The 56,911-nt window shown below is 73.4% G+C and carries 45 protein-coding genes and 3 tRNA genes (2 of these 48 running past the window's edge); 24 read left to right on the top strand and 24 right to left on the bottom strand.

All coding sequences use genetic code 11. From position 1 onward, the window contains the following. Positions 1 to 691, bottom strand: partial view of a hypothetical protein gene (locus tag MNZ27_RS01810; protein WP_242392310.1) — the 5' portion only. The gene continues 149 nt to the left of window position 1, outside the view; 691 of the gene's 840 nt are visible here — the first part of the coding sequence; the start codon lies at positions 689 to 691; its stop codon lies off the left edge, out of view. 93 nt (positions 692 to 784) lie between these two features. Between MNZ27_RS01810 and MNZ27_RS01805 the strand changes: the two genes are divergently transcribed. From MNZ27_RS01805 to MNZ27_RS01790, 4 genes are all read left to right on the top strand, one after another. Continuing rightward, positions 785 to 868 (top strand) — tRNA-Leu (locus tag MNZ27_RS01805). Positions 869 to 1,036: 168 nt separating this feature from the next. Then, complete coding sequence (argC, locus tag MNZ27_RS01800) at positions 1,037 to 2,071, top strand: N-acetyl-gamma-glutamyl-phosphate reductase (protein WP_242392309.1); 1,035 nt, start codon at positions 1,037 to 1,039, stop codon at positions 2,069 to 2,071. A 3-nt stretch (positions 2,072 to 2,074) separates the two neighbouring features. Continuing rightward, positions 2,075 to 4,183 (top strand): bifunctional glutamate N-acetyltransferase/amino-acid acetyltransferase ArgJ, encoded by a 2,109-nt coding sequence (argJ, locus tag MNZ27_RS23870; RefSeq protein ID WP_242392308.1) that lies wholly within the window; start codon positions 2,075 to 2,077, stop codon positions 4,181 to 4,183. Next, complete coding sequence (locus MNZ27_RS01790) at positions 4,180 to 4,647, top strand: arginine repressor (RefSeq protein WP_242392307.1); 468 nt, start codon at positions 4,180 to 4,182, stop codon at positions 4,645 to 4,647. The genes argJ and MNZ27_RS01790 overlap by 4 nt, the downstream gene beginning before the upstream one ends. 101 nt (positions 4,648 to 4,748) lie before the next feature. Here the strand turns inward: MNZ27_RS01790 and MNZ27_RS01785 are convergent, their stop codons facing one another. Beyond that, complete coding sequence (locus MNZ27_RS01785) at positions 4,749 to 5,960, bottom strand: protoporphyrinogen/coproporphyrinogen oxidase (RefSeq protein ID WP_242392306.1); 1,212 nt, start codon at positions 5,958 to 5,960, stop codon at positions 4,749 to 4,751. A 169-nt stretch (positions 5,961 to 6,129) separates the two neighbouring features. On the opposite strand from MNZ27_RS01785, the gene MNZ27_RS01780 reads away from it, so the two are divergent. Beyond that, positions 6,130 to 7,008, top strand: coding sequence for an NAD(P)-dependent oxidoreductase (locus tag MNZ27_RS01780; RefSeq protein WP_242392305.1), 879 nt, complete (start codon positions 6,130 to 6,132; stop codon positions 7,006 to 7,008). Between the two features lie 20 nt (positions 7,009 to 7,028). On the opposite strand, the gene MNZ27_RS23865 is transcribed toward MNZ27_RS01780, so the two are convergent. Together MNZ27_RS23865 and MNZ27_RS01770 are read right to left on the bottom strand one after the other, a co-directional pair. Continuing rightward, the gene (locus MNZ27_RS23865) at positions 7,029 to 8,132 is read right to left on the bottom strand and encodes a helix-turn-helix transcriptional regulator (protein ID WP_242392304.1); all 1,104 of its coding nucleotides are present in this window, start codon (positions 8,130 to 8,132) and stop codon (positions 7,029 to 7,031) included. Beyond that, complete coding sequence (locus tag MNZ27_RS01770; protein ID WP_242392303.1) at positions 8,129 to 9,136, bottom strand: helix-turn-helix transcriptional regulator; 1,008 nt, start codon at positions 9,134 to 9,136, stop codon at positions 8,129 to 8,131. The genes MNZ27_RS23865 and MNZ27_RS01770 overlap by 4 nt, the downstream gene beginning before the upstream one ends. A gap of 83 nt (positions 9,137 to 9,219) precedes the next feature. Between MNZ27_RS01770 and MNZ27_RS01765 the strand changes: the two genes are divergently transcribed. After that, positions 9,220 to 9,849, top strand: coding sequence for a DUF1054 family protein (locus MNZ27_RS01765; protein WP_242392302.1), 630 nt, complete (start codon positions 9,220 to 9,222; stop codon positions 9,847 to 9,849). A gap of 223 nt (positions 9,850 to 10,072) precedes the next feature. Here the strand turns inward: MNZ27_RS01765 and MNZ27_RS01760 are convergent, their stop codons facing one another. Beyond that, positions 10,073 to 10,951, bottom strand: a complete 879-nt coding sequence (locus tag MNZ27_RS01760; RefSeq protein WP_242392301.1) for a hypothetical protein — start codon at positions 10,949 to 10,951, stop codon at positions 10,073 to 10,075. A 170-nt stretch (positions 10,952 to 11,121) separates the two neighbouring features. Between MNZ27_RS01760 and MNZ27_RS01755 the strand changes: the two genes are divergently transcribed. The 3 genes from MNZ27_RS01755 (at position 11,122) to MNZ27_RS01745 (ending at position 14,511) form a co-directional block, all read left to right on the top strand. Then, positions 11,122 to 12,681: a sensor histidine kinase gene (locus MNZ27_RS01755; protein ID WP_242392300.1), complete on the top strand. Its 1,560-nt coding sequence runs from the start codon at positions 11,122 to 11,124 to the stop codon at positions 12,679 to 12,681. Continuing rightward, complete coding sequence (locus tag MNZ27_RS01750; protein WP_242392299.1) at positions 12,678 to 14,087, top strand: M16 family metallopeptidase; 1,410 nt, start codon at positions 12,678 to 12,680, stop codon at positions 14,085 to 14,087. The genes MNZ27_RS01755 and MNZ27_RS01750 overlap by 4 nt, the downstream gene beginning before the upstream one ends. 112 nt (positions 14,088 to 14,199) lie before the next feature. Next, on the top strand, positions 14,200 to 14,511 hold the full coding sequence (locus MNZ27_RS01745; RefSeq protein WP_242392298.1) for a hypothetical protein: 312 nt from the start codon (positions 14,200 to 14,202) through the stop codon (positions 14,509 to 14,511). 257 nt (positions 14,512 to 14,768) lie between these two features. Here the strand turns inward: MNZ27_RS01745 and MNZ27_RS01740 are convergent, their stop codons facing one another. The 3 genes from MNZ27_RS01740 to dapF all read right to left on the bottom strand — a co-directional run bounded on the left by MNZ27_RS01740 (position 14,769) and on the right by dapF (position 19,197). Next, entirely contained in the window at positions 14,769 to 16,223 is a 1,455-nt protein-coding gene (locus MNZ27_RS01740) for a DUF4388 domain-containing protein (protein ID WP_242392297.1), read from the bottom strand. 12 nt (positions 16,224 to 16,235) lie between these two features. Further along, positions 16,236 to 18,101, bottom strand: coding sequence for a GGDEF domain-containing response regulator (locus MNZ27_RS01735; RefSeq protein ID WP_242392296.1), 1,866 nt, complete (start codon positions 18,099 to 18,101; stop codon positions 16,236 to 16,238). Between the two features lie 304 nt (positions 18,102 to 18,405). Continuing rightward, positions 18,406 to 19,197 carry a diaminopimelate epimerase gene (gene dapF / locus MNZ27_RS01730; protein ID WP_242392295.1) on the bottom strand — a complete coding sequence of 264 codons (792 nt, stop codon included), beginning with the start codon at positions 19,195 to 19,197 and terminating at the stop codon, positions 18,406 to 18,408. Positions 19,198 to 19,308: 111 nt separating this feature from the next. Here dapF and MNZ27_RS01725 point away from each other — a divergent pair, with 111 nt between their 5' ends. Then, positions 19,309 to 20,691 carry a formimidoylglutamate deiminase gene (locus MNZ27_RS01725; protein WP_242392294.1) on the top strand — a complete coding sequence of 461 codons (1,383 nt, stop codon included), beginning with the start codon at positions 19,309 to 19,311 and terminating at the stop codon, positions 20,689 to 20,691. A gap of 58 nt (positions 20,692 to 20,749) precedes the next feature. Then, positions 20,750 to 21,862: an acetylornithine deacetylase gene (gene argE / locus MNZ27_RS01720; protein ID WP_242392293.1), complete on the top strand. Its 1,113-nt coding sequence runs from the start codon at positions 20,750 to 20,752 to the stop codon at positions 21,860 to 21,862. Positions 21,863 to 22,097: 235 nt separating this feature from the next. Here argE and MNZ27_RS01715 read toward each other — a convergent pair whose 3' ends face one another. Further along, the gene (locus tag MNZ27_RS01715) at positions 22,098 to 24,779 is read right to left on the bottom strand and encodes an SNF2-related protein (protein WP_242392292.1); all 2,682 of its coding nucleotides are present in this window, start codon (positions 24,777 to 24,779) and stop codon (positions 22,098 to 22,100) included. A gap of 165 nt (positions 24,780 to 24,944) precedes the next feature. On the opposite strand from MNZ27_RS01715, the gene MNZ27_RS01710 reads away from it, so the two are divergent. After that, positions 24,945 to 25,019 (top strand) — tRNA-Val (locus MNZ27_RS01710). An 8-nt stretch (positions 25,020 to 25,027) separates the two neighbouring features. Continuing rightward, positions 25,028 to 25,104: transfer RNA gene (locus MNZ27_RS01705), tRNA-Asp, on the top strand. A 351-nt stretch (positions 25,105 to 25,455) separates the two neighbouring features. Here the strand turns inward: MNZ27_RS01705 and ygiD are convergent. Together ygiD and MNZ27_RS01695 are read right to left on the bottom strand one after the other, a co-directional pair. Next, on the bottom strand, positions 25,456 to 26,355 hold the full coding sequence (ygiD, locus tag MNZ27_RS01700) for a 4,5-DOPA-extradiol-dioxygenase (protein ID WP_242392291.1): 900 nt from the start codon (positions 26,353 to 26,355) through the stop codon (positions 25,456 to 25,458). Continuing rightward, on the bottom strand, positions 26,352 to 27,398 hold the full coding sequence (locus MNZ27_RS01695; protein ID WP_242392290.1) for a hypothetical protein: 1,047 nt from the start codon (positions 27,396 to 27,398) through the stop codon (positions 26,352 to 26,354). Before MNZ27_RS01695 ends, ygiD begins: the two co-directional genes overlap by 4 nt. A gap of 247 nt (positions 27,399 to 27,645) precedes the next feature. Between MNZ27_RS01695 and MNZ27_RS01690 the strand changes: the two genes are divergently transcribed. Beyond that, positions 27,646 to 28,188 (top strand): RNA 2'-phosphotransferase, encoded by a 543-nt coding sequence (locus MNZ27_RS01690; protein ID WP_242392289.1) that lies wholly within the window; start codon positions 27,646 to 27,648, stop codon positions 28,186 to 28,188. A 78-nt stretch (positions 28,189 to 28,266) separates the two neighbouring features. On the opposite strand, the gene MNZ27_RS01685 is transcribed toward MNZ27_RS01690, so the two are convergent. The 9 genes from MNZ27_RS01685 to MNZ27_RS01645 all read right to left on the bottom strand — a co-directional run bounded on the left by MNZ27_RS01685 (position 28,267) and on the right by MNZ27_RS01645 (position 38,105). After that, a complete protein-coding gene (locus MNZ27_RS01685; RefSeq protein WP_242392288.1) occupies positions 28,267 to 29,184 on the bottom strand; it encodes a hypothetical protein in 918 nt (305 codons plus the stop codon). Between the two features lie 14 nt (positions 29,185 to 29,198). After that, positions 29,199 to 29,957 (bottom strand): ABC transporter permease, encoded by a 759-nt coding sequence (locus tag MNZ27_RS01680; RefSeq protein ID WP_242392287.1) that lies wholly within the window; start codon positions 29,955 to 29,957, stop codon positions 29,199 to 29,201. 14 nt (positions 29,958 to 29,971) lie between these two features. After that, entirely contained in the window at positions 29,972 to 31,015 is a 1,044-nt protein-coding gene (locus tag MNZ27_RS01675; RefSeq protein WP_242392286.1) for an ABC transporter substrate-binding protein, read from the bottom strand. Further along, on the bottom strand, positions 31,012 to 31,824 hold the full coding sequence (locus tag MNZ27_RS01670; RefSeq protein WP_242392285.1) for an ABC transporter ATP-binding protein: 813 nt from the start codon (positions 31,822 to 31,824) through the stop codon (positions 31,012 to 31,014). The genes MNZ27_RS01675 and MNZ27_RS01670 overlap by 4 nt, the downstream gene beginning before the upstream one ends. Positions 31,825 to 31,831: 7 nt before the next feature. After that, positions 31,832 to 33,985: an acetate--CoA ligase family protein gene (locus MNZ27_RS23860; protein ID WP_308197892.1), complete on the bottom strand. Its 2,154-nt coding sequence runs from the start codon at positions 33,983 to 33,985 to the stop codon at positions 31,832 to 31,834. Beyond that, complete coding sequence (locus tag MNZ27_RS01660) at positions 33,982 to 34,434, bottom strand: VOC family protein (RefSeq protein WP_242392283.1); 453 nt, start codon at positions 34,432 to 34,434, stop codon at positions 33,982 to 33,984. Before MNZ27_RS01660 ends, MNZ27_RS23860 begins: the two co-directional genes overlap by 4 nt. A gap of 553 nt (positions 34,435 to 34,987) precedes the next feature. Further along, positions 34,988 to 35,284 (bottom strand): hypothetical protein, encoded by a 297-nt coding sequence (locus MNZ27_RS01655; protein WP_242392282.1) that lies wholly within the window; start codon positions 35,282 to 35,284, stop codon positions 34,988 to 34,990. A gap of 539 nt (positions 35,285 to 35,823) precedes the next feature. Next, complete coding sequence (locus tag MNZ27_RS01650; RefSeq protein WP_242392281.1) at positions 35,824 to 36,789, bottom strand: dihydrodipicolinate synthase family protein; 966 nt, start codon at positions 36,787 to 36,789, stop codon at positions 35,824 to 35,826. Positions 36,790 to 36,893: 104 nt separating this feature from the next. Further along, on the bottom strand, positions 36,894 to 38,105 hold the full coding sequence (locus tag MNZ27_RS01645; protein ID WP_242392280.1) for a CaiB/BaiF CoA transferase family protein: 1,212 nt from the start codon (positions 38,103 to 38,105) through the stop codon (positions 36,894 to 36,896). 58 nt (positions 38,106 to 38,163) lie between these two features. On the opposite strand from MNZ27_RS01645, the gene MNZ27_RS01640 reads away from it, so the two are divergent. Then, positions 38,164 to 39,348, top strand: coding sequence for an acyl-CoA dehydrogenase family protein (locus MNZ27_RS01640; RefSeq protein ID WP_242392279.1), 1,185 nt, complete (start codon positions 38,164 to 38,166; stop codon positions 39,346 to 39,348). A 54-nt stretch (positions 39,349 to 39,402) separates the two neighbouring features. Here MNZ27_RS01640 and MNZ27_RS24330 read toward each other — a convergent pair whose 3' ends face one another. From MNZ27_RS24330 to MNZ27_RS01620, 4 genes are read right to left on the bottom strand one after another with little or no spacing between them, the layout of a single operon-like run. Beyond that, positions 39,403 to 40,944: an ATP-binding cassette domain-containing protein gene (locus MNZ27_RS24330; protein WP_242392278.1), complete on the bottom strand. Its 1,542-nt coding sequence runs from the start codon at positions 40,942 to 40,944 to the stop codon at positions 39,403 to 39,405. Positions 40,945 to 40,953: 9 nt separating this feature from the next. Then, positions 40,954 to 41,922 carry a branched-chain amino acid ABC transporter permease gene (locus tag MNZ27_RS01630; RefSeq protein ID WP_242392277.1) on the bottom strand — a complete coding sequence of 323 codons (969 nt, stop codon included), beginning with the start codon at positions 41,920 to 41,922 and terminating at the stop codon, positions 40,954 to 40,956. 8 nt (positions 41,923 to 41,930) lie between these two features. Further along, positions 41,931 to 42,800, bottom strand: a complete 870-nt coding sequence (locus MNZ27_RS01625; RefSeq protein WP_242392276.1) for a branched-chain amino acid ABC transporter permease — start codon at positions 42,798 to 42,800, stop codon at positions 41,931 to 41,933. A 21-nt stretch (positions 42,801 to 42,821) separates the two neighbouring features. Then, entirely contained in the window at positions 42,822 to 44,024 is a 1,203-nt protein-coding gene (locus MNZ27_RS01620) for an amino acid ABC transporter substrate-binding protein (RefSeq protein WP_242392275.1), read from the bottom strand. 384 nt (positions 44,025 to 44,408) lie between these two features. On the opposite strand from MNZ27_RS01620, the gene MNZ27_RS01615 reads away from it, so the two are divergent. The 9 genes from MNZ27_RS01615 to MNZ27_RS01575 all read left to right on the top strand — a co-directional run. Next, the gene (locus MNZ27_RS01615; RefSeq protein ID WP_242392274.1) at positions 44,409 to 44,981 is read left to right on the top strand and encodes a YgjV family protein; all 573 of its coding nucleotides are present in this window, start codon (positions 44,409 to 44,411) and stop codon (positions 44,979 to 44,981) included. A 153-nt stretch (positions 44,982 to 45,134) separates the two neighbouring features. Beyond that, positions 45,135 to 48,497, top strand: coding sequence for an efflux RND transporter permease subunit (locus MNZ27_RS01610; RefSeq protein ID WP_242392273.1), 3,363 nt, complete (start codon positions 45,135 to 45,137; stop codon positions 48,495 to 48,497). Continuing rightward, entirely contained in the window at positions 48,498 to 49,697 is a 1,200-nt protein-coding gene (locus MNZ27_RS01605) for an efflux RND transporter periplasmic adaptor subunit (protein WP_242392272.1), read from the top strand. It begins immediately after the preceding gene. A gap of 152 nt (positions 49,698 to 49,849) precedes the next feature. Next, positions 49,850 to 52,180: a copper-transporting P-type ATPase gene (locus tag MNZ27_RS01600; protein ID WP_408629674.1), complete on the top strand. Its 2,331-nt coding sequence runs from the start codon at positions 49,850 to 49,852 to the stop codon at positions 52,178 to 52,180. Next, positions 52,180 to 53,331: a hypothetical protein gene (locus MNZ27_RS01595; RefSeq protein WP_242392270.1), complete on the top strand. Its 1,152-nt coding sequence runs from the start codon at positions 52,180 to 52,182 to the stop codon at positions 53,329 to 53,331. Before MNZ27_RS01600 ends, MNZ27_RS01595 begins: the two co-directional genes overlap by 1 nt. Before the next feature lie 32 nt (positions 53,332 to 53,363). After that, positions 53,364 to 53,678 (top strand): DUF6665 family protein, encoded by a 315-nt coding sequence (locus MNZ27_RS01590; RefSeq protein WP_242392269.1) that lies wholly within the window; start codon positions 53,364 to 53,366, stop codon positions 53,676 to 53,678. 324 nt (positions 53,679 to 54,002) lie between these two features. Then, positions 54,003 to 55,706 (top strand): sensor histidine kinase, encoded by a 1,704-nt coding sequence (locus MNZ27_RS01585; RefSeq protein WP_242392268.1) that lies wholly within the window; start codon positions 54,003 to 54,005, stop codon positions 55,704 to 55,706. Then, positions 55,703 to 56,431, top strand: a complete 729-nt coding sequence (gene btsR / locus MNZ27_RS01580; RefSeq protein WP_242392267.1) for a two-component system response regulator BtsR — start codon at positions 55,703 to 55,705, stop codon at positions 56,429 to 56,431. The genes MNZ27_RS01585 and btsR overlap by 4 nt, the downstream gene beginning before the upstream one ends. 229 nt (positions 56,432 to 56,660) lie before the next feature. After that, positions 56,661 to 56,911: the 5' portion of a carbon starvation CstA family protein gene (locus tag MNZ27_RS01575; protein WP_242392266.1), read on the top strand. The gene runs 1,561 nt beyond the window's last position; 251 of the gene's 1,812 nt are visible here — the first part of the coding sequence; the start codon lies at positions 56,661 to 56,663; its stop codon lies off the right edge, out of view.

The following is a 56,911-nucleotide window of genomic DNA, read 5'->3' as shown; positions in this document are numbered from 1 at the left end:
AGACCCGCGGCCTGAAGAGGATCCCCCTGTCGGCCCGCAGGGTGAGGGTGAGCGGCACCTCCCCGATGATCGACACGATGCCGCTCCGGGTCCGCTGCGAGAGCGAGACCCCCGGGTTCGCCTCGAGCCCGCGATCCTCATGGTTCGAGTCGTGGAACCAGGTCCCGCCGAAGTCCTTGTACCAGGCGAGCTCGAAGCGGCCGGCCATCGCGAACGGGCCCACGGCCCTGAACGGGTGCCTGTAGAAGACGCCGAGGTGGAGCTCGGTCGTAGACCAGTCGAGATCGACAAAGCCTCCGAGGTCATCCTGCGGCGTGATCCCCTGTGCGTAGAGGAACGAGAGCTGCGACCACCCGGCCTGCGCGAGCATCGCCGAGCCGCCGCCGAGGGGCTCGGCGGAGAGGAGCGAGAGCTGGGTGGGCGGCGTCGGGATCGTGCGCGGCGCCGGGAGCTGCTCCGCCGGCCGCGCTGGAGCGGGCTCGGCGGGCTCGGCGGGGGTCTCGGGCGCGGCGGGCAGGGCGGCGGTCGGGCGCGGAGCGCTCTCCTTCCGGGGGAGCGGCGGGTTCTCCTGCTGCGGCGGGGCCGGCTGAGCGGCCTCGTCCCCGCCGTCCGGCCCGACGGGCGGGAACGGCACGACGGGCGCGGCCTGGGTGAGGAGCAGGAGATGAAGCGCAGACAGTGTGGCGAGCATCGATCGGGCAGCCTCCGGGCGGGGGATTCTACCGGAGACGGGCGAGCGATGTTGACACCCTGAATGGCCTTGGCTAATGAGGAGGCCCCCATCGCCCAGGTGGCGGAACTGGTAGACGCACCAGATTCAGGGTCTGGCGGCCTCAAAACCGTGGAGGTTCGAATCCTCTCCTGGGCACACGCGACGGGCCGGCGGGTCGAACCGCCGGCCCGTCCTCTTTTTCAGCTTCGGGCTTCGCGCCGCTCTCGCGCCCCGAGGCCCGAAGCCCGGCGTCCGAGACCTTCTTCCCGGGTCTGGCTCCCATCCCGTTGACATCTCGGGCCGTCTGCATATTTATGCAGACCCATGCATGTCCATCCAGCCGCGATCGTCGGCGCCTCCGGCTACGCCGGGCTCGAGCTGACGCGCCTCCTCGCCCGCCATCCGCGCGTCCGCCTCGCCGCGCTGTACTCCGATCGCTGGAGCGGCGAGACCGCCGGCGCGCGGCTCCCGCTCGACGGCGCCCCCGCCGCCCTCTCCTACCGACCCCTCGCCGACGGCGAGGGGGCCGACGCGGAGATCGCCTTCCTCGCGACGCCGGCCTCCGTCTCCGCCGAGCTCGCGCCGAAGCTCCTCGCGCGCGGCGTCCGCGTGGTCGATCTCTCCGGCGCGTTCCGGCTCGCCGATCTCGCCGCGTACCCGGCCTGGTACGGCTTCGCGCACCCGGCGCCGGAGCTCCTGGCCGAGGCGCGCTACGGCCTGCCCGAGCTCGCTCGCGACGGCCTCTCCGGCGCGCGGCTCGTCTCGAACCCCGGCTGCTACGCCACCGCCATCGCCCTGGCCCTCGCGCCGCTGGTGCGCAGCGGGCTCGTCTCGCCCGAGGGCATCGCCGTGACCGGCCTGAGCGGCGTGTCCGGCGCCGGCCGCAAGGCCTCCGAGGACTACAGCTTCGTCGAGCTCGGCGAGGATCTCCACGCCTACCGGCTCGGCAAGCACCAGCACGTCCCCGAGATCGAGCAGACCGTGGCCCGGTTCGCGGGGGCGTGCGGCGCGCTCTCCTTCACGCCGGTGCTCGTCCCCATCCGGCGCGGCATCCTCGCGACCGCGACCCTCCGCCTCGCCGGCGGCGCGAGCGCGGCCGACCTCGGGGCGGCGCTCCAGGCGGCGTACGGCCGCGAGGCGTTCGTGCGCCCGATGGCGGCGGAGCGGGTGTCGGTGAAGGACGTGGTGCGCACGAACCGCTGCCACGTGGGGGTCGCGGTGGACGCCCGCGCCGGCGTCGCGGTCGCCGTCTCGGCCATCGACAACCTCGTGAAGGGCGCCGCCGGCCAGGCGGTGCAGGCGCTGAACGCCGCGATGGGCTGGCCGGAGGCGACCGGCCTCGACCTGCTGGGGGGCTAGCAAGTGAAGATCCCGAAGGGCTTCCGCTTCGGCGGCGTGCACTGCGGCCTGAAGCCCAGCCGGCGCGACCTCGCCCTCGTCGTCTCCGATCACCCCGCCGCCGCGGCGGGCGTCTTCACGATCAACAAGGCCACGGCCGCGCCGGTCCTCGACGCGCGCGGGCGCGTCCCCGCCGAGGGGATGCGGGCGGTCCTGGCGAACTCCGGCAACGCCAACGCGCTCACCGGGCCGGCCGGCCTCGACGACGTGACGGTGATCCGGGCCGCCGTCGCAGACGCGCTCGGGATCCAGAAGCGGGCCGTCCTGACCGCCTCCACCGGCGTGATCGGGGCGCGCCTCCCGGCGATGAAGATCGTCACCGCCCTGCCCGCGCTCGTCGAGGCGCTCGGCGACCACCCCGACCTCGCCGCCGAGGCCATCATGACCACCGACACGCGCCCGAAGATGGCGGCGCGCGAGGTGATCCTCGGCGGGAAGACCGCGATCGTGTCGGCGATCTGCAAGGGCTCGGGCATGCTGGCCCCGCAGCTCGCGACCACGCTGTGCGTGATCGTCACCGACGCGGCCGTCTCCCCGCCGGCGCTCCAGGGCGCGCTCTCGCGCGCGGTGCAGCGGACCCTCAACATGGTCACCGTGGACGGCGAGATGTCCACGAACGACACCGTCTACGCCCTCGCGAACGGGCTCGCCGGGAATCCGCGGATCCACGACCCCGGGGCGGACCTCGACCGGCTCGAGAACGCCCTCGGCGACCTCCTCGGCGAGATGGCCCGCGCCATCGCCGCCGACGGCGAGGGCGCCACCAAGCTGGTCGAGGTGGTGGTCTCCGGCGCCCCCACGGACGAGGCGGCGCGCGACTGCGCCCGCTCCGTCGCGTCGTCGCCGCTGGTGAAGGCCGCGCTCTTCGGCGCCGATCCGAACTGGGGACGGATCCTCGCCACGGTGGGCGCCCGCGCCGGCGCCGCGGGGTACGCCATCGACCCGTTCCGCGCGCAGGTGACGCTCCAGGGCGTCGTCGTCTTCGCGAACGGCGCCCCGGTCGAGCTCGATCGCGAGGCGCTCCGGGCCCGGATGCGGGAGGGCCGGATCGACGTCCTGGTCGAGCTCGCCGACGGAGACGCGCGCGCGGTGTCGTGGGGGTGCGACCTCTCCTACGACTACGTGAAGATCAACGCCGACTACAGCTCGATGATCGTCCAGCGCCCCGACGGCCAGGTCGCCAAGGACGACCGGGTGGCGAACTACAGCCCGGCGTTCAAGCGGACCCTGCTCGCCGAGGCGCTCAAGTACATCGCCGCCTTCTCCGGCCAGGTCGCCGTCATCAAGTACGGCGGCGCGGCGATGGTGAAGGAGGGGCTCAAGGAGGCCTTCGCGGAGGACGTCACCCTCCTCAAGAAGGTGGGGCTCAAGCCGGTGGTGGTCCACGGCGGCGCCCCGGAGATCACGAAGACCCTCGAGAAGCTCGGCGAGCACACCGAGTTCGTGGACGGCATGCGCGTGACCGACGCGCAGAGCCTCCCCGTCGTCGAGATGGTCCTCACCGGCAAGGTGAACCAGGAGCTGGTGGCGCTGCTCAACGCGCGGAACGCGGGCGCCGTCGGCCTCTCCGGGAAGGACGGGAAGCTCGTCCGCGCGCGGAAGGTCCCGTCCCTCGACGGCGTCGATCTCGGCCACGTCGGCGAGGTGGTCGAGGTGAACCGCAAGTTCCTCCAGATGCTGCTCGACGGTGGGTACGTGCCGGTGATCTCGCCGATCGGCCTCGCGGACGACGGCACGGGGCTCTCCATCAACGCGGACGCGGTCGCGTCGGCGGTCGCGGTCGCGCTCGGCGCGCGGAAGCTCATCTACCTCACCGACGTCGCCGGCGTGCTCGAGTCCTCCCCGAACGGCGCGCTGGTCCGCCAGCTCACCGCCCCCGACCTCGCCCGCCGCCTCGAGGCGGGGGCGATCACCGGCGGGATGAAGTGGAAGGCGCACGCCATCCTCGCCGCGCTCCAGGGCGGCGTGGACCGCGTGCACGTCCTCGACGGCCGCCAGCCGCACACCGTCATCGCCGAGCTGTTCACCGATCGCGGCGTCGGCTCGCTCATCACCCTCGGGGAGCCGCGATGACCGCCGCCGAGCGCCGCCGCGACGCCGTCGCCCGCATCATCCGGTCCAGCCGGATCGCGACGCAGGAGGAGCTGCTCGAGGCGCTCGCCGGGGCGGGCTTCCGCGCCACGCAGGCGACCCTCTCCCGGGATCTCGCGCGGCTCGGCGCGCGCCGGGTCTCGCGCCCGGAGGGCGGGACGATCTACGAGCTCGCCGACGGCGACGGCGCCGACGGGACGCCCCGCGGCGCGGCGGACCTCGCGGCGTTCGGCGGGCTCGTCACCGCCGTCTCCGCGAACGCGTCGATGGTGGTCATCCGGACGCCGCCCGGCAGCGCGCCGGCCATCGCGCGGGCCATCGACCTCGCGCAGCTCCCGGAGGTGCTCGGGACGCTCGCCGGCGACGACACCGTGTTCGTCGCGCCGGCCGGCGAGCTCCGCCCGCGGCACCTCGCGACGCTCCTGTCGGGGCTGCTCGGGAGCTGACGACCGGGGCACGCCCCGTGATCCGTGCCCGTCACCGTCATCGGCTTCTCCGTGACCCGTGAACCGGGTCCCGTGACGGTCCGAACCGGCGCGCCCTCTGCCTACCCGCCCACGCGCCGCCACTCGTCGTTCGACCGGGCGACGCAGTCCTCGATGGCGAGGCCGCCGAAGAAGTTCCCGGTGACGGCGAGCTTCCCGCCCGCGAGGCAGCGGTCGATCTCCGCGACCAGCTTGCCGTGGCCGAGCGCGGGCGACGGGAGGACCCGCCGCTGCTCCACGAGCTCGCCGAGCTCGCCGACCGGGACGCGCAGCACCTCCGAGACGCGCCGGAGCCGGTCCGCGCGGGGCACCGCCCCCTTGAAGTGGAAGGCGAACGCACGGAGCCGCGGATCCGGGAACGGATCCCGCGTCACCGCCGAGAAGAACAGGTCGTCCACCGGCACGAGGAAGGCGCACTCGGGCATCCAGCACCGATCGCGCGGGAGCACCACCCCCACGCTCTCCACCTCCGTCGTCGCCACCCGCGCGAGGGCGGTGGCCAGCTCGGGGAGGTCCTCGCGGACGAGCGCGGCCGCCTGCGGCGGCGGGACGGCGAGGGCGAGGAGCGGCGCGGTGACGGTGCGGCCGTCCGCGGTGGTGACCGCGTACTCGCTTCCCGCGCGCGAGACGTGGGTCGCGGCGACGCCCGTCTCGACCTCGACGCCTCGCGAGCGCGCCGCCGCTTCGCAGACGAGCTGGAGACCGCCGTCGAACCCGAAGCTCCGCACGAACTCCTCGCGGCGCGGGCGCTTCTTGAACAGCGACCCCGGCCCCTCCACGGGGAACCCGTCCGCCTTCTGCGAGGGGACCGCCGCGAAGAACGGGGAGAAGAGCCGGTCGTAGTTCCGGCGCCCCACCAGCCCCGAGTAGTACGAGTAGACCGTCTGGCCTTCCTTCTTGCGGAAGATCCCGGCGGGGAAGCTCAGGCCGGCCTCGAGCCAGTCGAGCTGGAGCAGGATCTTCGGCGGGGTGAGCCAGCGGACGTGGCCGGCGCGGAGGAGGCCGAACCTCGACCGCGCGGGGCCGCGCTGGATGATCTTGCCCGCGACGCCGGCACCGACCGCGATGTCGAGGAACCCGCCGTAGCTGTTGTAGGCGGTGTGCGCCCCCATCTCGAACCAGTACCCGTCGGGGCGGCGGTGCGAGTGCAGGCACCCGCCGACCCGCTGGTCGCCCTCGAGGACCCGCACCCGCCTGCCAGCCTGGCCGGCCTTCCACGCGAACGCGAGGCCGCTGATGCCGCCGCCCACCACGATGACGTCTGCCGTGCCCATCGCCTCTCCGAGGTGATCCCTTTGCGCCCTGCCCGTGCGGGGCGGACGACGAGCGTGGCAGAGAACGCGACGCCGCGCCAGCGCTCTCGCGTACCCGCGATCGGTGACGCACCCGGGCGCGGCAACCGGGACCATGGCCCACCGGCGTGCAATCGTTTACAAAGGTCGCATGCGCATGCGGATCGGGTTCATCGGACTCGGGACCATGGGCGAGCCCATCGCCAACAACCTCCGCAAGGCTGGGCACGAGCTCACCGTCTGGAACCGGACCCCATCGCGCGCCGATCACATCGTCTCGAAGGGCGGCAAGCTCGCCCGCACGCCGAGGGAATGCGCGACCGGCCGCGATCTCGTGCTCACCTGCGTCTCCGACGAGGCGGCGCTCTCGGCGGTGCTGGAGGGCGCCGACGGCGCGCTCGCCGGGCTCGCCCACGGCGACGTGCTCGTGGACTTCTCCACCTCCGGCGCCCGCGCGGCGAAGGCGGTCGCGGAGGAGGTGGCCCGGCGCGGGGCGCGGTTCGTCGCCTGCCCGCTCCTCGGCTCGCGCAGCGCCGCCGAGCAGGCGCAGCTCGTCGTCGTCGCCGGCGGGAGCGCCGCGGCGCGGGAGCGGGCGCGGCCCGCGCTGCACGCCGTCGCCGCGCGGATCTTCGAGCTGGACGAGCCCGAGAAGGCCGCCCTGATGAAGATCGTGGTGTATGCGGTCGGGAACGCGATGGTCGCCGCGCTCGGCGAGTCGCTCGCGCTCGGCGCCGCCGGCGGGCTCGAGCCCTGGCGCATCATCGAGGTGCTCCAGGCGTCGTCGTTCCACTCCCCGCTCTTCCTCATGAAGGGCGAGCTCGTCGAGCGGAAGGACTACGCGCCGCGGTTCAAGCTCTCCCTCGCCGAGAAGGACGAGCGCCTCGTCGAGGAGGCCGCCGCCGATCTCGGCGTGAAGCTCGCGCTCGGCGAGGCGGTCCGCCGGCTCTTCGCGGAGGGCGTGCGGACCGGGCGCGGGGACTCCGACGTCGCCGCCGTCGCCGAGCTCTGGCAGCGCGCGAAGAAGCCGTAGCCTCCGCGCGCGCCGCGCCATCAGGAGCCGGGGGGCTCGTACCGCGCGAGGGTCCGGCGCACCGCCTCCACGAAGTGGCGGCGCGCGGACGCCGGGGCGATCACCTCGGCGTCGCCGCCGAGCGAGAGCGCCAGGCGGGTCGCCCACTCGTCGCCGGCCCCGCGGATCTCCACCACCGCCCCGCCCTTCTCCGTGCGCTTCGCGAGCGCGATCCCCGGGCGTGACAGGGCCCACGGCGCCGCCTGGGGCCCGAGCCGGAGCCGGACCGGCTCCCCGCTCGGCTCGGAGAACAGGCGCGCCCGCGCGAGCTCCGCCTCCGACGGCGCCTCGAAGCGATCCGGGAGGGCGGCGCAGTCGCGGATCCGGTCCACCCGGAACGCCAGCGCCTTCCCGCGCGCCGCGTCGTGGCCGTACAGGTACCAGTGGCCGAACCGCTGGGCGAGCGTGTACGGGTGGACCACCCGCTCGGTCTCGGCGTCACGCGAGGCCGAGTGGTACGCGAGCTTCACCGAGTGGCGATCGGCGATGGCGCGCTGGAGCCGCCCGAGCACCGAGTCGCGGGCCGGCGGCGCGCCCGCGTAGATCCGGCCCACGAGCTCGTCGAAGCTCGCGCGCCGGTCCCGGGGGACCGCGTCGCGCAGCGCCTCGACCGCCCGCTCCCGCCCCTCGCCCCCGAGCCCCTGGGCGGCGGCGGCGAGGGCGGCGGCCTCGCTCTCGGTGAAGCGCGGCGGCCGCGAGAAGCTCTGGTGGAGCGCGACGTAGACCCGGTCCCGCTCGACGTACAGGTCGAGGAAGTCGTCCGGAGCGAACGGCGGCGACCCGACCCCGAGGAGGAAGTCGAGATCCTCGACCAGCTCCTTCTCGGTGCAGCCGCAGCGACGCGCGAGGTCCTTCACCGGGATGCCGGGGTGGCGGACCGCGTACGGGACGAGGAACAGCACGCGCCGGAGCCGCTCGCGCGGATCGGTGCGCGCCGCGTGCGACCCGCGCGCCTTCGGCGGACGCTCCTTCGCCGCCCTCGGGGCGCTCGCCGCCGGGGCCGCCGGGACCGCCGGCGCCGCCTTTCCCGGCTTCCCCGCCTTCCGCGCCGCCGCGCGGCCGCTCCCCCGCGCCGTCCGCGTCACGCGAGCCTCCGTGCGAGCGTCGAGAGCACCTCGCGGGCGCGCTCGCGCAGCGCCTTCGGCGCGAGGATCTCCGCCCGCTCGCCGAGCGCGAGCACGTGCCGGAGCAGCCCCTCCTGGTTGGTCGCGTCCACCTCGATCACCGCCCCCCCGCCCTCCTCCCTCGTCCTCGCGCGGGGTCCGAAGGAGGCGAGCACCTCGGCGGGGATCGGCGGGTCGAGGCGCACCCGGCAGCGCACCGGCGCGTGGACGTCGTACTCCCAGGCCTCGCGGGTCGCGTACGCGGCGATGGAGAAGTCCTTCCGCGGCTTGAAGTCGGGCGTGCGCGGCGCGGCGGGGTTCACCGTGAGCGCCTCGATCCGGGAGACGTGGAACGTGCGGATGTCCTCGCGGAGGTGGCAGTACCCGGCGAGGAACCAGGCGCCGCCCTTCTGGAAGAGGCCGTAGGGATCGACGTCGCGCTCGGTCCGCTCGCGCCGCTCGGCCCCGAGGTAGGCGAGGTGGACGCGCTTCCGGAGGGCGATCGCCCGCGAGAGCTCCTCGATCCACTGCGCGACCTCGGGGCGCGGCTCGCCCGCGTCGGCGGTGAGCCGCCGCGCGGCGAACGCCGCCGCCTCGGACGCGCCCGGGGCGCGGGCCGCGAAGGAGAGCTTCGAGAGGGCGTGGGCGAGGTCGCGGGAGTACGGGAACGCGCCGCTGGCGAGCGCCGCCGAGCCCGCCACGTAGAGGAGCGCGAGGTCCTCGGGCGGGAGCTTCAGATCCGGGAGGTAGAACTCGTCGCGATCGATGAGGTAGCCGGCCGGCAGATCCTCGTCGCCGGCCGCGTAGCGGACGGGGATCCCGAGCTCGAGCAGGTCCGCCTTGTCCCGCTCGAACTTGCGGATCGCCGCCTCGTCCGTCCCGCCGTAGTCCTCCGGGAACTGCTCCTGGATCTCGCGCCACGAGACGGGCTCGGCCGCCTTGAGGAGGAGCGCCGCGAGATCGAGCAGCCGCTGATCCTTCTGCATCGCCGCGGAAACCTCGCAGAGCCTGGCCGGTCCGTCAACGTGTGGTAGGATCGGGCCTTCCCTGGCTGGCGCGGGAGCGTTCGATGGCAGGGCTCGGGCTCGGTCCCACGGACTTCGCGCTCTTCGAGATGGACGACCCGGAGCTCCGGGCCGCCGCCCTCGAGCAGACGCTCCAGCCGAAGCTCCTCGCCATCGGCGAGCAGTGCGTCTCCGGGCTCTCGCGCGTCGCCGGCAAGGAGCTGTTCGCCCACCCCGGGAAGCTCCCCCACCGCAAGGACACCGCGCCCGAGGAGCTCCTCGTCGCCTTCTCGGACAGCCCGAAGGGCTACCGCGGCCTCCCCTTCCTCGGCGTGGTGGTCACCCGGGATCACCTCCACGCGCGCGTCGGCGTGCGCGGCGAGTCGCCGCGGCGGATCGCCATGCAGCAGGCGCTCGCCCACGAGGCCGCGAACCTGGCGAGGAAGGGGAAGCCCTTCCGCAAGCTGCGACAGTTCACCGACTGGAACTTCGAGGAGCTGCCCGAGCTCGCGCCCGCCCACTCGCCCGCGTTCTGGACCGAGCTCGGCGAGGAGCTCGCCCCGGGCAGGCCCGGCCTGGACGTCGGGATCGCCTTCACCCGGGAGGAGGCGCGGAGCGTCTCCCTCGGCGATCTGCTCGGCGTGTTCCGGGATCTCGGCCCGCTCTACAAGGTGCTGGCGAACGCGGCGGAGTGAGGGAGCGGCCCGAAGCCGGATCGGGCCGGACCGTACACCGTGCCCGTCACCGTCACCGGCTTCTCCGTGACCGTGAACCGGGTCCCGTGGCCCGTGGCCCGATCCCGTGATCCGACGGAGACACGGGCCACGGACGGCGGGACACGGGAGGCGGGCACGGGGGATCGGTCACGGTCACGGGAACGGGCACGGTCAGATCCTGAAAAGCCCGGCCCCGCCCTTCTCACCCCACGCTGCCGTCGGCCCCGCCCTTCGCCTCCGCCTCGCCTTCCGGAGCGGCGGGGGCGGTCTGCTTCTCGGCGCGCGCGGCCTCCTTCTCGGTGAGGCGGCGCTCCTCGCGGGCGGCCTGGCGGACCGCCTCGACCAGCTCCTCGTGGTCCCGGCGGAGCGCGTCGTGGCGGCGGTGGAGCTCGGCGTACCGGTCCGCGGCGAGCTCGAGCTCGCCCTTCTGCACCATGTAGACGCGCTTCTCGGTCTCGAGCCGGCCTCGGGCGTTCTTGAGCGCCTGCTCGAGCTCCGCGACGCGCTTGCGCAGCTCGCTCGCCTTGCCCTCCGCCCGGTCGGCGCGCTCGCGCTCCGCCCGCAGCTTCCCCTCGTCGATTCCGGGCGCTGCCGCGGCGGCGGCGGGCGCGGCGATCGGAGCCGGCGCCGGCGCCCGAGCCGGAGCCTGCGCCGCCCGGGCGGCCTCGAGCCGCTTCACGGAGGTCGTCGCCTTCTCGACCTCCTTCTCGAGGTTGCGGGCGCGGGAGGACTGGTGCTCCGCCTCGGCGCGGGCCTCGGCGAGGCGCGCCGCGAGCTTGTCGATCTCCTCGCGGAGCGCCTGCGCGCCCCCGAGCCGCTTCGCCGCCTCCTGCTGCTCGAAGGCCTTCTTCTTGGCGCGGTCGAGGTCGGCGCGGAGCGCGCTCGCCTCGTCCCCCTTGCGCTTCGCCTCGGCGCGCACGTCGGCCGCGGCCTTGCGCGCCGCCTCCGCTTCGGCGGCGAGCTTCGCCTCCCCCTCGCGGCGCGCGGAGAGCTCCGCCCGCGCCTTCCGGGCGGAGAGGAAGAAGACGACGGCAGCGAGGACGCCGAGCAGGGCGGCGAGGACGAGGAGGCCGTTCACCATGGAGGGGCTCCGGGACGGATGGATCACAACTCACTACTCCAGGACCCGCCGGCTGGGAAGCGCTCCGCGGCCGGGCGGGTGGGCGCTTGGTACGGCGGGCCGCGTCCCGGGCGGTTAGGAACGTTCCGCCGAAGCCCGCGGCCAGGAGGGGGTAGGATCGGCGGCTCCGCATGCACCGCGTCGCGACCAAGATCTTCCTCGCCTTCGCCGTGGCGCTCGCCGCCTTCGGGGCGGTGGCGGCGTTCGGGGTGTCGCGCCTGCACGGGCTCCGGCGGGACCTGCGGCTCCTGAGCGCGGGCTACCTCCCCCTCACCCGGATCGCCGCACAGCTCGACGTGAAGGACTGGGTCGCATCCCGAGCCCTCGAGGCGCGCGACCTCGGCCCCGCCGCGCGCCGCGCGTACCTGCCCGTCGCCCGCGCACACTTCCCCGCGCTGGTCCGGGAGAAGATCGCGGAGGGCCGGCGGGTCGCCACCGAGGCCCGCGCGGCCGCCCGGGGGGAGGAGGCGCGGTTCCTCACCGACGTGCTCGCGCGGCTCGACGCCCTCGATCGCCGCTGGGCGGAGTACGACCGGGAGGCCCGCGCCCTCCTCGACGCGCTCGAGGCCGGCGAGGGGCGGGACCCGCGCACCGCGGAGGCCTTCGAGGCCCGGGTCCAGGCGGTCCGGCAGCTCGAGAAGGGGCTCTCCCTCGACGTGAAGCTCCTGCAGGTCGCCCTGGAGAGCCAGATCGCGGACCGCATGCACGCCGCCGAGCAGACGGAGTCCACGACGGTCCTGCTCTCGGTCATCTACTCGCTCCTCGCCCTCGCGGTCGGGGTGGGCGCCGCCACCATCTCCCACCGGCTGCTCGCCCCCATCCAGCGGCTCACCGAGGGCGTGAAGGCGGTCGCGGCCGGCGACCTCTCCCGGAAGGTCGAGGTCCGGAGCCGCGACGAGATCGGCCTCCTCGCCCGGGAGTTCAACGCGATGGCGAGCTCCCTCGACCGGCAGCGCGTCGAGCTGCGCCGGGCGGAGCGGCTCGCGGCCGTCGGGCGCATCTCCGCCCAGATCACCCACGAGATCCGGAACCCCCTGAACGCCATCGGGCTCAACACCGAGCTGCTCGCGGAGGAGCTCGGCGCGCTGCCCGGGCCGCCGCGGGAGGCGCTCGGCCTGGTCGCCGCCGTCTCCCGCGAGGTGGACCGGCTGAACGGCGTCGCCGAGGAGTACCTCCGCTTCGCGCGCCTGCCGCGGCCGACCTTCGGCTGCCAGGACCTGAACGAGATCGTCGGCAGCCTCCTCGACTTCCTCGCCCCCGAGCTGGAGGCGGCCCGGGTGGGGCTCGAGCGCTCGCTCGCCCCCGAGCTGCCGGCGATCCGCGGGGACGAGAACCAGCTCCGCGCGGTGTTCCTGAACCTGCTGCGCAACAGCCGCGAGGCGATGCCCGGCGGCGGGACCGTCCGGGTGGCGACGCGCGCGGACGGGGGGGCGGTGGAGGTGACGGTCCGGGACACCGGCGGGGGGATCCCCCCAGGTGACCTGACGCGCATCTTCGAGCCGTTCTACTCGACCAAGGAGCGAGGCACCGGCCTGGGGCTCGCGTTCACGCAGCAGGTGGTCGAGGAGCACGGCGGGTCGATCCGATGTGAGAGCGCGGTCGGCGAGGGCACGACGTTCACCGTGCGCCTCCCGGCGGCGCGAGAGGAACGAGCGGTGGCGATCGCGGAGAGCGAGGGAGCGGCGGGATGAGGCGGCCGAGGCACGAGCTGCGCACGAAGGAGAACGTGGGACCGGCCCGGCGCGGGTTCCGGGTGGCGGCGCCGCGCGGGCGACCGGCGGCGCGAGCTCACCGCGCGCCGGACTGGGGCGAGATCGAGCGTGCCGTCCTGCCCAACGGGCTGCGGGTCCTGACCGCCCCCGCGCCCGGGCTGCACTCCGCGATGATCGCGCTCTACGTGCGCGCCGGCTCGCGGCACGAGACCCCCGAGCGGAACGGCGTCTCGCACTTCCTCGAGCACCTCTTCTTCCGGGGCTCGATCGGGTTCCCCGACACCGTGGCGATGAACGCCGCGGTCGAGGCGGCGGGCGGGAGCCTGAACGGGATCACCGCCCGCGACCACGGCTGCTACTACACCCCCATTCACCCGGAGGAGGTGGGCGTCGGGCTGGAGGTGCTCGGCGATCTCATCACCCGGCCGCTCCTCAAGGAGATGGACGTCGAGCGCGAGGTGATCCTCGAGGAGATCCTCGACGAGGTGGACGCGGACGGGCGGGACATCGACCCGGACAACCTCTCGAAGCGGATCGTCTTCGGCGAGCACCCCCTCGCCCTCAAGATCGCCGGCACGCCGGAGATCGTCCGCAGGCTCACGCCGCGTGACGTCCGCGCACACCACGCGCGCTTCTACACCGGGGCGAACCTCGTCCTCGCGGTGGCCGGGCCGGTGCGCCCGGCCGAGGTGGCGTCCCTCGCGGAGCGGTACCTCGGCAAGCTGCCCCGGGGGCGGCTGAGCGTGGATCGGCCGGCGCCGGGCTGGCCCGACGGCGCCCGGGTCGAGATCGTCGGCCACGACGACGCGCAGGCGGAGTTCTCGCTGTCGTTCCCGTGCCCGCCGGAGCGCCACCCCGACTACCCGGTCCACCTCTGCATCCGGCGGATCCTCGACGACGGGCTCTCCTCGCGGCTCCCCTTCGAGATCGTGGAGCGGCGCGGCCTCGCGTACTCGCTCCACGCCGGGATCGACACCTTCGCCGACTCCGGGATGACCGTCGTCGACGGCGCCTGCGCGCCGCGGAAGCTGCCCCGGGTCGTCGAGGAGGTCCTGCGCGTGCTGGGCGACCTCGCGGCGCGGCCGGTGCCCGAGGAGGAGCTGCTCCGCGTCCAGCGCCGCCACCGGATGACGCTCGCCTTCTCGCTCGACTCCGCCGCCGACCTCGCCGGCTGGTACGGCGCCGGCGAGGTGCTCTCCGCCCCGGAGGGGTTCGAGGAGCGCTGCCGCCGGGTCGAGGCGGTGACGCCGGCGGATCTCCAGCGCGTCGCGCGCGAGACCTTCCGGCGCCGGAACGCCGTCGCGGTGGTGGTCGGGCCCGCCCGCCGCCGGGAGCGCGCCTCCATCGAGCGGATCGTGAGCGGGACCTCGGTAATCCCGGCGTGACGCCTCGCCGTCGGGTGGGGCGGCCCCGCGGCACGTGGCGGCCCTCCCGGCGATCGCCCGGCGCGCCGATCGGTGGTCGGCGCGCGGGAGGTGGTGCTAACCTCCTGGGTCGATGGCGGACTTCGTGATGCGCGCCGTCGAGCGCCTGCGCGACGATCCCGGCTTCAGCCGGAATCGCCACTTCCTCGCCCTCTCGTCGCCGGAGGGGAAGCGGGCGCTCCGGATCCACCGTCACCTCCGCTCGCTCGAGCGGGCGCTCTCCGCCGGGGCGGCGGCCACCGTCGCGCGCGAGGCGGAGCGGGTCCGGCTCACCCTCCGCGACCAGCGGGGCTCCCGCACCTCCTGGCTCACGCGGGCCGAGTTCCGCCTGCTCTGCGGCAGCCCCGCCGTCCGCGCCGCGCTGGGGGAAGCGATCGGCGGCTAGCGGGCGTGAGGGGACGGCTCGTCCAGCCTCCCGTGACCGTGACCGTGACCGTGACCGTATCCGTCACCGCCGCCCGTGCCCGCCTCCCGCCTCCCGTGTCCCCTGGCCCGTGATCCGACGGCGCGGTCGGAACACGGGAACCGGGCCACGGGCCACGCGACCCGGTTCACGGGTCACGGAGAAGCCGGTGACGGTGACGGGCACGGATCACGGGTGCGCGTTCGCGTTCGGGTGCGGAGCGAGCGTGAAGGTGACGCTCAGTACACCTGCCGCACGCCGGCGCCGGCGAGCAGCGCCCGCAGCCCCTCGGCCGCGTCGCTCCCGCCGAAGACGAACCCGCCAGGTGCCTCCCGGAGCGCGGCGGGGACCGAAGCCTCCGAGGGCCCGCACACGACGACCGGGAGCCGGAGCACCTTGGCGAGCTCGTCGAGGAGCGGCTCGGCGTCGTCGGCGGGGAGGAGGACGAGCGCGCCCACCGCGCCGGACGCGAACGGCCGCCACAGCGGGCGCTGGGCCCGATCGCCGGGGAGCTCGGCGAGGTCCACCCGCACGCCGTCGCCGAGCGTGAGCCGCCCGAGGGTGCCGAACACCGAGGGCGGCGCGGCCTCGGGCCGGAAGCCCGGGACGGTCTGGAAGCGGGCGAGGGCGGCGCGGCGCGCGAGCGGGCCGCCGCCGGCGACGACGATCTTCCCGACGGTCTGCGGACCGGAGGAGCGGCCGCGGGCGATCCGGGCCCGGAGCCCGTGCAGCTCGTGCGCGGCGAGCAGCTCGCCCCGTGGCGCGGGGGCGCCTCCCTCCCTGCGGCGGGCGTACCCGTGCTCGAGGAGCGCGAGCGCGGCCCGCATCGCCTCGAGATCCGAGGCGCGGCAGCGGTCGACGACGTCCTGGAAGCGACGCGGCCCGTCGAGGAGCGCCACCACCTCCTCGGTCACCGGGTGGAGCCCGAGGGGGATCTCGCTCGGGTGGACCGCGAGCTCGATCGCGTCCGTCGCCGCCGGCAGGTGCGGGAGGAGGCGGGCCACCTCGTCGGCCTGCCGGAGCCCCTCGAGGACGAGCTCCTCGACCTTGCGCTCGATCCGCTCGGCCCCGACGTCCTGCCCCGGGACGAAGGCGAACTGGCCCTCGCGGCGGGTGAGGAGCCGGAAGAGGGCCTTCTCGCCGGTGACGACGCCGACCGTCGCGTCCGTGACGCGGCCGTCCCGGAGCGCGATCTCGGCGTGCTCGCCCTCCCGCTCGACCGTGAGCCGGCCGCTCTTCTTGTTCACCGAGAGGATCTGGAGGAGATCGACGAGCGGGATCTGCGCGAGGTTCCCCTCGATGTCGCGGCCGTCGCCGGAGACCGCGCGCGACGCGTCCACGCGCCGGAACACCTGCTCGATCCGGGCGAGCACCTCGTCGTGGTTGAAGGGCTTCTTGAGCCAGGTCCCGAGCCGGGCCCGGTCCGGCTCGACGGCCTCGCCGGTGAGGATGACCGGGATCCGCTCGGTGCGCGGGTTCGTGCGGAGGATCCGGACGAAGGTCCGTGCGTCGAGCAGCGGGCACCGCTCGTCGAAGAGGATGAGATCCGGGAACCGCAGGATCGCGATCTGGAGGGCGCGGGACCCGTCGCGAGCGGCGTGGACCTGGTACCCGCGCTGGCGGAGCGCCGGCGCGAGCGCGCGCACGACGGCCGGGTCGGGATCGGCGACGAGGATCTTCCGGACGGGGGGCATGGGGGAGTCCCGCTAGAGCGGCTGCAGGTCGTAGAGCGCCTGGAGCTTCGAGACCAGGGCGTCCACGAGCGGCACGTCGGAGGTGTGGAACGTGCGGCCGCCGGCCGAGAGGAGGCCGTACGCCGAGTGCTCGGACATGAAGAGCAGGAGCTCGTGGCCGGCGAGGCGCTGGTCGCCGTCGAGGTAGACCTCGGTGACGAGCGGGTGCGGCGGCGCGTCCTCGCCGCCGCCGCGTGGGCCGAGGAGGTAGACCCGGACGGAGCCGTCGCCGGCGCGCGCGGCGGGATCGCCGGGCGGGAGCGCGTCGCGGAGCGGGGCGCCGGCGAGGCCGTCCTTCACGCCCACGTAGAGGAGGCCGCGGGCGCGCGGGTCGCGGGCGATCTCCCGGGCGGCCTCGCGCTGGGCGGCCGCGAAGAGCTCGCCGTCGTCGTCGAGCCGCGCCGACGGCGAGGTCTCCGGGATGGGGGCCCTGTCCGAGAGGAGCAGGTCGGCGAGCTCCCAGAAGGCGTTCCGGCCGAGGTCGTCGAGGTGGAGCCGCCGCAGGAGCGATCCGCGCTGCTCCTGCACCCGCCCCCGGGCCCAGTGGAGCAGCTCGTCGAAGTCTTCCCCGTCCTTCGGGAAGGTGGCGGCGCCCATCGAGAGCAGGACCGGGAGCCGCTCCTCGACGCGCCGGACGGACTCCTCCTTGCGCACCTCCTCCGTCGCGCGACGGAGGAACATGAGCGCGCCGAAGTAGTCGGTCTCGGGGAGGAGGACGTAGTACTCGCTCTCCGAGACCTTCGCGAGGATGTCCGCGTCGCGCGCGACGCGGGAGGTCGCGCTCACGAGGTCGCGGATCACCCGGCGGTACTCGTCGCGGCCGGCCTCCTTCCGGAGCTGCTCCGCGTTGTCCACCGACAGGACCACCAGCGAGAACGCGCGGCCGTACCGCCGGGCCTTGTAGAACTCCTTGCCGGCGTAGTCGACGAAGTAGGCGAGGTTGTAGGCGCCGGTCTCGCGGTCGCGCAGGCCGACGCGCTCGAGCGCCTGGAAGCGCCGGGCGTTCTTCACGGCGATGGCCGTGAAGTCGGCGACGGTGAGGGCGGCCGCGTGCTCGTCGTCCCCGAACCGGCCGCGGGCGCGATCGGAGACGAGGGCGAGCCCGACCGGCTCGTCGTCCGCGACGAGCGGCACGAGGAACGCCTCGCCGGGCTCGGCGAACGACGCCTGGAACGGCGCGCCGGCCTGGAGCGGCTCCGCCCAGGCGGGGTCGCGCGGGTCGATCCGGACCGGGAGGCTCGCCCGGTCCACCAGCCCGCGGTAGCCGCGGAGCTGGAGCTGGCCCTTCTCGTCGGCCACCCAGAGCGCCGCGCCCTGCGCGTCGGTCACGCGGGCGAGGATCGAGAGGGCGAGGTCCACGATCCGCTCGCCGTCGAGGGAGGCGAGGATCTGGAGCCCCTGCCGATAGAGCGCCTGCGCCTTGGCGAACTCGAGGTTCTCGGTGAGGAGCTGCGAGTGCTCGCGCCGGAGCGACGCCCGCGAGAGGGCCCGGTCGGCGACCCGGAGCAGCTCCTCGCGCTCGATGGGCTTGGTGAGGAAATCGGCGCAGCCGGCCTTCATCGCCTGGACCGCGAGCCGGACGTCCTCGTGCCCGGTGATCGCCACCGCCTCGAGGTCCGGATCGCGCCGCCGCGCCTCGCGCACGAGGGCGATGCCGTCCTGCCCGGGCATCACCACGTCGGTGACGAGCAGGTCGAAGCGCTCCTCGCCGAGCCGATCGAGGGCCTCCTCCGCGGAGGCGGCGATCCGGGTCGCATGACCGGCCTCGGCGAGCGCGTCCCGGAACAGGTCCTGGAAGAACTTCTCGTCGTCCACGACGAGGATCCGGCCGGTCGCCATCTAGTGCCGCTCCGCGCGAGTCTCGAGGCGAGTCGTCATGGTCGTTCCGCGGCGCTCCGAGCCAGCTAAACGAGGGTTCGCGATTCGCGAACACCTTCGGTGTCGCGCCTCGCGCCCTCGTTTAGCCATGTTTACACGGGGTCTGCGCCCCCGCCCCGTCGAGCGAAGCTCGCCGGGGCCCCACCCCTGGCTCCGCGGGGCCCACGCGCGCTGGCGCGCGCTGTCCCGCGGGGAGGGGCGCTGCCCCTCCCCACCTGCGGTGGGGCCCCTCCCCGCTGACCGTTCTCGAATCATGATCGGCCGTTTAGAGGTCCGCCTCGCCCGAGAAGACCCGCTCCGCGGGGCCGCGCATCGTGACGCCGACGCGGTCCGGAGCGACCGTGACGAAGAGGGTGCCGCCGGGGAGCCGCACCGGGACGGGCGCGCCGGCGCCGATCCGCCCCGCCGCGACCGAGGCCACCGCGGCGGCGCACGCGCCGGTGCCGCAGGCGTCGGTGAGCCCCGCCCCGCGCTCCCACACCACCAGATCGATGCCGTCCGGCCCGGGGCGCGCGAAGCCCACGTTCACGCCGCCGTCCACCGCCCGCTCGATGCGCGGCCCCACCGCCGCGGCGCGCGCGCGGGACGGCTCCTCGAAGAGCACCACGTGGGGGTTGCCCATCGAGACGCGGGTGGCGTGGTGCACCTCGCCCTCGACCGGGAAGTCCTCCGAGCCGAGGAGCCGCGCCGGGCCCATCTCGACCGAGACCGCCTCGACGGCGCCGCCCGCGCCGCGGTGGACCGTGCAGGCCTTCGGGCCCGAGTCGGTGTCGATGACGACCGTCGGGCCGGGGACGCCGCGGAGCTCGACGAGGTGCCGGGCCACGCAGCGGATCGCGTTCCCGCACATCGCCGCCACCGAGCCGTCGGAGTTGTAGATGTGCATGAAGGCCGCGGCCCCCGGCGTGCGGGGCGGGAGGATCGTGACGAGCCCGTCGGCGCCGACCCCGCGACGGCGATCGCAGATCCGGCGGGCGCGGTCCGCGTCCACGAGCGGCCCGTCCACGACGACGAAGTCGTTCCCGAGGCCGTGGTACTTCACGAAGGAGAGCGGCATGGGTGGCGCATCATAGCGCGGCGGCCGGGCGGGTTCGAACTCCCGCCCGCCTGCGGCCGGGCGTCCGACCGGGCGCTGGCGCGCGGGGGCGCGCGAGGGTAAAGCACCGCCGTGCCCACGCTCCGCGCCTACGTCCCAGACCAGCTCCTCGCCGGCGGCGCCTTCCACGGCCGCGAGCCCCTCGTCGTCCGCGACGGCCTGGTGGACCGGATCGGCGCGGTGCCCCCGGGGGCCGAGGTGGTCCCGCTCCCCGGGCGCCTGCTCCTCCCCGGCCTCGTCTCCGCGCACGGGCACGCCTTCCAGCGCGCGCTCCGGGGGCGGGCCGAGCGGCGCGGGGCGGACGCCGCCGCCTGGCGCGCCGCGGTGAGCGCCGCGGCCCGCCGGCTCGACCCGGACGCCTTCGAGAAGATCGTCCGCTTCGCCTTCTTCGAGCTCGCCCGCGCCGGGGTGACCTGCGCCGGCGAGCTGCACGACCTGCACCGCGATCCGGACGGCCGCCCCTACCCCGATCCCGACGAGCTGGCCCTCCGGGTCGTCCGCGCCGCCCGCGCCGTGGGGCTGCGGATCGTCCTCCTCCGCGCCGCGACCGCGCGCCCGGGCGACGGGGGGCCGGAGCCAGCGCTGGCGCGCTCCGTCGAGGAGTCGCCGGCGCTGGCGCTCGCCGCGGTCGAGCGGCTCCGCGCCGCGCTCGTCGCCGATCCCCTCGCCAGCGTGGGCCTCGCGCCCAGGGACGTCCTCGCCTGCCCGCCGGACTGGATCGGCGCCCTCGCCGAGGCGGCGCGCGCGCGGGACCTCCCGCTCCACGTCCGGGCCGCCGCGGAGCCGGCCGAGGTCGCCGCCTGCCGGGCCGAGCACGGCCGCTCTCCGGTCGGCCTCCTCGCGTCCCTCGGCGCGCTCGGGCCCACCACCACCCTCGTCCACGCGATCCACCTCGACGACGCGGACGTGGCCGCGGTCGGCGCCGCGGGCGCGACGGTCTGCGCGTGCCCCCTCACCGACCGGAACCTCGGAGCCGGGGTCGTCCCGGCCGACCGCCTCCTCGCCGCGGGCGCCCGGCTCGCGCTCGGCGTGGACTCGCACGCGGAGGTCGATCCGCTCGGCGAGGCGCGCGCGCTCGAGGGGCACCTCCGGCTCGTCCGCGGCACGCGGGCGGTCCTCGACGACCCCCCGGGCGCGCTCCCGGCGCGGCTCCTCGACGCCGCCACCGCCGGCGGCATGGCCGCGCTCGGCCTCCCCGGCGGCCGGCTCGAGCCCGGCGAGCCGGCGGACTTCGTGCTCGTGGACCTCGACGACCCGTCGCTCGCCGGCGCGGACACCCCGGACGCGCTGCTCGCGACGGTGGCGCTCGGGATGGCGCCCGGCGCGGTGAAGAGCACGTTCGTGGGAGGGGAGCCCATCGTCGAGGACGGCTGGACCACGCCCGGCCGCCCCACCGGGGCGGAGCTCCTCGCGGACTTCCGCGAGGCGATGGCGGCGCTCTGGCGCGCTTCTTGACGTCCTGGACGGGGGAAAGATCCGGGCGCCGCGCGCCGGGCCGTCGTAGGCTCGGGGCATGGATCTCGTGCCCCTCCTCCAGGCCCTCGTCGCCATCGACTCGACCTCGACGCGCTCCAACCTGCCCGTCCTCGACCTGCTCGAGCGCGAGGCGCGCGCCGCCGGCTTCGAGACGCGCCGGCTCTGCTGGACCGACGCCTTCGGCGTGCCGAAGGGCGATCTGATCTGCCGCCGCGGCCCCGACGTGCCGGGCGGCCTCGCCTTCGTCGGCCACACCGACTGCGTGCCCTTCGACGCGGGGTGGAGCGAGGCCCTCCGCGGCGAGGAGCGCGACGGCCTCCTGTACGGGCGCGGGGCCGCCGACACCAAGGGGTTCCTGGCCGCGGCCCTCGTCGCGGCGGCGCGCGCCCGGGAGCACCGCGCGCCGCTCACGCTGCTCTTCACCGCCGACGAGGAGGTCGGGTGCCTCGGGGCGAAGCAGCTCCTCGCCGAGGGGCGCGTCCACCCGCGCCACGCCATCGTCGGCGAGCCCACGAGCCTCACCCCGGTCCGCGCGCACAAGGGCTACAGCGCGATCGAGGTCGAGCTCGTGGGCGTCGAGGGGCACAGCGCCTACCCGGACGTCGGCGCCTCCGCGATCCACGCCTTCGGCCGGCTCTGGCCCGAGCTCGAGCGGATCGGCGAGGAGCTGCGGCGGGAGACCGACGCGGCCTTCACGCCCCCGCACACGACCTGGAACGTGGGCGTGATCGAGGGCGGGAAGGCGCGGAACATCATCGCCGGGAGCTGCCGCTTCAGCTACGAGTGGCGCCCCCTCCCCGGCCACGATCCGCACCGCGCCCAGCGGCTCGTCGAGGAGGCCTGCGCGCGCCTCGTCGCGGCGAGCGGCGGGAAGCTGTCGGTGAAGGTCGCCCCGCTCCGGACCGACGCCGCCGCCGTGACGCCGCCCGAGGCGGAGATCGTCCGCTTCCTCGAGGAGGAGAGCGGGAACCGCGCCACCACCGTGCCGTTCGGGACCGAGCTCCCGGAGGTGCTCGGGTTGGGCGCCGAGGCCTGCGTCTTCGGCGCCGGCGACATCCGCGTCGCGCACCGGACCGGCGAGCACGTCGCCATCGCCGAGCTCGAGCGCGCGACCGCGATCCTCGAGCGGGCGATCGGGCGGTTCGCGTAGGGAAGGCGTCGATCTCCGGGTCCCCTCCCCGCTCGCCCTGAGCGTAGCGCCGCGCCAGGCGCGGCGTGGAGTCGAAGGGCGAATCGCCTGCGCCGCTCGTCGTCGCGGACGGTCCGGCTCGCGGGTTGGTCCCCCCGCTCGCCCTGAGCGTAGCGCCGCGCCAGGGGCGCGGCGCGGAGTCGAAGGGCGAACGAACCTCGCCGCCCTCGCGACCCGAGGAACTCGACGCGTACCGCTACGGGACGACGACCGCCGCCGCGTCCAGATCCATCTTCGCCCGCTCGATGGCCTTCGCGACCACCTCGCGGTGCTGGCGCAGGACGCCGAGGGCGCCCTCGATCCGCTCCCGCGGCGCGCCGCCCTGGAACGCCGCCTCGACGAGCCGGTCCTCCTCGGCGTCGGCGTGGGCGACGAGCATCGCGACCGCCTCCTCCTTCCGCCGGGCCAGGATCTGCGCCGCCTCGTGCTCGGCGGCCTCGCGCGCCGCGGCGAGGAGCGCGGCCGGCGCCGGGCCGACCCGGGCGTCCTGCACGTCCTCGATCTCGGCCTCGAGCCGCTGCGCGCCGCCCGGGACGACGCGGTGGCCCGCCTCGAGGTCCACGAGGACCGCGATGGGCGAGAGGTCCAGGTAGCGCGAGGCCTGCCGCGAGGCGACCCGCGCGCCGGGGGCGACGTCCGCCGCCGTGGCGAGGCGCGGCTCGAAGCGCGCGTAGAGCCCGCCGCGGCGGGGCGCCCACTCGCGCTTCAGCGCCGCCGCGCGCCCGGCGTCGCCGTCGCGCACGATGCCCACCAGCGCCTCCACCAGCTTGTGCCCGGTCGCGAACCAGTGCAGCTCGTCGCGGGCGACCGCCGTCTCGCGCCAGAAGCTGCCGAGGAAGGTCTCCGGCTCCTCCGGCAGCTCCATGCCCGGCAGGGCCTCGATCCGCATCCCGGCGCCGAGGGTGAAGGCGACCTCGAACGGACGGACGTTCTGGTCCGTGTCCACGTCGATGCCGATCCTCCGCCCCACGTCGGTCGCGAGGTCCTCCAGCTCCTCCTCGAGCCAGCGCGAGAGCGTCACGAGCGCCAGCTCGATCGCGGGCAGCGCCGCCTCTCCGGCGCCGTCCACGCCCTCCGGCGGCTCCTCGCCCATCCGCTCGAACGCCCCGCGGACGAGGCGCGCCAGCTCCGGCAGCGACGCGGAGCGGAGGTCGAGGAGCGGATCCCCCTCGTGCTGCGCCCGCCGGGCGGCGGCGACCCGGGAGGCGAGGTCCTTGCGGAACGTCTCCCGGGCGCGCTCGGTCCGCTTGCGGCGGAGCGCGGCGAGCTCGTCCGGCAGCGACGCGAGCACCGCGTCGAGGCCGCCCACCGGCTCGTCGAAGATGCCGATCTCGTGCTGGTAGAGGTCGGCGAGGAACGCCTCGTCCCCGGGCTCGACCGGGACGTGGATCTCCACGGGCTGGGCCTGCCCGAGCCGGTCGAGGCGGCCGATGCGCTGCTCGAGGACGAGCGGCGAGGCGGGGAGATCGGCGCAGACCAGGTGGTGCGCGAACTGGAAGTTCCGCCCCTCGCCGCCGGACTCGCCGGAGAGGAGGAGCCGCGGCCCCTCCGGGTCGCGGAAGCGGGCGACGAGCCGGTCCCGCGCCTCGAGCGAGGGCGCGTCGTCGTAGAGGAGCGCCTCGAGCCCCGCCTCGGCGATCCCGCCCTGGAGCGCCCGGAGCGCGTCGAGGTCGCCGCCGAAGACGAGCACCTTCTCGCCGCGCCGCGCCAGCCCGGCGCAGAGCTCGACGAGCGCCTTCGGCTTCCCGCCCTCGGGGACGTCCACCCGGCGGAGCACGCGCGAGGTGAACGCGCCGACCTTCACGCGGCGGTTCCGGACGAGGCGCGCCGAGAGGCCGTAGCGATCCGCCAGGTGGGCGAGGAGCGCGGCGCGGTCGAGATCCGGCCGCGCCCGGGAGAACACCGCGTCGTCGGGGGCCAGCTCGCGCAGGCGCGTCGCCGCCGCCGCGAGCTCACCGCCGGAGAGGAGCTCGCGGGCGACCGCCGCGAAGGCCTCGTGCTGCTCGAGGCGGCGGACGAAGTCCTCCAGGCTGGTCGAGGGGATGGGCTCGACGAGCGAGAGGAGGCGGAAGTACTCGCGGGGATCGAGGCGGACCGGCGTCGCGGTGAGGAGCAGGACGCCGAAGGACGCCCGGCAGATCGGGGCGATCACCGCGTGGAGCGCGTCGTCGGCGAGGTGGTGCGCCTCGTCGACCACGACGAGGTCGAGCGGCAGGTCGGCGGCGGCCTCGGCGAGCTCCGGCACCTCGCGGAGCAGCTCGAAGGAGACGATCGCGTGCGGCGAGCGGGCGAGGGCCGCCTCGATGCCGCCCAGCGACTCGATCCGCTCCGGGGTGAGAAGCGTGAAGAGGGCGTTGAACTTGTGGAAGAGCTCGGCGAGCCACTGGAAGGCGAGGTGCTCGGGCACCGCGACGAGCACCCGCTCGGCCAGGCCGAGCTGCCGGAGGCCGGCGAAGACCAGGCCGGCCTCGACGGTCTTCCCGAGCCCGACCTCGTCGGCGAGGACGAAGCGCGGCATCCGATCGGCGAGGATCCGCCCCGCCGCCCCGACCTGGTGCGGGAGCACGTGGACGCGCGAGGAGAGGAGCGCGCCGAGGGAGTCCGCGCGGCGGAGCGCCTCGAGGCGGAGGACGCGGGTGCGGAGGGCGAAGGCCGACGCCGGCGCAGCCTGGCCGCCGGCGAGGGCCTCGATCGGGCCCGCGGCGGCCTGCTCGATGGGGGTATCGGCCGGCACCTCGGTGAGCGCGGGATCGCGGCCGGAGACCACGGTGATCCCCTCGCGCCCGGCGAACCGGACCGCGAGCCGCCGTCCCTCGTCGGCGATCTGGACGACGACCCCCACGCCCCAGCCGCGCTGGGCGCGGTGGACGACCTTCATTCCGGTTTTCCAGGCCATCGCGCGCCCCTTACCATCGGCACCCCCCGCGGTCCAGCAAGACCACTTCCTCCCGTGAGACGGGCGCTTGGGATACGCCCGGGCGGGCGCGAAGGGCCGTTGACAGGCGCGGCGGGCCAAGCTAGAAACCCCACGCTTTCGCGCCTTGGGCGGATAGCTCAGGGGTAGAGCGTCGCCCTTACAAGGCGAGGGTCACAGGTTCGAAGCCTGTTCCGCCCACCAGTAGACTTGGGGTGTTAGTTAAGCTGGTTATAACGCCGGCCTGTCACGCCGGAGGACAGGGGTTCGAGTCCCCTACACCCCGCCACTCCAGACGGCCCGAACCTCCCGAGGTTCGGGCCGTTTTCTTTTCGCGGCGCGTCTGTAGCAGCATGCGTAGCCGGCGAAAGCTGGAGCACCGCGCCGCCGTCCGTTCGCCGCCCCCATCCTCTGCGACATGCCGACCGCGATCGCGGCGATGGGCGCCCCGTCGTGGTAGCCCACGGAACCTCGACCGGGTTCAGCGCTGGTCAAGGTTTCAGTGGCTTCTGCTGGTCAAGGTTCGTCGACGCTCGCCCCATCGTCACCGTCGCGACCGCCCAGGAGTTCCTCGGCCGCTCGAAGCAGGCCGTGAACGAGGCCATCGCCAGGCTCGCCAAAGAGGGCGTCTTCCACGCGTTCATCGTTCGCGTGCTGACCGTGCTCCCTCGCGGCGCGTGAGCTCCGGCGGATCCGACGACCCCGCCGCGACCCGACGGTCGTCCGCGCTCGCGGCGCGGGGCGCGTCGACCGCGTAGCACGCCATCGAGAGCGAGCCGAACGCATGGCCGTCCACGAGCGGGCTCGCGCGGTGGCCCGCCGCCGCGGCGAGGCCCGCGACGTACAGCAGCGGCACGAAGTGGTCCGGCGTGGGCGCGGCGCGCGCGTAATCCGGGTGATCGCGCAGCCGGCCGACCTCCGCGGGCCGCTCGGTCATGATGGCCCGCGCGGCGTCGTCGAAGCGGTGCGCCCAGTCGAACCCGAAGTCGCTCCTCGACCAGTCGAGCGCGTGGAGGTTGTGCACGACATTCCCGCTCGCGAGCACGAGCACGCCGCGATCGCGCAGCGGCGCGAGCCGGGCACCCAGCTCGAGGTGGTAGTCGAACGGCTTCAGGGCGTGGATCGCGAGCTGGACGACGGGGACGTCCGCTCCCGGGAACGCGTGCACGAGCACGGACCACGCGCCGTGGTCGATGCCCCAGCTCTCCGGGTCGAGCCGGACGTGCGCCGGCTTCGCGATCTCGGCGACCTCCGCGGCGAGCTCCGGGTCCCCCGGCGCGGGGTACTGCACCTCGAAGAGCCGCCTGGGAAATCCGAAGAAGTCGTGGATGGCCCGCGGCCGCGCCATCGAGGTGACGGCGGTCGCGTCGATGTACCAGTGCGCCGACACCACGAGGATGGCGCGCGGCCTCGGGATCGACGCCCCGAACGCCCGCCAGGCCGCGGTGAAGCGGTTCGACTCGAGCGCGTTCATGGGGCTGCCGTGCCCGAAGAACGCCGCCGGCATGGGGTGGCTCGCGTCTGTCGTCGGAGTCATCATCGCGCTCGCCTGCTCACGCCGAGATCATGAGGCCGTCGCTCCAGGGGCGCATCCGAAGCGCTTTCGAGGCACGAGACGGAGGTCCCCGCCCCCGAGCTGAGGGCGGCTCGAACGGGTTCGGGCCGCCTTGCGCATGGATGCCTCGTTTCACATACGCGCTCGCGGTCACGTACGCTGCCGCGGGCGCGTGGATGGCCAGGCAGGCGGCACAGTCCGCAAATGACGATTCTGACCTGATGCCCCGCCTGTGCCGTCAACCCGGACGGCACGGACGCATCGAGTCCCAAGACGCTGCGAAGGTCGACCGGAGAGCCGATCTTCCCGAATGCCCGACGGAAGAATGACGCCTGGTTCGCCTCGAGCTTGGCGATCAGGCGCCTGCGTTCCCACCACCCGAGGGCGCGCGCTTTGACCTGGATCGCCAACAGGTAGCTCATCGCCTCGGGTGGCAAGTACCCCGAGCGCGTGTGCGACCAGCGCGTGTAGCTTCGAAGGCCTCGCTCCTCGGTACCGGAGCGATACCGGTAAGCCGCGTTCGTGGTGACGAGCCCGAACCCCAGGTGTACGGTGGTCAGGTCCGTGAGGCGCTCCTCGAGGTCCCGGTCCGCCTCGTCGAGCCCGTGGACGTGCCGCCAGGCGTGGGCCACCTCGTGGCACAACGAGGCGACCAGCATCTCCGGGTCGCCGATGCGCTCGACCGCGACCCCGAAGTGGCAGCGCCCCTCCGCGATTCCGGCGAACCACGCAGCGGCGCCCTTGTGTCCCCAGGACTTCGCCTCGCCTCTCTCGTCGATCTCCCGGACTTCGTCGGGCTGGGAGAAGGTGTCGACCTGCACGTCCAGCTTCTCGAGCCCGGCGTAGCCGAGGATGCGGAGCAGCAGCACGCCGACCCCCTTCTCGTTCGCCTCGAACGCGTCCGGGAACCATCGCGGGGTCGGCTCCAGGATCGGCGCGTTCAGGAAAGGCTCCGGCTGCTGGGCGATGAGCTCTCCCAGCTCGCGCAAGAGCCATTCACGATCCGCGGGTGAAACGATCTCGGCCATGGGCCCTCCCTGCCGACCTGCATCGCCTTCTTCCCGAGACATTCACCGAGAGATATATCATCTGCTCGAGCGCCAGCTGCGCGAGCTGAACGTGGCGCTCGCGCTGATGCTACACGAGCGCTCCTGCTGCGAATTCGGCTTTACGCGATCGACGTCAAGACGCGGACCGCGGCCCCGGCTGGAGCAGGACGCGACACGCTTCGCGAAGACGAGGCGGCGGCTCGACTCGGGAGGAATGATGAGTCCGATGAGCCGGCGCCAGGCGATCCACGCGAGCAAGTTCCTGAGCCTCGTCCTCAGGCACAGGCCCGACGCGGCCGGCGTGACGCTCGACGCCGAGGGCTGGGTCGGGATCGACGAGCTGCTCGCCGGGTGCGCCGCGCGCGGGGTCGCGATCACGCGCGCCGAGCTGCTGGAAGTCGTGAGGGACAGCGACAAGCAGCGGTTCGCGATCGACGGCGAGCGGATCCGTGCGAACCAGGGGCACTCGGTCGAGATCGACCTGGCGCTCCCGCCCTCCGTCCCGCCCGCGCGGCTGTTCCACGGAACGGTCGCGAGGTTCCTCGCGTCGATCGTTCGAGAGGGGCTCCTCCCCGGCGCGCGGAGGCACGTCCACCTCTCACCCGACGTCGAGACGGCGCGCCGCGTCGGGATGCGGCGCGGCGAGCCGGTCGTCCTGACGGTCGACGCCGGCGCGATGACCGCGGCGGGGCTGATCTTCTACCGGAGCGAGAACGGGGTGTGGCTCACGGACCGCGTCCCGCCGCAGTTCCTGACCTTCCCGGAGTAGCGGAGACCCGGGGGCGGAGGCTCGATCGCCGGCCATCGTCCAGCCCCTTGGAACGAGCACGGCTCGGGTCCCCTCGGGTCAGTCGGCGCGATCAGGCGGATGCGCCGTCTCTTCACGCTTCGCGAGGCGACGCTCCATCGCCCTGATGCCGGCGCGGCAGAAGATCATGCAACGCCCGCAGAGGGTCGCGCCGTAGTTCCCCTCGTCGTGCTCGCTGCAGCGGAGCCGGGGATCCCGCTCCTCCCAGGTGGCACGGAACTTCGCGGCTGCGTCGTAGCGCTCCGGCCTCGGCACGTTCACCTCGAGGTTGAACGGGGCGCCCGGCCACGCCTTCGTGGTCATGCCCTTGGCGACCCAGGCGCAGCGATCGCCGTCCACGGTGCCGTAGGAGTAGGTCCTGCCGCCGAGAGTGCAGATCCAGGGCTTCTTCGAGATCGCGCCCGCGGGGCAATTCCGGATGCAGTCGTCGCAGCCCAGGCACGGGTTCTCCTCGAGCGGCGGATCCTTCACGAGCGGCGCATCCGTCAGGACCGCGATGAACCGCTGCCGCGAGCCGAACCGAGGCGTCAGGACGAGCCCGCTCCAGCCGAAGACGCCCAGCCCCGCCGCGACGGCCGCGTGCCGGAACGAGAACGGACCGTGATACTTCTTCTTCTCCCAGTAGTGTGTCCCGCGCGCGGGGATGGGCAACGCCCGGTACCCGGCGCTCTCGAGGAAACGCGTCAACCGGTAGGCGACGAAGTCCATCTCCCGGTTGAGGTACGCGTAGCCGAACATGCCGTAGGAGTAGTTCGTGATCCCGGCGCGCTGTGCCTCCAGCGAGCCGTCGGGGATGTGCAACGCCGCCACGACCACGCTCTTCACCTCCGGGAGGAGATCCCTCGCGCGGTGCGGCGCCGTGAAGTAACCGTCGAGGTCCTCGGCGGCCGCGAGCCCGCAGAGGTCGGCGCCCTGGGATCGGGCGTAATCCTTCACCTGCTCCGTCAGCGTGCTCACACCGCCCTCCTCTCTCAACGCCTCGCCGTCCAGTGGAGCAGGCGTCCCTGGATCCCGTCGAACGCCGCCATCACGAGGACGATGAACGCCGACGTGAACAGCATCCCGCCCAGCACCTTCGCGTACTCGGAGAAGTCCGCGTTGTGCTGGATGAAGAACCCCAGCCCGGACCGGGCGCCGAACATCTCGGCCACCGTCAGCAGGATGAAGCTGAAGACGAGCGCCATCCCCGCGCCGGTGAAGATCACCGGCAGCGCCGCCGGCAGGATCACGAGGCGCAGGAGGCGGGCCCCCGACAGGCCGAGGGCGCGCGCGTTGTCGAGGTAGCGGTCCTCGACGAGGACGACGCCGTGGATCGTCGCCATCAGGATCGGCCAGAACGAGCCGATGAAGATGATGAAGAAGGACGAGAGCCAGAACGTCGGAAGCAGCGCGATCACGTACGGGATGAGGAGGGTGGGCGGGAGGGGGCTCAGCGCGCGGAAGATCGGCATCAAGGTGTGTCGGAGCGGCGCGTACCAGCCGACGACCAGCCCCATCGCGATCCCGAGGACCAGCGCGGCCGCATAGCCGGGCAGCAGGAGCCCGACGGAGCTGACGAGCCCTTCGAGCAGCTTCGGGAGCGACCTCCACAGCGCAGGCAGGATCAGCCGAAGGCCCGGGAACAGGACCGGCTCGAGCCAGCCCGTCACGTCCGTCGCCAGCTCGAACAGGAGGACCGCGACGGCGACGACGGCGAGCGTCCCGGCGTACCTTCGCGCGAGCCGTTTCATGTCTCGAGGCGCGCTCAACGGTTCTGGGCCTCGAACGTCTTCACGAGCTGCTCGTAGTAGGCGTCCGCCGGGTTCTGCCGCACGAGCTCGGACAGCGCCTCCCGGTACAGGTCCACGTTGATGAAGCGATCGATGTCCAGGTCGGACTGGACGTAGCCGATCGCCTTCATCTCCTGCCACATGCGCCTCACGCCGTTGCGATTCGGATCCGCCGCCACGTGCGCGTGCGGCTCCAGCGTGAAGTCGCGGGCGAGCCGATCGTCGAGATCGAGGAACTTCTTGTTGGCCGCGACCGCCAGCTCGGGCTGGGTGCTCAGCAGCCGCTCCGCCTCGATGAGGGCCTTGAGGAACGCCCTGTAGGGCCTCGCGTCCTCCTTGAGCGCCCTCGACTTCGCGACGACCCGGCAGCACGGGTGCCCCGGGAAGAAATCGTTGCTCCACGCGACGATGGCCAGGCCCGATTGCTTCGCCGGGACGTAGATGGACGCGGCGCCGATCCCGACGTCCGCCTTCCCGGCCTTCACGGCCTCGAGCACCGCGGACGGGTTCTTCAGCTCGACGATTCGAACGTCCTTCTCCAGATCCAGCCCCGCCTTCCGCATCGCCCCGCGCCAGACGATGTCCGGCGTGTAGAGGCGCGCCGTGGCGACGGTCTTCCCCTTGAAGTCCTGGATCGACCTGAACCTGGACGCGTTGGCCGGGAGGGTGATCACCGGGTGGCCGCCGGAGAGGTGCCCGCCGATCACCACGAAGTCCGCCCCCTTGCTGATGAAGGTCAACGGCGCGCCGGTCCCGAAGGACACCCCGAGATCGATCTTCCCGGCGTTCAGCGCGTTGAGGCCGTCGGCCGAGCTGCTGAACGGCACCAGCTCCACCTGGATCCCTTCCTTCTGGAAGAGCTTCTGATCCTGGGCGAGGATCGTGAGGTGGCTGCCGCCGCCGGCCGAGTACCCGACCTTGAGCGTGGGGAGCGCCCCGACGCCCGGCGCCGCCGCGAGGACGCCCAGGATCAGTGCCGCCCGGATCGCGCTACCGACGTGAACGACGTTCCGCGTCATATGTACTCTCCGTCCGAGATGGTGGTGGGTCCGAGCGCCAGCAACACGTCCGCGTGGAGGAGCGCCAGGAGGCGATCGCGCAGCTGCTGGAACTCTCCGCGCGTGTAGAGCAGGTGTCGCGGGCGGGGGCGTGGCAGCGCGATCGGGACCGTCGCCGTGACCCGGCCGGGCTTCGCGCCGAGGACGACGACCTCGCTCGCGAGCAGCAGCGCCTCCTCCACGTCGTGCGTGACGAAGACGATCGTCTTTCGTCGCTCTGGCCCCGCCTGCTCCCAGAGCGCGAGGAGCAGATCCTGGAGCCTGGCCCGGGTGATCGCGTCGAGCGCGCCGAAGGGCTCGTCCATCAGCAGGACCGGGGAGTCGATCGCGAACGCCCTGGCGATGGCGGCGCGCTGGCGCATCCCTCCCGAGAGCCGTCCCGGCAGCTGATGGAAGACGCCCGGGAGCCCGACCAGCGCCAGGTACTCCTCGGCGAGCTCGACGCGCTCGGACCTCTGCTTCGATGGGAACGCCTGCTCGAGCGCGAGCTCGATGTTGCGGCCGACGCTCAACCACGGGAACAGGGAGTAGTCCTGGAAGACGATCCCGCGGTCGATCCCCGGTCCGCGGATCGGGTCGCCACCGAGCGAGAGCGACCCCGACGAGGGCGAGGACAACCCGGCGATGAGCCGGAGGAGGGTGCTCTTGCCGCAACCGGACTGTCCCAGGACGCAGACGAACTCGCCGGCCCCGACGGCGAGGTCGATGTCCTGGAGGACGATCCGATCGTCGTAGCCGAAGGTCACGCGGCTCAGCGCGATTCCGGTCATCGGGTCCTCACGCGGACGCGGTCGAAGGAGGGGAGCCGTGGAGGCGGACCAGCGCGTCCACCGCCATGACGCCTCTGCCGCGCTCGAACACCATGAGCGGGTTGACGTCGATCTGGTCGATGGAATCCCGGTGCGACAGCGCCAGCCGCGCCAGGTCCATCGCCGTGTCCACGATCGCGTCCACGTCGAGCGGCGGTCGCCCCCGGGTGCCGGAGAGGAGCACGTGCGCTTTGGTCTCGCGGATCATCTCGTGCACCATGGCGCGGGTGAGGAACCGCGCTGGACGGACCGCGACGTCGTCGAAGATCTCGGCGTAGACGCCACCCAGGCCGAAGACGAGGATGGGGCCGAGCCCCGGCTCGTCCTTCGTCCCAAGGAGGACCTCCGCGCCCCCCTCCGCCATCTCCTGCACCAGCGCCCCCCGGATCCGCGCGCCCTTCATGCGAAGGGACACGTCGCGAACGATGGTCCGGAAGCCGTCCCGCACCTGCGCGTCGCCGTCGATGCGCAGCAGCACGCCCCCCACGTCCGACTTGTGCGGAACGTCCTCGGAGAGGATCTTCAACGCCACCGGGTACCCGAGCCTGCGCGCAGCCTGCACGGCCTCCTCCGCGCTCGCGGCTTCGGCTTCGCGCGTGACCGGGATCCCGTGCTCCGCGAGGAGCTCCTTCGCCTCGTGTTCCAGCAGCCACCCGGTCTCGGACGCGACCCGGCGAACGGGGGCGTCGAAGGTCAGCGCGGTGAGCGCCCGCAAAGGCCGGCTCGCCGACTGGACTGCGCGGACGGCTCGGAGGCACGCGTCGGCGTCGTCGAAGACCGGGACGCCGGCGGCGCGCAGCCGATCGACCTGCTCCCTCATCACGCTGCCGGCCGGCCAGCACACGACCACGCGCCCGACGCTCGCCGCCACCGCATCGAGGACCATGTCGGCCACGTGGTCGAGGAAGTAGACCATCGTCATCCCGACGACCGTGACCCCGAACCGCTCGTCGGCGGCGAGGTCCCGGAGCGCGTCGCTCACCCGGGAGAGATTGGCGACGGGACGCCGGAGGATGTCGAAGGGGTTGTGAGGGAGCTCGATCCCGGTGCGCTCACGGAGACGCGCCGACACGGCCGCGGTCGGGGGCGGGAGGTCGAGGCCGTGGAGCTCGCACCGATCCGCCAGCAACCCCGCGGCGCCCCCCGACGCCGAGAAGATGGCGACCCCGGTCGACTTCAGCGGGCCCGTCCTCTGGTACAGGGCTGCGGCGCGGAAGAGGTCCTCCGGCGTGTCCACCCGGACGATCCCCGCCTCGCGGAACAGGGCGTCCACGGCGCGATCGGTCCCCGCCAGCGCGCCCGTGTGCGTCGCCGCGACCTCGACGCCCTTGCGGCTTCGCCCCAGCTTGCAGGCGAAGATGGGCTTCCCGCTCCGCCTCGCGACTTCCGCCGCCGCGATCAAGCCGTCGTAGTCCCGGATGCCCTCCACGTAGGCGAGGATCACGCTCGTGTCGGGGTCGTCTGCGAGGAACCGGAGGTACTCGGCGAGCGTCAGATCCGCCTCGTCCCCGGCGGAGATCGCGTAGCTGAAGCCGCACCCCTCGTCCTGCGCCTGGTCCAGGATCGATCCCAGGAGCGCTCCGCTCTGGGAGACGAGCCCGATGCTGCCCCGCAGCAGCTCGTCACGCTCGGAGATGGTCGAGGTGCCGAGCGTGATCCCGTGGACGAAGTTCACGACCCCCACGCAGTTCGGTCCGACGACGCGCATCCCGGTCCGCGCGACCAGGTCGGCGACTTCACGACGCCAGGAGGGCCCTCCGCCCGCGCCCCCGGTGATCGTGCTGACGACCACGGCGAGCCGGCACCCCTGCGCCGCGGAGTCCGCGAGGACGTCGAGCACCCGGTCGGCGCGCACGGCCACCACCGCCGCGTCGATCGGCTCGGGGAGCTCGCGCACGCTGCGATGGCACCGGCGGCCGAGCACCCGCTCGTACCGAGGGTTCACGGGGTAGACCTCGCCCCGGAACCCTCGCTCGACCAGGTACCGGATCGCCTTCCCCTGGAACGTGTCGCGGCTCTCCGAAGCGCCCACGACGGCGACGCGCCTCGGGGTGAAGAGGCGGGAGTCCGGTGGCGCGGGCGACCTGCCGCGCGACGGCGCGGCCGCAGGGGACTCGATCACGCCGTCCCCCACGCCTTCCGCATCCGCTCCTCGGGCGAGGCGTGCTTGTACTCTCCGAGCCACTCCATCACCTGGAGGATGACCCCGAAGCCGTTCCGAGCGGAGACGAGGACCTCCTTCCGGACCCCGCTGATCTCCTCGAAGGCGGCGTAGCGGGTTCCGGTCTCATCGAAGCGCTTCAGCGCCTGGTCGAGGCTGTCCACCTCCACGCCGATGTGTTGCACCCCCTCGCCGAACTTCTCGATGTGCTTCGCCACGAAGCTCTCGGGCGAGGTCGCCTCGAGGACGCTCACGAGGTCGTCGCCCAGCCTGAAGATGCGGACGCGGTAACGCCCTTTGGAGTTGACCTGCTCGACGAGGAGGCGCGCGCCGAACACGTCCTCCAGCCGCTTTTGAGCCGCCGCGCCGTTCCTCACCGCGACGGCGACGTGATCGATCCTTTCAATCATCAGTCCGTCCCCTCGGCGCGCCGCGCGCGTCCGCGATGTTAGCTGTGTTGAATGAATGTCCGTTATAACGGACGCGCTGTCAAGAGCTCCTCCCGCTCCCCGCCTCGCGCGGAGCGGTTCGTCCGTGAGAACGCGTCAGGGCTCAGCGGGCCGCGGGCCCGCCGATGCGGCGCTCGGAGGACGGCGAAGGGGCACATCGTCGCGACGCGGGCTGCGCGCACGGCTCGCGTGACACCGTGGCGCCGCCGCGGCGTCCGATCGGCGGCGGCGACGCTCGCGCGAGCTCGCCTCCATCCGGACCTCGCGCCGCGACCGCGCCCGGCTTCAGCACCTCGCAGCGGTGCTCGATGGTGACTCGCCCCGCTCAGTCGCCGCCGCACCGGCGCGGGTGGCGCTCGAGGGCGTACCCGCGTACGCGGCGCGCGTTTACGGTCGCCGCAGCCGGATGCGCGCGTCGCTCTCCTGGCCGCCCATCACCCTGCGCGACGCGTCTCTCCATGCTCGGCCGACCTCCGACATCGCACGGGCCAGCTCGACCGTGAGCCCTTCGCGTTCAGGCCGCGGGGTGGCCCGCGCTCGATCTGGACGGCGCCTTCTTCTTGCTCGACGCCTTCTTGGGCGACGGGACGAACTTGTCGAGCTTCGCGCGGAGCGCGGCGGCGTCCTCCGACGACAGCTCGGCACGGACCAGCATCTGCCGGTACCTGTCGTCGTTCACGAACGCTCGCCGGCCTCCGTTCTCGAAGTACAGATAGAGCTTGCTGGAATTCTCCTCGACGATGATCCCGTGCCCCCACTCCGCGTGGCTGCTGTGGCGGAAGATGGTGACGTTGCGGGCCGCCTTGCGCATGCGTGCCTCGTTTCGGGCGGCACCCTATCGACTTTCGCTCGAGCGATGTAAGCGCGAAAATTCGCGTTCGCACCGGAGCGGACCTTCGCCCCCACGTGGGCTTGATCCGGCGCTCTCAAGTGATCGACGCACCACCTCGGCGATGATGGGCGGCATCAACGCCGAGGAGGTGAGATGGGCCACCGTGGCCGAGGGCCTCTCTCACGCGGGGCTTGCCTCGATCGCGGGCACACTTCGCTGCCGCGGATCGCAACGGGATGGGAGTACATGAAGCCGCGCAGCGTCGCGATCGCAGGACCGCCGCGCTACCACGTCCACGCGCGCGCAGCCGTCCCGCTCGCCGCCGAGAACCTGGATCTGAACAAGGTCCACGTCCCGACGGGCTGGGTGACCGTCGAGGAAGTGATCCGGTTCCTCATCTACGAGCTCGGCGTCCGCGGCGCTGGCGTGGGCGAGCGAGGCGGCGCATGGGCCGGCGAAGGGCTCGGCGACCGCGGCGGAGGCCCGGCCGTGAGGATCAGCCTCATCAGCCCGCGAGCTCACGCGGCTGTTTCCCCGCCGACCCCTGGCATCTCGAACCTGCGCGCCGCGAGCTCCGCGAGGAGCGACTCGCGGGCGGCGGTGTCGAGCTCGACAAGGGGTGGCCGGACCGTGGCCCACGCCGGGTCGCACGCGTGGTGGGCGACGACCGCCTTGAGCGCCGGGATGACCGGGAACCGCTCCACGATCGCGCGGACGCCGTCCACCTCCTCCTGGAGCCGCTCGGCGGACGGCAGGCGCCATTCGCGGAACAGCCGGTCGATCGCCGCCGGGTTCACGTTGCCGGTGGCGGTGATGCACCCCACCCCGCCGGCCCGCATGTTCTGCAGGAGGAGCTTCTCGGTCCCGACGAACACGTCGAACCCCTCGCCGGCGAACCGCTCGAGCATCGCCCGCGTGTTGTCGAAGTCGCCCGAGCTGTCCTTCATCCCGGCGATGGCCGCCGGATACGCGCGGAGCAACCGCTCCACGAGCTTCGGCCCGAAGCCGACCTGGGCGACGGGCGGGATGTGGTACAGGTACACCCTCAGTCGATCATCCCCGACCCGCTCGATCACCTCCGCGAAGGCGCGGAAGAGGCCGTCGTCGGAGACGGCCTTGTAATAGAACGGCGGCAGCATGAGGACGCCGGCGCAGCCGCGTCGGACCGCCTGGGCGGTGAGCCGGACGGTGTCGGTCACGGCGCAGCAGCCGGTCCCGGGCATGAGCCGGTCGGGCGGGATCCCCTCCTCGAGGAGGGCGTCCAGGAGCTGCTCGCGCTCGTCCACCGAGAGCGAGTTCGCCTCGCTCGTGGTTCCGAACGGCGCCAGGGCGGCGCAGCCGTGTCCGAGCGCCCAGCGGCAGTGCCGCGCGAAGCGCTTCCGATCCGGCGCGAGGTCCTGCCGAAACGGCGTCAGCACCGGCGCGAGCACCCCTCCGAGACGGCGCCCGTCCCTCGGACGCCTGCCGGTCGTCTCCGCGCTCATCCCGTCCTCCTCGTGCCCACGCCCACTCGCGTCGAGCCGTCGTGGGCCCGGTCGACGGTATCGTGTGCCTCGTGACGCTCGAGGCAAGCGGGGTGCGCCTCACCTCAGATCACGCCGCGGCTGCGCAGCGCGTCGACCTCGTCCTCGTCCATCCCGAGGATGTCGACGAGCACCTCGCGCGTGTGCTCTCCGAGCGCCGGAGGCGCCGCGTGGACGACCGGCGTCTCCGAGAGCCGGATCGGCGAGGCCACCACCGGCACCGTTCCGAGCTCCGGATGCGGCACGTCGACCCGCAAGCCGCGGTGGCGGACCTGCGGGTCCTCGAACACCTGCGCGAGGTCGTTGATGGGCCCGCACGGCACGCCCGCCGCCTCGAGCGCCGCCGCCCAATCTGCGGTCGACCGCGAGGCCAGGAGGGGGCCGAGGAGGCCCACGAGAGCGTCGCGATGCGCGACGCGGTCGGCGTTCGTGGTGAACCGCCCGTCGCGCGCCAGCTCGGGTCGGCCGGCGACCTCGCAGAACCGGGCGAACTGGGCGTCGTTGCCGACGGCCAGGACGAGGTGGCCGTCGCGCGTGGCGAACGCCTGGTACGGCACGATGCTCGGATGCGCGTTGCCGAGCCGTGGCGGCGGGCGGCCGGTGGCGAGGTGGCTCTCGGCCTGGTTCGCGAGCATGGCGACCTGCACGTCCAGGAGCGCGAGGTCCACGTACTGGCCCCGTCCGCTCCGCTCGCGGTAGGCGAGCGCGGCGAGCACCGCGGTCGTGGCGTACATGCCGGTGAGGAGGTCGGCGACCGCCACGCCCACCTTCATCGGCGCGCCGTCCGGCTCGCCGGTGATGCTCATGAGCCCTCCGAGCGCCTGGACGAGGAAGTCGTAGCCGGGGCGACTCCGGTACGGGCCGCTCTGGCCGAAGCCGGTGATCGAGCAGTAGACGAGCCGCGGGTTCGACCGCGCCAGCTCCTCGTATCCGAGCCCGTGACGCGCGAGCGCGCCGGCCTTGAAGTTCTCGAGCAGGACATCCGCCCGCTCGGCGAGCCGGCGGACGATGGCCTGCCCCTCGGGGCGCCCGAGGTCCACGGTGATGGACTTCTTCCCGCGATTGGTCGAGGCGAAGTACGCGGACGCGTGCGTCTCGTCACCGCGCGCGTCGCGGAGCCACGGCGGCCCCCAGGCGCGGCTCTCGTCACCCGTGCCGCGCCGCTCGACCTTGATCACCTCGGCGCCGAGGTCGGCCAGCACCTGGCTCGCCCAAGGCCCCGCGAGCACCCGCGAGAGGTCGAGGACGCGAAGGTGGGAGAGCGTTTCGCTTCGCACCTCGGGATCATATTGCGTGGGTGCCGCCGGGACCGACCCCGGCCTGTTCGGAGGTGGCATGCCGACGTCTTCGAGGGACGTGACCGACTTCATGGGGTTCCAGGAGCTCCTCGCCGAGGAGGAGCGGATGGTCCGCGAGCAGGCGCGCCAGTTCGTGAATGCCGAGGTGCTGCCCATCATCGAGAAGCACGCGCAGGAGGCGTCGTTCCCGCTCCACCTCGTCCGCCGCATGGGAGAGCTCGGCTTCTACGGCCCGACGCTCCCGGCACGGTACGGGTGCGCCGGGCTGTCGAGCGTCGCGCACGGCGTCCTCATGTACGAGCTCGAGCGCGGCGACTCGGCCCTGCGCAGCTTCGCGTCCGTGCAGGGCTCGCTCGTGATGTTCCCGATCTTCACGTACGGGACCGAGGCGCAGAAGGACCACTGGCTGCCGCGGCTCGCGCGCGGCGAGGCCGTCGGCTGCTTCGGCCTGACCGAGCCCGACTTCGGCTCGAACCCCGCCGGCATACGCACGCGCGCGGTGCGCGAGGCGGGCGGCAGGTGGCGGATCACCGGATCGAAGATGTGGATCACGAACGGCTCGATCGCGGACGTCGCGGTGGTGTGGGCGCGGACCGACGAGGGGATAAGGGGCTTCCTGGTGGAGCGCGGGACCCCCGGGTTCTCCGCGCCGGAGATGAAGGGCAAGTGGTCGCTCCGCGCCTCGGTCACCTCCGAGCTCGTCCTCGACGACGTCCTCGTGGACGAGGAGCGGAGCCTGTTGCCCGGGGTGGCCGGCCTCAAGGGGCCGCTCTCGTGCCTGACGCAGGCGCGCTACGGCATCGCCTGGGGAGCCCTCGGCGCCGCCGACGCCTGCTACCAGGTCGCGCTCGACTACGCGCTCCACCGGATCCAGTTCGACCGGCCGATCGCCGCCTTCCAGCTCCAGCAGGAAAAGCTCGCGCGCATGGTGACGGAGCTCACGAAGGGTCAGCTCCTCGCGCTCCGGCTCGGACGGCTCAAGGACGAGGGCAAGCTGACGCCGGCCCAGGTCTCGATGGCGAAGCTGTCGAACGTCGCCGCGGCGCGAGCGATCTGCGCCGACGCTCGCACGATCCTCGGGGCGAACGGCATCCTCGGGGAGTACCCCGTGATGCGCCACATGGCGAACCTCGAGTCCGTCTACACGTACGAGGGGACGCACGACATGCACCTCCTCGTGATCGGGGAGGCGGTGACCGGGATCTCGGCGTTCAGGGGATGACCCCGACGCCGTTCGAGAGGGACACCAGCGGGTCCGGCACCCCGAACAGCGGTCCTACATGCCGAGGTACGCCCGCCGGATGCGTGGGTCGTCGAGGAGCTCCGCCGCCGGGCCCGACTGGACCATCCGCCCCGTCTCCAGCACGTACCCTCGGTGCGCGTGCTCGAGCGCCGCCTGCACGTCCTGCTCGACCAGGAGCACGGCCGTCCCCCGCTGGTTGATGCGGGAGATCAGGTCGAGCAGGTGATCCACCACGAGCGGCGCGAGCCCCAACGAGAGCTCGTCAATCAAGAGCAGCCGCGGCCGGCTCATCAGCCCGCGCCCGAGGGCGCACATCTGCTGCTCTCCTCCCGAGAGGCGGCCGGCCAGCTGGTTGGCCCGCTCCTCGAGGCGCGGCAAGAGCTCGAACACCGACTCGAGATCCTCCTCGATCTGCCGCCGGTCCCGTCGCAGGTAGACACCCTGCAGCAGGTTCTCCTTCACCGTCAGCCCCGCGAACAGACGCCGGCCCTGGGGCACCTGAACGATCCCCGCCCGCACGATCTCCTCGGGACGCGCACGCGTCAGGTCTCGACCGGCGAAGGAGATCGATCCCGACCGCGGCTTCACGAGCTGCGAGAGCGTGCAGAGGAGCGTCGTCTTCCCCGCTCCGTTCGCTCCGACCAGCGCCACGACCTCGCCCTTCCGGATCTCCAGGGACACGTCCCAGAGGACCGGGACCTCACCGTAGCCCGACGAGAGGGCGCGTACCTCGAGCAGCGGCTCCTCGACCACCGGAGGAGCCGCCTTCACGAGCGTGCCCTGCACCTTCACGCGCTCGGGCTTCCCCACCACCTGAGCGCGCCGCGCGAAGCGCTCGCCCAGGTAGGCCGCGGCGACCTCCGGCCGATCGACGACCTCCTGCGGCGTCCCTTCGGCGATCTTCTTGCCGTCATGGAGCACGACGACGCGGTCGGAGATGCCCATGATCGCCTTCATGACGTGCTCGATCACGAACAGCGTCACGCCGCCGCGGTTGATGCGCCGCAGGAGCTCCATCGCGCCGACGATCTCGGTCGAGTTCAGGCCCGCCATCACCTCGTCCAGGAACAGCAGGGCGGCGTCCGTGGCCAGCGCCCTGGCGAGCTCCAGGCGCTTCAGCTCCGAGATCGTGAGATCCGCTGCAGCGTGATCGATCCGGTGCTCCAGGCCGACGCGGTGCAAGACCTCCTCCGCCCGGTCGCGCGCCTGCGAGACGGTGCGCTCCTTGCCGCGCGCGCCGAACATGGCGCCCATCGCCACGTTGTCCCGGACGGTCAGGTGTGTCAGCGGCCGGACGACCTGGAACGTCCGCGAGATTCCGAGCCGCCCGATGGCGTGGCTCGGCATCCTCGTGATGTCCTTTCCGCGAAAGCGGATCGTCCCCGACGTCGGCTTGTCCAGTCCCGTGATGCAGTTGACGAACGTCGTCTTGCCGGCGCCGTTGGGACCGATGACGCCGAGGATCTCGCCCTCGCGGATGGTGAGGTCGACGCTCGCGACCGCGGCGAGGCCGCCGAAGCGCTTCGTGATCCCGCGCGCGTCCAGCAGGGGCGTGCCGTTCCCGGCGCCGTTCATCCGAGGTCCCTACTCGAGACGGCTCGCGCGGACGTTGGCGAGGAAGACGTCGGAGCCGAAGCGACCGCCACGGGCGACGGCCGCCATCCTCCGGAAGAGATCCATCAGGCCGCGCGGGAGGAACACGACGAAGAGGATGATCAAGACGCCCAGCACGGTAGGGTGGAGCTCCAGGAAGTGGCTCCAGACGTAGGTCGAGAGGAGCTGGTACACGGCCGCGCCGACGGGCGGCCCCCACACCGTCCCCGTGCCGCCGATGATGCAGGCGATGATCATCTGGAGCGTGTACTCGATCTTGAAGAAGTCGTCCGGCGCGACGTGGATGTCCTGGTACGCGATGATGCCGCCTGCGCACGCCGCGAACGCCGCCGAGAGCGCGAACGCAGCCACCTTGAACACCGTCGTGTCGATCCCGAGCATCCGCGCCGCGTCCTGATCCTCGCGGATGGCGACCCAGCCGTATCCCAGCTTGGAACGCTCGAGCCGGGCCGTGATCACGATCCCGCCGACCACCAGGGCGAGCGCCACGTAGTAGAAGAACCTGCTGTCGCTCCGCACCGGCAGGTCGATCCCCGTCGCGCCGTTCGTCAGGTCATCCCACGCGCTCGCGATCTCCCGGAACGCCTCGGCGACGCCGAGCGTCGCGATCGCGAAGTAGTGGCCCTTCAGCCGGAGCACCGGGATCCCGATGACGGTCGCCAGGAGCGCCGAGACGAGCGCGGCCGCGAACAGCGCAGGGACGAACGGCACGTGCCACCTCGAGAGCATGAGGAGCCCCGTCGTGTACGCGCCGATCCCGACGAACGCGACGTTGCCGAACGCGGCATAGCCGGTATACCCGCCGATGAGGTTCCACCCCTGCGCCATCAACGCCAGGCACAGGGCCGAGGTGTACGTCAGCAGCGTGTAAGGGGACACGAGCGACGGGACGAGGAGCAGGGCCGCGAGCACGACGGCGAGGAGGACGGCGCGTGCCACCCTGGGCCTCACGAGAAGGCCTTCCCGGCGATGCCCTGCGGGCGCACGGCCAGCAGGAGCACGAGCATCCCGAACGTGATCGCCTGCGAGAAGGCCGGCAGGCGCGAGCCCACGACGACCTCCACGACCGAGTAGGCGGCGGCCCCGGCGAGGACGTTCACGACGTTGCCGAGCCCCCCCAGGACGCAGATGATGAACGCCCGCTCGGTGTAGCCCCCGCCGAGGTTGGGATCGAACGGGACGATCATCGAGAGGAGCGAGCCGGCGGCGCCCGCGAGCGCGGCGCCGATGCCGAAGGTGATCGCGTAGACCGTCGCGACCTTCACGCCGGTCAGGCGCGCCGCGTCGACGTCCATGCCGGTCGCCCGGATCGCGCGGCCCAGCCGGCTGCGAGTCAGGAACGCCGCGAGCAGGAGGACGAGGAGGATCGAGACGCCGAGGGCTCCCAGCCGGATGTACGGGACGCGCACCGGGCCGAGCGCGAGCGCGGCGCCGCTGTAGGCGGTCATGACGGACCGCGTGTCCGCCCTGAAGAAGAACCTCAGCAGGTTGACGATCAGGCTCTCCAGGCCGAACGTCAGGAGAAAGGTCGCCAGCAAGGGGGCGCGGATGATCTGGTTGATGAGCGCGCGCTGGATCAGGAACCCCAGGGCGAACAGCGCGGCCATCGAGATGGGGATCGAGAGGAACGGGTCCATCGACCAGAAGTCGTGCAGGCCGAAGGTCACGTACGCGCCGATCACGATGAAGGCACCGTGTGCGAGGTTGACGATGTTCGTGATCCCCCAGACGAGCGCGAACCCGAGCGCGACGACCGCCAGGACGCCCGACAGGAGCAATGCGTTCATCGCGATCTGCCCGACCTCGGCGCCGCTCATCTCAGCACCTGCGATCCCCCATCACCTCTTGTCCCAGGGGGGCATCGGATAGACCGGCGGCTTCTCGGCGACCTCGCGAGGCCAGACCGTGTACTTCTTGCCGTCCGGCTGGTACTGCTCGACGGCCATCGGCTTGTAGACGTTCACCCCCCGAGCGTCGAACTTGATCCGGCCGAAATAGGTCATCATGTCGACCGCAGCCAGGGCGTCGCGCACCTTGGTCGGCTCGATCGAGCCCGCCTTCTCGATCGCGCGCTGATAGGCGATCACGGCCGCAGCGGATTCGGCGACCTGATACGGGGTCGTGTCGTAGTTCGGGTGCGTGGCGCGGAACGCTTCGCTGAACGCCTTCGGCGTCTTCCACGGGTCGTCGCCCTCGTACTCGAGCGCCTCGGTCCACTGCGTCCCGCCGAAGATGTAATCGGCGCTCTTGCCCAGGTTCGCGCGGAACTCGGGAGTGGACGGGCCCACGGAGAACCCCATCGCCTTCGGCGAGACGCCGAGATCCCTCGACTGCTTCACGGTCAGCAGGGAGTCCTGGAGGTGTCCCGAGCCCAGGATGAGGTCTGGCCTCTTCCCCTTGATGGCCGTGAGCAGCGCGCTCACGTCCTGCGCGTTCGTCGGGTAGAGCTCGTCGTAGACGACGTTCATCCCCTTCCCTCTCGCGTACTCGGCGGCCCCGACCGCCACCTCCTTCGAGAAGGACTCGTTCTCGCCGAGGACGGCGACGGTCTTCGCCGAGGGATCGATCGCACGGACGGCGTCGATGATGCCGCGCAGGTACATCCGCGCGGGGGAGATGATCATGAAGGAGTACTTGTATCCCTTCGAGAAGATGCTCTCGGCGGCGCCGTTGGCCTCGACCATCGGGATCCTGTACCGCTCGGCGATCGGCGCGGCGGTTCCCGTCGGCGAGGAGCCGTACGGACCGAGCAGCAGGTTGACCTTGTCCTCGTTGATCAGCTTCTCGAAGAGCTGGGCGGTTCGCTCCGGCTTCGTCTCGTCGTCGTAGTACTTGAGCGCGACCTGGTACGTCTTGCCGCCCACCCGGATGCCCCCCATCTGGTTGATCCGGTCGATCGCGAACTGATAGCCGTCGCGCGTGTACTCGCCTTCCTTCGCTGTCTTCCCCGTGATCGAGATGGCGGCGCCGAACACGAGCGTGTCGGCTGCGAGAGCGGGCAGCGCGCCGAGCAGGATCACCAGCGCCGACAGCGTTCTCATGGAGGGTCTCCTTCCCGAGGAAGGGTCCTCGCAGCCCCCACGCGAGCGAGCGCCTCCCTGTAGTCGGGCGGCCTTCGCTCGAGCACCGCGACGACCTCGTCCGCGGTACCGTCTCCGACGACGGCGACGATGGGCCTGGGCGCGAGCCGCGTGCCCTGGCTGCGTTCCATCACCGGAGCCTACTCACCACCGCCAAGTCGCGCCGCGGGAAACGTACCCCGGCAGCGACGGCGCGCCGCTGTCGCATCCGCCCGCGGCGACGGGGCGCGCGTTGCGATGGTGCCGCCGCCGTGGCACCATCGCGCCTTCCGGATCGGCGGCGGCGATGCCCGCGCGAGGCTCGCGCGATCGCCGCCGCGCACGATCCACAGGAGCTTCGACGCAATGCAACTGCTCTCCCCGGCCCAGGTGGCCGGGTACGTGGCCCTCGTCCTGGGGGTCACCGGCTTCCTCCAGCGCGACGACCGCCGCCTCAAGCTCTTCGTCTCGGCCGAGTGTTTCGTCTACACGCTGCACTTCGCGCTGCTCGGGCGACCGCCGGCGGCGTCGAGCGCGCTCGTCTCCGGCGTGCGAACGCTCGCCTCGGTCTGGTTCCGCGCCGCGTGGCTGGCGGCGGTGGCGGTCGCCGTCAACGTCGGCCTCGCCTTGGCGCTCTCGACCCGTGGCCTGGGCTGGCTCCCCGTCGCGGGCTCCTGCCTCGGGGCCGTCGCGCTGTTCACGATGCAGGGCATCCCGATGCGGCTCGTGCTGCTCGCGAGCACCTCGATGTGGCTCGCGAACAACGTCCTCAGCCGGTCCGTGGGCGGCACGGTGCTCGAGTCCCTCATCGCCCTCTCGAGCATCTCGACGATCGTCCGCCTGATCGTCGCCCGACGCGAGGCCGCCGGGCCGGGCGCGCTCGCCGAGCCGGCCCCGGACGCCCCGGGCGCCTCGAGCAGCGCGACCTCCTGCTCCTAGGCCGACCGCGGCGCCCCTTCACCGAGGACGCCCGCCCGGCATGGGAGCGCCCGGCCATCGGCCCGGGCGCCGGGCGGCCGCGCTCCTCCCCGCTCTCACGCGTTGCCGCGGCGGGCCTGCGCCCACACGCTAGGGGATCGACGGAGTTGCCCCGTGTGGATCGTCCGCCTCGCCCTGCGCCGCCCTTACACCGTGGCGGTCCTGTGCCTCGGGATCGCCCTCTTCGGCGCGCTGTCGCTCTGGCGGTCGCGCGTGGACGTCCTCCCGTCCGTGGACATCCCGGTGGTGATCGTCGTCTGGAACTACCCCGGCCTCGTCCCGGAGGAGATGGAGAAGCGCGTCATCTACCTCACCGAGCGCGCCCTCTCGACCACGATCAGCGACATCGAGCGGATCGACTCCCAGTCGATCAGCGGGATCGGCCTGGTCAAGATCTACTTCCACCCGGACACGGAGATCGCGGCGGCCATCGCGCAGGTGAGCTCGGTCTGCAACACGATCCTGCGCATCATGCCGCCCGGGATGACGCCCCCGACCATCCTCCAGTTCAACGCGAGCAACGTGCCGGTCGCGCAGCTCACGCTCGCCGGGCAGGGGGCGAGCGAGCAGGACCTGTTCGACTACGGCCTGAACGTGCTCCGCCTGCGGCTGTTCACGATCCCCGGGCTCGCGACGCCGGCGCCGTTCGGCGGGCGGTCGAAGCAGGTGATGGTGGACCTCGACCCGGCGCGGCTCGCCGCGACGGGCCTCTCGCCGCAGGACGTCGTGAACGCGCTGACGGAGAGCAACGTCATCCTGCCGGCCGGCACCGCCCGCCTCGGCGACAGCGAGCTCGACGTCCAGCTCAACGCGAGCCCGCTCGACGTCGCCCAGTTCGACCAGATGCCGGTGAAGCAGGTGAGCGGGCAGCTCGTGCGGATGGGCGACGTCGCGCGCGTGCACGAGGGGCACGCCGTGCAGACCAACGTCGTGCACGTGAACGGCCAGCGCTCCACCTACCTCGCGATCCTGCGCAAGGCGGGGTCGTCCACGCTGGCGGTCGTGGACTCGGTCCGGGAGATGCTCCCCGCGCTCCGCCGGGCGGCGCCGGAGGGGATGGAGCTGAAGCTCGACTTCGACCAGAGCCAGTTCGTGCGCGCGTCGGTCCGAGAGGTGCTGCGCGAGGGCCTCCTCGCGGCGGCGCTCGTGTCCCTGATGGTCCTGTCGTTCCTCGGGAGCTGGCGGGGCATGGTGATCGTCTGCAGCTCGATCCCCATCGCGATCCTCGTGTCCGTCATCGGGCTGTTCCTGACCGGGCAGACCCTGAACCTCATGACGCTCGGGGGGCTCGCCCTCGCCATCGGGATGCTCGTGGACGACGCGACCGTCGAGATCGAGAACATCCACCGGAACTCGACGATCCCCGACGCGGAGGGGCGGCCGCGCCACCTCACGGTGGTCGTGCTCGACAGCGCGCGGCAGGTCGCGGTCCCCGCGCTCGCGGCGACGCTCACCATCTGCATCGTCTTCTTCCCCGTCGTGCTCCTCACCGGCCCGGCCCGGTTCCTCTTCCGCCCGCTGGCGCTCGCGGTCGTCCTCGCGATGCTCGCGTCGTACCTGCTCTCGCGGACCCTCGTCCCCTCGCTCGCGCGCCTCCTGATGGAGCGCGAGCACGCGGAGCGGAGCGGCGCGATCGAGCGGCGGCGGTCCGGCCGCGCGGCGCGCCTCGCGGCCCGCTGGAACGCGCTCCGCGACCGGGGCTTCGCGCGCCTCCAGGACGGCTACGCCGCGGCCCTCGCGACGGTCCTCGACCACCGGGGCTGGATCGCGATCGCGGCCGCGCTGCTCCTCGGCGCCGGCCTCTCGCTGGGGCGGGTCGTCGGGCTCGACTTCTTCCCCGCCGTGGACACGGGCCAGCTCCGGCTGCACTACCGCGCGCCGCCCGGGACCCGCATCGAGGTGACCGAGGCGCGGGTCATGGAGGTGGAGCGCGCCGTGCGCGAGGTGGGGCGGGGCGACGTCGAGAGCATCGTGGACAACATCGGCATCCCGGTCTCGTACAACCTCGCGTTCGTCCAGACGAGCAACGCCGGCGGCGAGGACGCCGAGGTCCGGATCTCGCTCCGGCCCGGCCATCGCCCCTCCCAGGCGTTCGCCGACGAGCTCCGCCGGCTCCTGCCGGCCCGCTTCCCCGGGGGGCAGTTCTGGTTCGAGCCCGCGGACGTCGTGAGCCAGGTGCTCTCGTTCGGCCTCCCCGCGCAGCTCGAGGCCGAGGTCGTCGGGCGCGATCCCGCGGCGGCGCTCGCCACCGCACGGCAGGTGATCGCCGCGGCGCGCCGGATCCCGGGCGCGACCGACGCGCACATCGCGCAGGTCTTCGGCCGGCCCGCGCTCGGCGTGGAGGTGGACCGGCAGCAGGCGTACGCGCTGGGCCTGACGGAGCGCGACGTCGCGACGAGCCTGCTCACCTCCTTGAGCTCGAGCACCCTCGCGGCCCCGAGCTTCTGGGTGGACCCGAGGTCCGGGATCAACTACATCGTCGCCGTCCAGACGCCGATCGAGCGGATCCGGGACGCGGGCGACCTCCTCGCGACGCCGCTCTCGCCGGGGCGCGCCGGCTCGGGCGCCTCGAGCGGGGGCGGCGGCAGCGCGGGCGGTCTCGGCGCGCCGGTGCCGACCGGCGGGTCCGCGAGCGCGCCGCCCGTCCTCGCCGGCGGCGCGACCTCGCCCTACCTCGGCGCGATCTCCGCGCTCACCTCGCGGACGAGCCGGAGCGCCATCGCGCACGACACCGTGCAGCCGATCGTCGAGGTGCAGCTCGCCGCGAGCGGCCGCGACCTCGGCGCGGTCGCGTCCGACCTGCAGCGCGCGATCGCCGCCCTGCACCCGCCCGCCGGCGTCTCGGTGCAGCTCCGCGGCCAGAGCGAGAGCATGTTCGGCGCGTTCGGGCGCCTCGCCCTCGGGCTCGTCCTCGCGGTGGCGCTCGTCTACCTGCTGCTGGTGGTGCTGTTCCAGTCCTGGTCGGACCCGCTCATCATCGTCGCCGCGGTGCCCGGAGCGCTCGTCGGGATCCTCTGGATCCTGGCGCTCACCGGGACGACGCTCAACGTCGAGTCGTTCATGGGCGCCATCATGGCGGTGGGCATCGCCACCTCGAACGGCATCCTGCTGGTCTCGTTCGCGAACGACGCCCGCGCCGGCGCCGGGGGTGACCCCGGCCCCGCCCCGGCCATGATCGACGCCGCGCGCACCCGCCTCCGCCCCGTCCTCATGACGGCGCTCGCGATGATCCTCGGCATGCTCCCGATGGCCATCGGCCTGGGGGAGGGCTCGGAGCAGAACGCGCCGCTCGGGCGCGCCGTGATCGGCGGGCTCGTCGCCGCCACCGTGACGACGCTCTTCCTCGTCCCGGTCGCCTACACCTGGCTGCGCCGGCGGACGCCGCGCAAGCACGAGCTCGACGTGCAGTTCGCGCGCGAGGCCGGCGAGGCGCCCCCGCACGGCGGCCCCGCCGCCCCGGCGCCGGCGAGGACCTGAATGGACCCCGCCCGCCGCCGCTTCCGCCGCCTCGCCGTGCTCCTCGTGATCGCGGTGCTCCTCTCGGTCGCGGGCACGATCCTCCTCGCGGCGCGGCGGGCGCACCGGGAGGAGGCCGCGCGCGAGCGGCTCGCCCGCGCCGCCGACGCCGGGCCGCGGGTCCTGGTGGCGCCGGTCCAGAACACCCCGGGCGAGCGCACGGTGGTGCTCCCGGGCGAGGTCCGCGCGTTCTGGCAGACGACGCTCTACGCGCGGGTCGCCGGCTACGTCCGCGAGCTCGCCGTGGACAAGGGCGATCGGGTCCGGCGGGGGGACGTGCTCGCCCGCATCGCGTCGCCGGAGACCGACCGGCAGGTGGACCAGGCCCGCTCGACGCTGGCGCTCCGGCGCAGGCAGGCGCTCCGGGCGCGCAGCCTCGCGCCCAAGGGGTTCGTCTCCCGGCAGGACCTCGACCAGGCGAACTCGGATCTGGTGGTCGCCGAGGCGGAGCTGCGGCGGATCCGCTCCCTCCAGGCCTACGAGGTGCTGCGCGCGCCGTTCGACGGCGTGGTGACGGCGCGCTACGTGGACCCGGGCGCGCTGGTGTCCGCCACGGGGTCGGGGCAGGCCGTCGTGGAGGTGTCCGATCCCACGCGCTCGCGCGTGCTCGTCTACGCGGGCCAGGACGTGGCGCCGTTCGTGTTGCTCGGCGACCGCGGCGAGCTCACGATCGACCAGTACCCCGGCGTGCGGGTCCAGGCGCGCGTGCAGCGCACGGCCGACGCGCTCGACCCGCGCACCCGCACGATGCTCGTCGAGCTGTGGCCGGACCCGGGCGGCGACTTCAGGCTCGTGCCCGGGCTGTTCGTCCACGTGGCGCTGCGCGTGCGCGTGCCGTCGCTCCCCGCCGTGCCGGTGGAGGCGCTCACCTCGCACGACGACCGGGTGCAGGTGGCGATCGTGCGCGACGGGCGCCTCCGCTACGTGGACGTGGAGCCGGGCGTCAACGACGGGACGCAGGTCCAGATCCGGCGCGGCGTCGCGCCGGGCGATCGCGTCGCGATCTCGCCGCCGTCGGATCTCGGCGACGGCGCGCCCGTCCAGCCGGTCGAGGCCGCCCCGCAGCGGCAGCGAGGCGGCGGCGCTCCGTCGCGACAGGCGAGGCCCCCGCCGAAGACCGCGCGCGACGGGGTGCCGAGGCGCCCGGACGAGAAGGGCTGATGCCCGAGGGCCTCTCTCACGCGGGGCTTGCCTGAGGAGCGACCGGGCGATCGGCCGCTGGCCCCGTGGCGGGCCGAGGGAGGCGAGGGCGGGCCCTGCGCCCGGGCCTCGCGCCGGAGGGGCGCAGCGGCGACGCGCGCCGGACACACCGAATGCCCGCGGCGCCCGCGCCGCTCCCCGAGAATCGACGAGAGCGACGGGAGGAACCGGCGATGCACGAACCCAGAGCCGCTCCCGCACGGGCGACCGCCGCGGAGCGCTACACGTGCCCGATGCACCCGGAGATCCGGGCCCCGGGCCCAGGGACCTGTCCGAAGTGCGGCATGGCGCTCGAGCCGTTCGTCCCCGCGCCCGCGGCGAGGGCCGAGTGGACCTGCCCCATGCACCCGCAGATCGTCCGGGACGCGCCGGGCACCTGTCCCATCTGCGGCATGGCCCTCGAGCCCCGCGCCGGCCCCGCGGGAAGCGGGGAGAGCGCGGAGCTGCGCGACATGACGCGCCGGTTCTGGTTCGCGGTCGCGCTCACCGTGCCGCTCCTCGCGATCGCGATGGGGCCGGAGCTCCCCGCCGTGGAGCGATGGCTGTCGTCGGTCCTGTCGATGCGGGCGCGCGCGTGGCTCGAGCTCCTCCTGGCGACGCCCGTCTGCCTCTGGGCGGCGTGGCCCTTCTACGTCCGCGCAATGCAGTCGGTGAGGAACCGGAGCCTCAACATGTTCACGCTGATCGGGCTCGGCGTGAGCGTCGCATACGTGTACAGCGTGGTCGCCGCCCTCGCCCCGGGGATCTTCCCGGCGTCGTTCCGGGGGCCGTCGGGCGAGGTGGCCGTCTACTTCGAGGCGGCGGGCGTCATCACGACGCTGATCCTGCTCGGTCAGGTGCTGGAGCTCCGCGCGCGCAGCCAGACGGGCGCGGCCATCCAGAAGCTGCTCGGGCTGGCGCCGCGGTCGGCGCGGCGCCTCCGCGAGGACGGGAGCGAGGAGGACGTGCCGCTCGACGCCGTCCAGCGGGGAGACCGGCTCCGCGTCCGCCCGGGTGAGAAGGTGCCGGTGGACGGCGTCGTCCTCGAGGGCCACGCCAGCGTGGACGAGTCCATGGTCACGGGCGAGCCCATCCCCGTGGAGAAGCGGCCCGGCGACCGGGTGGTCGGGGCCACCCTCAACGGGACGGGCGCGCTCGTCATGCGCGCGGAGAAGGTCGGCGCGGAGACGCTCCTCGCCCGGATCGTGGCGATGGTGGCGGAGGCCCAGCGGAGCCGGGCCCCGATCCAGAAGCTCGCCGATCGCGTGGCCGGCTGGTTCGTGCCGGTCGTCGTCCTCGTGGCCGCCCTCACCTTCACGGCCTGGGCGCTCGCCGGCCCCGCGCCGCGCATGGCGCACGCGCTCGTCAACGCCGTCGCGGTCCTCATCATCGCCTGTCCCTGCGCGCTCGGCCTCGCGACGCCCATGTCGATCATGGTGGCGACCGGGAAGGGCGCGACGATGGGCATCCTCTTCAGGAATGCCGAGGCGATCGAGCTCCTGCGCAAGGTGGACACGCTCGTGGTGGACAAGACCGGCACCCTCACCGAGGGGAAGCCGAGGCTCGTGACCGTCGTGACGGCCGCGGGCGTGGACACGCCGACCCTGCTGCGCCTCGCCGCGTCCCTCGAGCGCGGCAGCGAGCACCCGCTCGCGGCCGCGCTCGTGAACGGCGCCGTCGAGCGCGGCGCCGCGCCGGTCGAGGCGGCCGCGTTCGAGGCGGTGCCGGGCAAGGGGGTGAAGGGGCGCGTGGACGGGCGCGCCGTGGCCCTCGGCAACCGCGCGCTGCTCGAGGCGCTCGGCGTGGACGCGGCCGGGCTGGGCGGGCGGGCGGAGGCGCTGCGGAGCGACGGGCAGACCGTGATGTTCGTCGCCGTGGATGGGAAGGCCGCCGGGCTCCTCGGCGTGGCCGACCCGATCAAGGAGAGCACGCCCGAGGCGATCCGGGTGCTCCACCGCGAGGGCGTCCGGATCGTGATGCTCACGGGCGACAGCCGGACCACCGCGCTCGCCGTCGCGAGGACGCTCGGCATCGACGACGTCCAGGCCGAGGTGCTCCCCGATCAGAAGGCCGGCGTGGTCAAGCGCCTCCAGGCGGAGGGGCGCGTCGTCGCGATGGCCGGCGACGGCATCAACGACGCCCCGGCGCTCGCGCAGGCGCAGGTGGGGATCGCCATGGGCACCGGCACGGACGTGGCCATGGAGAGCGCGGGGGTGACGCTGGTGAAGGGCGATCTGCGCGGCATCGCCCGGGCGCGCCGCCTCTCGCGCCGGACCATGCGGAACGTGGAGCAGAACCTCTTCTTCGCCTTCTTCTACAACAGCGTCGGCGTCCCCATCGCCGCGGGGGTGCTGTACCCGGCCTTCGGGCTGCTCCTCAGCCCCATCATCGCCGCCGCCGCGATGAGCTTCAGCTCCGTGTCGGTGGTGAGCAACGCGCTGCGGCTGCGCACGGCGGTCGTGTGATGACGGGGCGAGCCGCCGAAGCCCTCGGGCGCCCGGGCGAAGGCGGCGCGTCTTCGGCGTGGCCGCGCGCGCGCCGGTCGCGCGGAGCCTCGAGGCCGGCGCGAACATGGGCCCGGCGCGCGCTCCGCGCGGTCGCCGCGGCGACGCTCCTCCTGCTCGCGACCGCCGCCGCCGCGATCGCGTGGCTCCGGCTCCAGGATCCGGTCGCCGCGCTGCCGCGGCTGGCGCCTGGAGCCCGAGCGTCGCTGGTGGAGCTGAACGGGGAGCGCTGGCGCGATCGCACCCTGCTCCACGTCGCGCTCGACGGCGGGGCGATCGGACGGGTCCGCTTCATCGTGAGCCTGCCCCATCCCCTCCCGGACCACCGGCTGCCGGTGGTGATCGTGCTCGGCGGGCTGGGCGGGGGCGCGGACAGCATCCGCGCGCTCACGGACGCCGGCGGCGATCTCGGGCCGAACGCGGTGATCGGGTACGACTGGCCCCTGCCCCGCAAGCTCCCGGGAGCGCTCTGGACCGTCCTCCACGCGCCGGGGCTGCGCCGCCACGCCCTGACCGCCCCCGGCCAGGTGGACGCGCTGCTCCGCTGGGCGTCGAGCGAACCCTGGGCGGACACGTCGCGCGTGAGCCTCCTCGGGTTCTCGTTCGGCGCGTTCCCGACCGCGGCCGTGCAGCGGATCGTGGAGGCGGGAGGGACGTCGGTGCGCTTCACCGTCCTCGGCTACTTCGGCGCCACCATCGGCGCGGTCGTCGCCGCCCACCCCGGGGTGAAGCCGCGCTGGCTCGCGCCCCTGCTCGGCGCGTTCGCGGACCTGATGCTCAGGCCCGTCGACCCGTCGGTGCACCTGTCACACCTTCGCGGCCGCTTCCTCGTGCTCGAGGCGCGGTCGGATCGCCTGATCGCGCCCGCGGCGGCCGCCCGCGCGCGCGAGCTCACGCCGCAGCCGCGGACCGTGATCGTCGTCGAGGGCGACCACATGGGCGTCGGGCCGGCGCAGCGGCTGCTCGCGCGCGTCATCCGGATCACGCGGGCGTGGCTCGTCGAGCAGGGCGCGCTCGTCCCCGCCGGACGCGCGGCGGCGCCCGCGGTGCGCCCGGCTCCCGTCGGCCCGGGGAGCACGACCGCGGGGGCGCGCTCCCGGCGTTCCCGTTGACGACCGCCCGGGCGCCGCATAGCTCAGGGTGCATGGCCGATCCGGTCAGCCCGGTCAGCCCGATCGAGGCCGAGATCCTCGGCGAGCAGACGAGCGCGCTCGCCCGCGCCACCCGCCTCCTCGAGGACGCGCTCCAGCGGCTCGAGCAGGCGACGCGCGCCGCGGCGGCGGCGTCGCGGTCCGCCGCCCTCCGGACCGAGGCGCTCGCCGAGGCCCGGGAGCTGCTCTGGAACGTGCTGGTCCAGCGCGAGGCGATGGGGATCCTCCACCACGAGATCCTGTACGACGCGCTGCGCGTGCCCGCCGAGGTGAGGGTCCATCCTCGACCGAGAGCGGTGGCTCGGTGACGAGAGAGGGAATGGCACGCGTCCGTGGACCGTGCCCGTCACCGTCACCGGCTTCTCCGTGATCCGTGAACCGGCTCCCGTGGCCCTTGGCCCGACCCCGTGCTCCGACGGTCCGCGGGAGCGCGTGACAGCGGATGCGGGAGAGCAGAAGGCGCGCATGGTCACCTGCCGAGGCCGACGCCCGAGTCCCGACGCCTGCCGCCCGGCTCGCCTGCCCCCTCCCGGGCGGGCCTTCGGGCGAGCGCCACGCCGCCGAGGCTGCGAGCGGCGCCGCGATGCTAAGGTCTCCTGGCGCGGGCCCGGGGCTCGCGCGGGAGTCCGCGCATGAAGCTCCTGTTCGTGCTCGTCGAGGCGATGTCGTTCTGCCTCCTCGTCGCCTACGCCTACAGCAAATCGCCGGCGTTCCGGCCCCTCCGCCCGGACGCGCTCCGCTGGCGCGACCGGCTCTTCCTCCTCGGCTTCTTCGGGGCCCTCTCGATCACCGGCACCTACCTCGGCCTGCCGGTCCGGGGCGCGATCGCGAACACCCGGGCGATCGGGCCGGTGCTGGCGGGGATCCTCGGCGGGCCGCTGCTCGGCGGCGCCGTGGGGCTCGCCGGCGGCCTGCACCGCCTCGCGCTGGGCGGCTTCACCGCCTTCGCCTGCGGCCTCTCCACGACGGTGGAGGGGCTCGTCGGCGGGCTCGTCCACCTCTACGTGGTGCGACGGTCCGGTCCGGAGCGGGTCTTCGACCCGAAGGTCGTGTTCGCGACCACCTTCGCGGCCGAGGCCCTCCAGATGGCGATCATCCTGCTCGTGGCGCGGCCGTACCAGGACGCCGTCGCGCTCGTGCGGGTCATCGCGCTCCCGATGATGGCCGCCAACTCGGCGGGGGCGGCGTTCTTCATGAGCATCCTGCGCGACCGCATGAAGATGGTGGATCGGGTCGGGGCGGCGTCGGGCGCCCGGGCGCTCCGCATCGCCGAGCGCTCCCTCGGCCACCTCACGAAGGGGCTCGACCGCGAGGGGGCGCGGGAGATCGCGCGGATCATCCACGAGGAGACCGGCGTCGGGGCGGTGGCGATCACCGACACCGAGCAGGTGCTGGCGTTCGTGGGGGAGGGCTCGGACCACCACCGCGCGGGCGCGCCCATCGCCTCGGAGTGGACGCGGCGGGCCATCGCCGCGAGCGAGGTCACCTTCGTGGACGGGATGGACGAGCCGTACCGCTGCGCGCTCTCGAAGGACTGCCCGCTCCGCTCGGTGCTCGTCGTCCCGCTCCACGTGGCCGGGGACGTGGTCGGCACCGTCAAGCTCTACGAGCCCGCCAGCAAGCGCTTCCTCGAGTCCAACCGCTCGCTGGGCGAGGGGCTCACCTCGCTCCTCTCCGGCCAGCTGGTCCGGGCGAGGTACCAGGAGCAGAAGAGCCTCCTCGTGATGGCCGAGCTGAAGCTCGCCCGCGCCCAGGTGAACCCGCACTTCCTCTTCAACGCGCTCAACACCGTCATGGCCATGCTCGAGGACGGGAGCCGGCCCCGCGCGCTGCTCGCCCACCTCTCCAGCTTCTTCCGCAAGAACCTGAAGCGCGTGGACGAGCTGTCCACGCTGCGGGAGGAGCTCGAGCACGTGAGCGCGTACCTCGAGATCGAGAAGGCGCGGTTCGAGGACCGGCTGTCGGTCGAGGTGGACGTCGATCCCACGCTCCTCGAGGTGCGGGTGCCGACCTTCACGCTCCAGCCGCTGGTCGAGAACGCCATCAAGCACGGCATCTCGGACATGCTCGCCCCGGGCACCGCCCGCATCCACGCCTATCGGCAGGACGGCGCCGCGTGCATCGACGTCGAGGACGACGCCGGCGCGTACGAGGAGCGGCGGCGCGGCGGCGACGGGCTGGGGCTCCAGATCGTGGAGAAGCGGCTCCGGATCCTGCTCGGGCGCGAGGCGGGGCTCGCCATCTCCTGCACCCCCGGCGAGCTGACGCGCGTCTCGATCCGGGTGCCGGCCCCGACGCCGGCCCCCGCGGCGACGGCGGCCCGGGCGGCGTCATGAAGCTGCGCGCCCTGGTGGTGGACGACGAGGTGTACGCCCGGCGCTCGCTCGAGGCGATGCTCGACGGCACCGGCGCGTTGGAGGTCGTCGGCTCGTGCGCCAACGCGGTGGAGGCGCTCCAGGCGATCCGGGCCCAGGCGCCGGACGTCGTCTTCCTCGACATCCAGATGCCGAAGGTGAACGGGTTCGAGCTGCTCAGCATGATCGACCAGGAGGTCATGCCGCACGTGGTCTTCGTCACCGCGTTCGACGCCTACGCGGTGAAGGCGTTCGAGGAGAACGCCCTCGACTACCTCCTGAAGCCGGTCGAGCGGGCCCGGCTCGACCGGACGATCGAGAAGCTGCGGCGGTCGGTGGACCAGGGGAAGCCGCCGGTCTACGACAGCCCGGTCCTGGAGCGGATCCCGTGCGCGGGGCCGAAGAGCGTCCGGCTGGTGGACGTGGCCGAGATCGAGCAGGTGCGGTGCAGCGCCGCCGGCGTCTACGTCGTCACCCCGCGCGGCGAGTACCTGACCGACCTCACCATGCGCGTCCTCGAGACCAAGACCGAGCTCGAGCGCTGTCACCGGCAGTACCTGGTGAACGCCCGCCACATCGAGGAGATCCTCCGGCCGGAGCCGCGCGGCGCCGTGCTCAGGATGAGGTCGGGGCGCGAGGTCCCGGTGAGCCGGCGCTACTTCGTCGCGCTGCGGCGCCGGCTCGGCCTCCGCGGCGACGCGACGTGACGAGAGGGCACGGCGCGTAGGCGGTTCCGGTCCCCTCGCCTCGCGGCCCCCGAGGTCGGCCCAGGCCCCTCCCCGCCGCCGCCCGCTCCGCGAGCACCGCGCCGGCCCGCTCACGGCCTGAAACGGCCCGCTCGCCGACTTCGCTCTCCTGGAGGCCACCGGTTGCTGCGAACCTGGGCACCCGGCTGCGTGTCCCGAGGACAGGGGCCGCCCGGTCCGGAGGAGATCGATGAACGCACTGACGCTCGTCCTCGCCACGCTGGGCGTGTTCGCGGTGGCGTACCGCTATTACGGCCTGTTCATCGCCCGGAAGGTGCTCGGGCTCGACGGCGGCCGCACCACGCCCGCGATCGCGCTCGCGGACGGCCACGACTACCACAAGACGAACCGGTTCGTGCTCTTCGGCCACCACTTCGCCGCGATCGCGGCGGCGGGGCCGCTCATCGGGCCGGTGCTCGCGGCGCAGTTCGGCTACGCCCC

Source organism: Anaeromyxobacter oryzisoli (assembly GCF_022690765.1).
GTDB lineage: Bacteria > Myxococcota > Myxococcia > Myxococcales > Anaeromyxobacteraceae > Anaeromyxobacter > Anaeromyxobacter oryzisoli.
This window is presented reverse-complemented; position numbering and strand designations above follow the sequence as displayed.

Bases quoted from the DNA above. Each gene is read 5' to 3' on its own strand.
- argC (WP_242392309.1), top strand. From the start codon at position 1,037: ATGCATGTCCATCCAGCCGCGATCGTCGGCGCCTCCGGCTACGCCGGG.
- MNZ27_RS01790 (WP_242392307.1), top strand. From the start codon at position 4,180: ATGACCGCCGCCGAGCGCCGCCGCGACGCCGTCGCCCGCATCATCCGG.
- MNZ27_RS01785 (WP_242392306.1), bottom strand. From the start codon at position 5,960: ATGGGCACGGCAGACGTCATCGTGGTGGGCGGCGGCATCAGCGGCCTC.
- MNZ27_RS01780 (WP_242392305.1), top strand. From the start codon at position 6,130: ATGCGCATGCGGATCGGGTTCATCGGACTCGGGACCATGGGCGAGCCC.
- MNZ27_RS01770 (WP_242392303.1), bottom strand. From the start codon at position 9,136: ATGCAGAAGGATCAGCGGCTGCTCGATCTCGCGGCGCTCCTCCTCAAG.
- MNZ27_RS01765 (WP_242392302.1), top strand. From the start codon at position 9,220: ATGGCAGGGCTCGGGCTCGGTCCCACGGACTTCGCGCTCTTCGAGATG.
- MNZ27_RS01760 (WP_242392301.1), bottom strand. From the start codon at position 10,951: ATGGTGAACGGCCTCCTCGTCCTCGCCGCCCTGCTCGGCGTCCTCGCT.
- MNZ27_RS01755 (WP_242392300.1), top strand. From the start codon at position 11,122: ATGCACCGCGTCGCGACCAAGATCTTCCTCGCCTTCGCCGTGGCGCTC.
- MNZ27_RS01750 (WP_242392299.1), top strand. From the start codon at position 12,678: ATGAGGCGGCCGAGGCACGAGCTGCGCACGAAGGAGAACGTGGGACCG.
- MNZ27_RS01745 (WP_242392298.1), top strand. From the start codon at position 14,200: ATGGCGGACTTCGTGATGCGCGCCGTCGAGCGCCTGCGCGACGATCCC.
- MNZ27_RS01740 (WP_242392297.1), bottom strand. From the start codon at position 16,223: ATGCCCCCCGTCCGGAAGATCCTCGTCGCCGATCCCGACCCGGCCGTC.
- MNZ27_RS01735 (WP_242392296.1), bottom strand. From the start codon at position 18,101: ATGGCGACCGGCCGGATCCTCGTCGTGGACGACGAGAAGTTCTTCCAG.
- dapF (WP_242392295.1), bottom strand. From the start codon at position 19,197: ATGCCGCTCTCCTTCGTGAAGTACCACGGCCTCGGGAACGACTTCGTC.
- argE (WP_242392293.1), top strand. From the start codon at position 20,750: ATGGATCTCGTGCCCCTCCTCCAGGCCCTCGTCGCCATCGACTCGACC.
- MNZ27_RS01715 (WP_242392292.1), bottom strand. From the start codon at position 24,779: ATGAAGGTCGTCCACCGCGCCCAGCGCGGCTGGGGCGTGGGGGTCGTC.
- ygiD (WP_242392291.1), bottom strand. From the start codon at position 26,355: ATGATGACTCCGACGACAGACGCGAGCCACCCCATGCCGGCGGCGTTC.
- MNZ27_RS01695 (WP_242392290.1), bottom strand. From the start codon at position 27,398: ATGGCCGAGATCGTTTCACCCGCGGATCGTGAATGGCTCTTGCGCGAG.
- MNZ27_RS01690 (WP_242392289.1), top strand. From the start codon at position 27,646: ATGAGCCGGCGCCAGGCGATCCACGCGAGCAAGTTCCTGAGCCTCGTC.
- MNZ27_RS01680 (WP_242392287.1), bottom strand. From the start codon at position 29,957: ATGAAACGGCTCGCGCGAAGGTACGCCGGGACGCTCGCCGTCGTCGCC.
- MNZ27_RS01675 (WP_242392286.1), bottom strand. From the start codon at position 31,015: ATGACGCGGAACGTCGTTCACGTCGGTAGCGCGATCCGGGCGGCACTG.
- MNZ27_RS01670 (WP_242392285.1), bottom strand. From the start codon at position 31,824: ATGACCGGAATCGCGCTGAGCCGCGTGACCTTCGGCTACGACGATCGG.
- MNZ27_RS01660 (WP_242392283.1), bottom strand. From the start codon at position 34,434: ATGATTGAAAGGATCGATCACGTCGCCGTCGCGGTGAGGAACGGCGCG.
- MNZ27_RS01655 (WP_242392282.1), bottom strand. From the start codon at position 35,284: ATGCGCAAGGCGGCCCGCAACGTCACCATCTTCCGCCACAGCAGCCAC.
- MNZ27_RS01650 (WP_242392281.1), bottom strand. From the start codon at position 36,789: ATGAGCGCGGAGACGACCGGCAGGCGTCCGAGGGACGGGCGCCGTCTC.
- MNZ27_RS01640 (WP_242392279.1), top strand. From the start codon at position 38,164: ATGCCGACGTCTTCGAGGGACGTGACCGACTTCATGGGGTTCCAGGAG.
- MNZ27_RS24330 (WP_242392278.1), bottom strand. From the start codon at position 40,944: ATGAACGGCGCCGGGAACGGCACGCCCCTGCTGGACGCGCGCGGGATC.
- MNZ27_RS01625 (WP_242392276.1), bottom strand. From the start codon at position 42,800: ATGAGCGGCGCCGAGGTCGGGCAGATCGCGATGAACGCATTGCTCCTG.
- MNZ27_RS01620 (WP_242392275.1), bottom strand. From the start codon at position 44,024: ATGAGAACGCTGTCGGCGCTGGTGATCCTGCTCGGCGCGCTGCCCGCT.
- MNZ27_RS01615 (WP_242392274.1), top strand. From the start codon at position 44,409: ATGCAACTGCTCTCCCCGGCCCAGGTGGCCGGGTACGTGGCCCTCGTC.
- MNZ27_RS01605 (WP_242392272.1), top strand. From the start codon at position 48,498: ATGGACCCCGCCCGCCGCCGCTTCCGCCGCCTCGCCGTGCTCCTCGTG.
- MNZ27_RS01600 (WP_408629674.1), top strand. From the start codon at position 49,850: ATGCCCGCGGCGCCCGCGCCGCTCCCCGAGAATCGACGAGAGCGACGG.
- MNZ27_RS01595 (WP_242392270.1), top strand. From the start codon at position 52,180: ATGACGGGGCGAGCCGCCGAAGCCCTCGGGCGCCCGGGCGAAGGCGGC.
- MNZ27_RS01590 (WP_242392269.1), top strand. From the start codon at position 53,364: ATGGCCGATCCGGTCAGCCCGGTCAGCCCGATCGAGGCCGAGATCCTC.
- MNZ27_RS01585 (WP_242392268.1), top strand. From the start codon at position 54,003: ATGAAGCTCCTGTTCGTGCTCGTCGAGGCGATGTCGTTCTGCCTCCTC.
- btsR (WP_242392267.1), top strand. From the start codon at position 55,703: ATGAAGCTGCGCGCCCTGGTGGTGGACGACGAGGTGTACGCCCGGCGC.